The organism is Vibrio sp. YT-16 (assembly GCF_033337405.1).
GTDB classification, from domain to species: Bacteria; Pseudomonadota; Gammaproteobacteria; order Enterobacterales; family Vibrionaceae; genus Vibrio; species Vibrio alginolyticus.
This window is the reverse complement of record NZ_JAWOQQ010000001.1, coordinates 684686-742356: the sequence shown is the minus strand read 5'-3', so window position 1 is coordinate 742356 and position 57671 is coordinate 684686. Positions and strand designations below refer to the sequence as shown.

General features: G+C 44.8%; 50 protein-coding genes (2 of these 50 running past the window's edge). 31 read left to right on the top strand and 19 right to left on the bottom strand.

What is annotated here, in order from left to right; all coding sequences use genetic code 11:
* The 7 genes from R7F07_RS03290 to luxS all read left to right on the top strand — a co-directional run.
* A protein-coding gene (locus R7F07_RS03290; RefSeq protein ID WP_005379935.1) for a sodium ion-translocating decarboxylase subunit beta crosses the window boundary here: on the top strand, positions 1-689 show its 3' portion. It extends 442 nt beyond the left edge of the window; 689 of the gene's 1131 nt are visible here — the last part of the coding sequence; its start codon lies off the left edge, out of view; its stop codon occupies positions 687-689.
* Positions 690-812: 123 nt separating this feature from the next.
* On the top strand, positions 813-1763 hold the full coding sequence (locus tag R7F07_RS03285) for an NADP-dependent oxidoreductase (protein WP_171343189.1): 951 nt from the start codon (positions 813-815) through the stop codon (positions 1761-1763).
* Positions 1757-2218, top strand: a complete 462-nt coding sequence (locus tag R7F07_RS03280) for a YqaA family protein (RefSeq protein ID WP_005379938.1) — start codon at positions 1757-1759, stop codon at positions 2216-2218. Before R7F07_RS03285 ends, R7F07_RS03280 begins: the two co-directional genes overlap by 7 nt.
* A gap of 9 nt (positions 2219-2227) precedes the next feature.
* Positions 2228-5071, top strand: a complete 2844-nt coding sequence (locus R7F07_RS03275; RefSeq protein ID WP_017820389.1) for a M16 family metallopeptidase — start codon at positions 2228-2230, stop codon at positions 5069-5071.
* 156 nt (positions 5072-5227) lie between these two features.
* The gene (gshA, locus tag R7F07_RS03270) at positions 5228-6796 is read left to right on the top strand and encodes a glutamate--cysteine ligase (RefSeq protein WP_064368762.1); all 1569 of its coding nucleotides are present in this window, start codon (positions 5228-5230) and stop codon (positions 6794-6796) included.
* A gap of 23 nt (positions 6797-6819) precedes the next feature.
* Positions 6820-7425, top strand: coding sequence for a hypothetical protein (locus R7F07_RS03265; protein ID WP_171343190.1), 606 nt, complete (start codon positions 6820-6822; stop codon positions 7423-7425).
* 84 nt (positions 7426-7509) lie between these two features.
* Complete coding sequence (luxS, locus tag R7F07_RS03260) at positions 7510-8028, top strand: S-ribosylhomocysteine lyase (protein WP_005379945.1); 519 nt, start codon at positions 7510-7512, stop codon at positions 8026-8028.
* A gap of 68 nt (positions 8029-8096) precedes the next feature.
* Here luxS and R7F07_RS03255 read toward each other — a convergent pair whose 3' ends face one another.
* Both R7F07_RS03255 and R7F07_RS03250 read right to left on the bottom strand, forming a co-directional pair.
* Positions 8097-9377 (bottom strand): HlyC/CorC family transporter, encoded by a 1281-nt coding sequence (locus tag R7F07_RS03255; RefSeq protein WP_171343191.1) that lies wholly within the window; start codon positions 9375-9377, stop codon positions 8097-8099.
* Between the two features lie 124 nt (positions 9378-9501).
* The gene (locus R7F07_RS03250; RefSeq protein ID WP_005379950.1) at positions 9502-10296 is read right to left on the bottom strand and encodes an inner membrane protein YpjD; all 795 of its coding nucleotides are present in this window, start codon (positions 10294-10296) and stop codon (positions 9502-9504) included.
* Positions 10297-10520: 224 nt separating this feature from the next.
* Here R7F07_RS03250 and ffh point away from each other — a divergent pair, with 224 nt between their 5' ends.
* The 5 genes from ffh to rplS all read left to right on the top strand — a co-directional run bounded on the left by ffh (position 10521) and on the right by rplS (position 14122).
* Complete coding sequence (gene ffh, locus R7F07_RS03245; RefSeq protein ID WP_005385423.1) at positions 10521-11903, top strand: signal recognition particle protein; 1383 nt, start codon at positions 10521-10523, stop codon at positions 11901-11903.
* 209 nt (positions 11904-12112) lie between these two features.
* Positions 12113-12361 (top strand): 30S ribosomal protein S16, encoded by a 249-nt coding sequence (gene rpsP / locus R7F07_RS03240; protein ID WP_005379962.1) that lies wholly within the window; start codon positions 12113-12115, stop codon positions 12359-12361.
* A 29-nt stretch (positions 12362-12390) separates the two neighbouring features.
* The gene (rimM, locus tag R7F07_RS03235) at positions 12391-12939 is read left to right on the top strand and encodes a ribosome maturation factor RimM (protein ID WP_005379964.1); all 549 of its coding nucleotides are present in this window, start codon (positions 12391-12393) and stop codon (positions 12937-12939) included.
* Positions 12940-12966: 27 nt separating this feature from the next.
* On the top strand, positions 12967-13728 hold the full coding sequence (trmD, locus tag R7F07_RS03230) for a tRNA (guanosine(37)-N1)-methyltransferase TrmD (RefSeq protein WP_005385420.1): 762 nt from the start codon (positions 12967-12969) through the stop codon (positions 13726-13728).
* 40 nt (positions 13729-13768) lie between these two features.
* The gene (gene rplS, locus R7F07_RS03225) at positions 13769-14122 is read left to right on the top strand and encodes a 50S ribosomal protein L19 (protein ID WP_005379971.1); all 354 of its coding nucleotides are present in this window, start codon (positions 13769-13771) and stop codon (positions 14120-14122) included.
* Between the two features lie 312 nt (positions 14123-14434).
* On the opposite strand, the gene yacG is transcribed toward rplS, so the two are convergent.
* From yacG to nadC, 8 genes are all read right to left on the bottom strand, one after another.
* On the bottom strand, positions 14435-14629 hold the full coding sequence (gene yacG, locus R7F07_RS03220; protein ID WP_017635922.1) for a DNA gyrase inhibitor YacG: 195 nt from the start codon (positions 14627-14629) through the stop codon (positions 14435-14437).
* Positions 14630-14787: 158 nt separating this feature from the next.
* Positions 14788-15528, bottom strand: coding sequence for a cell division protein ZapD (gene zapD / locus R7F07_RS03215; RefSeq protein WP_017820392.1), 741 nt, complete (start codon positions 15526-15528; stop codon positions 14788-14790).
* A gap of 27 nt (positions 15529-15555) precedes the next feature.
* Positions 15556-16170 carry a dephospho-CoA kinase gene (gene coaE, locus R7F07_RS03210; RefSeq protein ID WP_017635920.1) on the bottom strand — a complete coding sequence of 205 codons (615 nt, stop codon included), beginning with the start codon at positions 16168-16170 and terminating at the stop codon, positions 15556-15558.
* Entirely contained in the window at positions 16171-17040 is an 870-nt protein-coding gene (locus tag R7F07_RS03205) for a prepilin peptidase (protein WP_025768182.1), read from the bottom strand.
* A gap of 64 nt (positions 17041-17104) precedes the next feature.
* The gene (locus R7F07_RS03200; RefSeq protein ID WP_171343192.1) at positions 17105-18328 is read right to left on the bottom strand and encodes a type II secretion system F family protein; all 1224 of its coding nucleotides are present in this window, start codon (positions 18326-18328) and stop codon (positions 17105-17107) included.
* Between the two features lie 23 nt (positions 18329-18351).
* Positions 18352-20037, bottom strand: a complete 1686-nt coding sequence (pilB, locus tag R7F07_RS03195; protein ID WP_115386281.1) for a type IV-A pilus assembly ATPase PilB — start codon at positions 20035-20037, stop codon at positions 18352-18354.
* Complete coding sequence (locus tag R7F07_RS03190; RefSeq protein WP_029803401.1) at positions 20037-20471, bottom strand: type IV pilin protein; 435 nt, start codon at positions 20469-20471, stop codon at positions 20037-20039. Before R7F07_RS03190 ends, pilB begins: the two co-directional genes overlap by 1 nt.
* A gap of 263 nt (positions 20472-20734) precedes the next feature.
* Positions 20735-21622: a carboxylating nicotinate-nucleotide diphosphorylase gene (gene nadC, locus R7F07_RS03185; protein ID WP_171343193.1), complete on the bottom strand. Its 888-nt coding sequence runs from the start codon at positions 21620-21622 to the stop codon at positions 20735-20737.
* Between the two features lie 92 nt (positions 21623-21714).
* Here nadC and ampD point away from each other — a divergent pair, with 92 nt between their 5' ends.
* The 5 genes from ampD (at position 21715) to lpdA (ending at position 29761) form a co-directional block, all read left to right on the top strand.
* A complete protein-coding gene (gene ampD, locus R7F07_RS03180; RefSeq protein WP_005379985.1) occupies positions 21715-22266 on the top strand; it encodes a 1,6-anhydro-N-acetylmuramyl-L-alanine amidase AmpD in 552 nt (183 codons plus the stop codon).
* Positions 22267-22671: 405 nt separating this feature from the next.
* Positions 22672-23439, top strand: coding sequence for a pyruvate dehydrogenase complex transcriptional repressor PdhR (pdhR, locus tag R7F07_RS03175; RefSeq protein WP_005379989.1), 768 nt, complete (start codon positions 22672-22674; stop codon positions 23437-23439).
* 48 nt (positions 23440-23487) lie between these two features.
* Positions 23488-26151 (top strand): pyruvate dehydrogenase (acetyl-transferring), homodimeric type, encoded by a 2664-nt coding sequence (gene aceE, locus R7F07_RS03170; protein WP_005386612.1) that lies wholly within the window; start codon positions 23488-23490, stop codon positions 26149-26151.
* 19 nt (positions 26152-26170) lie between these two features.
* The gene (aceF, locus tag R7F07_RS03165; RefSeq protein ID WP_171343194.1) at positions 26171-28066 is read left to right on the top strand and encodes a pyruvate dehydrogenase complex dihydrolipoyllysine-residue acetyltransferase; all 1896 of its coding nucleotides are present in this window, start codon (positions 26171-26173) and stop codon (positions 28064-28066) included.
* A gap of 267 nt (positions 28067-28333) precedes the next feature.
* Positions 28334-29761 carry a dihydrolipoyl dehydrogenase gene (gene lpdA, locus R7F07_RS03160; RefSeq protein WP_005379993.1) on the top strand — a complete coding sequence of 476 codons (1428 nt, stop codon included), beginning with the start codon at positions 28334-28336 and terminating at the stop codon, positions 29759-29761.
* A 145-nt stretch (positions 29762-29906) separates the two neighbouring features.
* Here lpdA and opaR read toward each other — a convergent pair whose 3' ends face one another.
* Entirely contained in the window at positions 29907-30521 is a 615-nt protein-coding gene (gene opaR, locus R7F07_RS03155) for a transcriptional regulator OpaR (RefSeq protein ID WP_005379994.1), read from the bottom strand.
* 319 nt (positions 30522-30840) lie between these two features.
* On the opposite strand from opaR, the gene hpt reads away from it, so the two are divergent.
* A complete protein-coding gene (hpt, locus tag R7F07_RS03150) occupies positions 30841-31371 on the top strand; it encodes a hypoxanthine phosphoribosyltransferase (RefSeq protein ID WP_005379995.1) in 531 nt (176 codons plus the stop codon).
* A 78-nt stretch (positions 31372-31449) separates the two neighbouring features.
* On the opposite strand, the gene can is transcribed toward hpt, so the two are convergent.
* Positions 31450-32118 carry a carbonate dehydratase gene (gene can / locus R7F07_RS03145; RefSeq protein ID WP_005379996.1) on the bottom strand — a complete coding sequence of 223 codons (669 nt, stop codon included), beginning with the start codon at positions 32116-32118 and terminating at the stop codon, positions 31450-31452.
* 281 nt (positions 32119-32399) lie between these two features.
* Between can and R7F07_RS03140 the strand changes: the two genes are divergently transcribed.
* From R7F07_RS03140 to R7F07_RS03125, 4 genes are all read left to right on the top strand, one after another.
* On the top strand, positions 32400-34070 hold the full coding sequence (locus R7F07_RS03140) for a SulP family inorganic anion transporter (protein ID WP_005379997.1): 1671 nt from the start codon (positions 32400-32402) through the stop codon (positions 34068-34070).
* A 250-nt stretch (positions 34071-34320) separates the two neighbouring features.
* Positions 34321-35238: an ABC transporter ATP-binding protein gene (locus R7F07_RS03135; protein WP_005380000.1), complete on the top strand. Its 918-nt coding sequence runs from the start codon at positions 34321-34323 to the stop codon at positions 35236-35238.
* Positions 35239-36009, top strand: a complete 771-nt coding sequence (locus tag R7F07_RS03130; RefSeq protein ID WP_005380002.1) for an ABC transporter permease — start codon at positions 35239-35241, stop codon at positions 36007-36009.
* A 127-nt stretch (positions 36010-36136) separates the two neighbouring features.
* Positions 36137-37066 (top strand): Kdo(2)-lipid IV(A) acyltransferase, encoded by a 930-nt coding sequence (locus R7F07_RS03125; RefSeq protein ID WP_053304122.1) that lies wholly within the window; start codon positions 36137-36139, stop codon positions 37064-37066.
* A gap of 53 nt (positions 37067-37119) precedes the next feature.
* Here R7F07_RS03125 and panC read toward each other — a convergent pair whose 3' ends face one another.
* The 7 genes from panC to sfsA form a co-directional block, all read right to left on the bottom strand.
* Positions 37120-38025: a pantoate--beta-alanine ligase gene (gene panC / locus R7F07_RS03120; RefSeq protein WP_161440654.1), complete on the bottom strand. Its 906-nt coding sequence runs from the start codon at positions 38023-38025 to the stop codon at positions 37120-37122.
* An 11-nt stretch (positions 38026-38036) separates the two neighbouring features.
* A complete protein-coding gene (gene panB / locus R7F07_RS03115) occupies positions 38037-38831 on the bottom strand; it encodes a 3-methyl-2-oxobutanoate hydroxymethyltransferase (RefSeq protein WP_005386592.1) in 795 nt (264 codons plus the stop codon).
* Positions 38832-38855: 24 nt separating this feature from the next.
* The gene (folK, locus tag R7F07_RS03110; RefSeq protein WP_017635910.1) at positions 38856-39341 is read right to left on the bottom strand and encodes a 2-amino-4-hydroxy-6-hydroxymethyldihydropteridine diphosphokinase; all 486 of its coding nucleotides are present in this window, start codon (positions 39339-39341) and stop codon (positions 38856-38858) included.
* Positions 39338-40705 carry a polynucleotide adenylyltransferase PcnB gene (pcnB, locus tag R7F07_RS03105; protein ID WP_005386589.1) on the bottom strand — a complete coding sequence of 456 codons (1368 nt, stop codon included), beginning with the start codon at positions 40703-40705 and terminating at the stop codon, positions 39338-39340. The genes folK and pcnB overlap by 4 nt, the downstream gene beginning before the upstream one ends.
* A 102-nt stretch (positions 40706-40807) precedes the next feature.
* Entirely contained in the window at positions 40808-41671 is an 864-nt protein-coding gene (gene gluQRS / locus R7F07_RS03100) for a tRNA glutamyl-Q(34) synthetase GluQRS (RefSeq protein ID WP_005386586.1), read from the bottom strand.
* A 95-nt stretch (positions 41672-41766) separates the two neighbouring features.
* On the bottom strand, positions 41767-42213 hold the full coding sequence (dksA, locus tag R7F07_RS03095) for an RNA polymerase-binding protein DksA (RefSeq protein ID WP_005386584.1): 447 nt from the start codon (positions 42211-42213) through the stop codon (positions 41767-41769).
* A gap of 136 nt (positions 42214-42349) precedes the next feature.
* Positions 42350-43066, bottom strand: a complete 717-nt coding sequence (gene sfsA, locus R7F07_RS03090) for a DNA/RNA nuclease SfsA (protein WP_158174151.1) — start codon at positions 43064-43066, stop codon at positions 42350-42352.
* Between the two features lie 66 nt (positions 43067-43132).
* On the opposite strand from sfsA, the gene hrpB reads away from it, so the two are divergent.
* The 9 genes from hrpB to R7F07_RS03045 form a co-directional block, all read left to right on the top strand.
* On the top strand, positions 43133-45601 hold the full coding sequence (gene hrpB, locus R7F07_RS03085; RefSeq protein WP_318110437.1) for an ATP-dependent helicase HrpB: 2469 nt from the start codon (positions 43133-43135) through the stop codon (positions 45599-45601).
* Positions 45594-47966, top strand: coding sequence for a penicillin-binding protein 1B (gene mrcB / locus R7F07_RS03080; RefSeq protein ID WP_005380020.1), 2373 nt, complete (start codon positions 45594-45596; stop codon positions 47964-47966). Before hrpB ends, mrcB begins: the two co-directional genes overlap by 8 nt.
* A gap of 122 nt (positions 47967-48088) precedes the next feature.
* Positions 48089-50419 carry a patatin-like phospholipase family protein gene (locus R7F07_RS03075; protein ID WP_318110436.1) on the top strand — a complete coding sequence of 777 codons (2331 nt, stop codon included), beginning with the start codon at positions 48089-48091 and terminating at the stop codon, positions 50417-50419.
* 268 nt (positions 50420-50687) lie between these two features.
* Entirely contained in the window at positions 50688-53285 is a 2598-nt protein-coding gene (acnB, locus tag R7F07_RS03070) for a bifunctional aconitate hydratase 2/2-methylisocitrate dehydratase (RefSeq protein ID WP_005380009.1), read from the top strand.
* A 99-nt stretch (positions 53286-53384) separates the two neighbouring features.
* Positions 53385-53753 (top strand): YacL family protein, encoded by a 369-nt coding sequence (locus tag R7F07_RS03065; protein ID WP_054579081.1) that lies wholly within the window; start codon positions 53385-53387, stop codon positions 53751-53753.
* A gap of 188 nt (positions 53754-53941) precedes the next feature.
* Complete coding sequence (locus R7F07_RS03060; protein ID WP_005386570.1) at positions 53942-54280, top strand: P-II family nitrogen regulator; 339 nt, start codon at positions 53942-53944, stop codon at positions 54278-54280.
* A 27-nt stretch (positions 54281-54307) separates the two neighbouring features.
* Positions 54308-55537, top strand: coding sequence for an ammonium transporter (locus R7F07_RS03055; protein ID WP_005386568.1), 1230 nt, complete (start codon positions 54308-54310; stop codon positions 55535-55537).
* A gap of 152 nt (positions 55538-55689) precedes the next feature.
* On the top strand, positions 55690-56703 hold the full coding sequence (locus R7F07_RS03050; protein WP_005386566.1) for a Fe(3+) ABC transporter substrate-binding protein: 1014 nt from the start codon (positions 55690-55692) through the stop codon (positions 56701-56703).
* 99 nt (positions 56704-56802) lie between these two features.
* A protein-coding gene (locus tag R7F07_RS03045) for an ABC transporter permease (protein ID WP_025768193.1) crosses the window boundary here: on the top strand, positions 56803-57671 show its 5' portion. It continues 757 nt past the right edge of the window; the window shows 869 of its 1626 coding nt (coding positions 1-869); it begins with the start codon at positions 56803-56805; its stop codon lies off the right edge, out of view.

Here is a 57671-nt window from a genome sequence, read left to right as displayed (position 1 = left end):
ATGGGCCAACAGCGATTTTCTTAGCGAGTAAGCTCTCTCCAGATCTGCTAGGTGCGATTGCAGTCGCGGCATACAGCTATATGGCATTGGTGCCGATCATCCAGCCACCAATCATGAAAGCACTGACAACCAAGGAAGAGCGTCAAATCAAGATGGCTCAGCTTCGTCATGTTGGTAAATGGGAGAAAGTCATCTTCCCGCTTGCTGTATTACTGATGACGATTCTGTTCTTACCTTCAGCTACGCCATTGGTTGGTATGTTCTGTTTGGGTAACTTGATGCGTGAAGCTGGTGTGGTCGATCGTTTATCGAAAACTGCTCAAAATGAATTGATCAACATAGTGACTATCTTTTTAGGTCTTGGTGTTGGTTCTAAGCTGCAAGCTGAGCAGTTCTTGAACCTAGAAACGTTAGGTATCTTGGGGTTAGGCGCAGTTGCATTTAGTATCGGTACTGGTGCGGGCGTCCTGATGGCGAAACTGCTTAACAAGTTCTCGAAAGAAGATATCAACCCACTTATTGGTGCGGCTGGCGTTTCTGCGGTACCAATGGCCGCGCGAGTCGTAAACAAAGTTGGTTTACAAGCTAACCCGCAAAACTTCTTGTTAATGCATGCGATGGGACCAAACGTTGCTGGTGTGCTGGGTTCAGCCGTTGCGGCAGGTATATTGTTAGCACTTGTTGGTTAGACATTATTGAAAATGGAATGATCAACCAATTTACAAAATCACGATTAACTTAGGTTAACAAAATGGTTTATAGTCAAAGGGATGCTTTCGCATCCCTTTTTGTTTTCTTGCAGGGAATGGTTTATGGAACACAAACAGATCGTTATCACTGAGTTTGGTGATGCCAACGTACTCGCGATTCAACATGCTTCTACACCATCACCACAGCTTGGTGAAGTCTTAGTAAAAGTCGCTTTTTCAGGCATAAATCCTATTGATGTCAAAACTCGAGCTGGGCTCGGTTGGGCGGCAGCGCAGAATAAGGATAATTTACCTTGGGTGCCAGGTTACGACATCTCAGGAAAAGTGATGTCTTGTGGAGAGGGGGCATCACGTTTTAATGAAGGTGATGAGGTGGCTGGATTTATTGGTTTCCCAGTTCGAGGCGGTGGTTACAGCCAATACATATGTGTTCCAGAAACTGAGTTAAGTCATGTTCCTAGCTCTGTCACTTTAGAGGCAGCTGCTGCATTACCGTTGGCGGGACAAACTGCGGCACAAGCTCTCAGTAAGGCTAATGTGAATGAAAACGATCGCGTACTTATCCTCGCTGGAGCCGGTGGTGTTGGACACCTTGCGGTACAAATTGCGATCGCGACGAAAGCGGAAGTCTTTACAACCTGCAGTGAACGAAATTTAGATTACCTTGCGACGCTCGGTGCTCATGCAGTGAACTATCAATTTGCACCAGTGTCAGAACGTGTTGAAGATGTTGATGTTTTGATTGATTTAGTAGGCGGAGATGCTGCGTTAGATGCGCTTAAATGCCTGAAAGACAATGCGAGAGTCATCACCGTTCCAACCATAACTGCTGAGCTGATTTGTGAAAAAGCCAAACTCCTAGGCTTTGAGGCTAGTGGCATGTTGGTTGAACCAGACCCTGCGCAGTTAGATACCTTGTTGTACATGGTGGGCGTTGGCTTACTGAAGACTGAAATTCAACAGGTTTATCCTATGAGTGATGTCATTGGTGCTCACCAGCAGGTCGAATCAGGAAGAACCAGAGGCAAGGTGTTGCTTGATATGACATGCTAGAAGCATTTAACACGAGTTTTGAAAGTTTAGCGCTTTGGTTTTCAGATTCAGCATTATGGGTGCTTTTCATGACCGGTTTTCTCAGTGCCACGTTGTTGCCTGGTGGTTCTGAGGCGGGCTTAGTTGCCACTCTCTCATTAAATCAATACTCCGTTTCTTCAATTGTTATGGTCGCTACTATCGGTAATACGCTTGGTGGCTTAACAAATTATTGGCTTGGCTTGTGGATTCCCAACAAAGCACAAGAGGAAAAGCACGGTCATACCGCATTAAAGTGGCTCTCTAAGTATGGCTATTGGGGGTTATTTTTTAGCTGGTTACCTGTAATTGGAGACCCGCTGTGTTTAGCCGCAGGGTGGCTAAGAATGAAGTTTCTGCCTTGCGTGATTTTAATATTTTTAGGAAAGGCTGCTAGGTATAGCTTACTTGCGGCCATCTATCTCGGATTATTTTAAGGAAAGTACATGAAGATGTTTTGGGTTGGCGCGTGTTCACTGTTGGTGATCACGGGCTGTGCATCAAATACGCCAGTTTCATCACTGCCGAAAGGGGTAACTTTCGTTGAGTCATCGAAAGCTGAAGAAGGCAAAGTTAAGATTCCATACCAAAAGTATAAACTCGATAATGGTTTAACGGTGATCTTAGCTCCTGAAGATTCTGACCCATTGGTCCATGTGGATGTGACTTACCATGTTGGTTCAGCTCGTGAAGAAGTGGGTAAGTCTGGTTTTGCGCATTTCTTTGAGCACATGATGTTCCAAGGTTCAGAGAACGTTGGTGACCAAGAGCACTTCAGAATCATCACAGAGGCTGGCGGCACGTTAAATGGTACAACAAACCGCGATCGTACTAACTACTTTGAAACTGTCCCTGCTAACCAGCTCGAGAAAATGCTGTGGTTAGAGTCTGACCGTATGGGCTTTTTGTTGGATGCGGTTTCTCAACGCAAATTTGAAATTCAGCGTTCTACTGTAAAAAATGAGCGAGCTCAGCGTTACGATAATCGTCCTTATGGCTTAATTTGGGAGCGCATGTCCGAAGCGCTATATCCTGAAGGTCATCCGTATTCGTGGCAAACCATTGGTTATGTTGAAGATCTTGATCGTGTTGATGTGAACGACCTCAAAGCGTTTTTCTTGCGTTGGTATGGCCCAAACAATGCGACTATCACGATCGGTGGTGACTTAGACGTTGAACAAACTCTAGAGTGGGTAAATAAGTACTTCGGTTCGATTCCTCGTGGCCCTGAGGTTGAAAATGCGCCGAAACAACCTGCAAAACTGCAAGAAGATAAATACATCACTCTAGAAGATCGTATTCAACAACCTATGGTGATGATCGCGTGGCCAACAACCTACAACGGCGAAGAAAGCCAAGCGTCTCTCGATACATTATCGGAAGTATTGGGTGGCGGTACCAACAGCGTGCTCTATCAAGACCTAGTGAAGACTCAAAAAGCGGTCGATGCTGGTTCATTCCATGACTGTGCTGAACTGGCGTGTAACTTTTACGTTTACGCAATGGGTGATTCTGGAGACAAAGGCGACCTATCAAAACTGTACGACGAGCTTTTACAATCACTGAATCAGTTTGCGGAAAAAGGCGTGACAGAAGATCGCCTTGAGCAGTTGAAGGGTAAAGCGGAAGCGGATGCTATTTTTGCTCTAGAAAGCGTTAAAGGTAAAGTGACTCAGTTGGCTTCCAACGAGACATTTTTCGGCGATCCTGATCGTCTTGAGCAACAGCTTGAACAAATCCGTGCAGTTACGCCGACTTCGGTAGAAAAAGCGTATACGGACTTTATCCAAGGTAAGAACAAAGTGACCCTAAGCGTGGTCCCAAAAGGAAAAACAGACCTTGTCGTAAAACCTGCGACCTTTGTGACACCAAAGCGGACGCTGCCAGAATATGAGAAGATTTCCGATGACCAATTGGCGTATCGTCGTGCGACCGATAACTTCGATCGCTCAGTGCAACCGCCAGTAGGAGAACCAGTGAAAGCGACGATGCCAGAGCTGTACGAGTTACATTTCAAGAATGGCTCAGAGCTGCTTGGTGCAGTTAGCGATGAAACGCCGACGGTGATGATGCAATTTAGTCTACCTGCCGGGACACGTTTTGTTGAAAAGGGTAAAGAAGGTCTTGCCCAATTGACCGCTGCGATGTTGCAAGAAGGTACAACGAAACGCAGTGTCGAAGAGATTCAAGCTGAGCTTGATAAACTGGGTAGTGTTATCTCTGTTAATGCCACAGGTTATACAACAAACATCAGTGTTTCTGCTCTAGAAAAGAACTTAGAGCCGACGTTAAAAATTGTCGAAGAGATGTTGCTGTCTCCTGCATTTAATCAAGATGATTTCGAGCGTGTAAAAATGCAAGCGCTTGAAGGCCTGGTATATGAGCACCAAAATCCAAGTTGGATGGCGTCACAAGCGAGTCGCCAGGTGCTCTATGGGGATTCGGTTTTTGCTCGACCAAAAGACGGCACGCAAGCAGGTGTCAGTGCATTAACGTTGGATGATGTCCGTGAATTCTACTCGAAGCATTACACGCCACAAAGTGCGCAAATCGTCGTTGTTGGTGACATCAATAAACAGGAAATTGAGCAGCAACTGACGTTCTGGAAAAACTGGCAAGATGAAGCTGCGCCATTGTATGCACCGCAAAGCATTGCTGCATTAGGTGAGCAAAAGATCCATCTTGTTGATAAACCAGGAGCGCCGCAAAGTGTGGTCATGATGGTTCGTCAAGGTATGCCTTACGACGCAACGGGCGATTTTTACCTAAGCCAACTGGCAAACTTCAATTTAGCTGGGAACTTCAATAGCCGCATTAACCAAAATCTACGTGAAGACAAGGGTTACACATACGGTGCTTACGGATATTTCTCTGGTAATCCAGAAACAGGCTCGGTGGTTTTCACCGCGCAAGTACGAGCGGATGCAACGGTTGCTTCGATCATTGAGATGGAAAATGAGCTAAATGAATACTCGCAGTCAGGTATTACTGATGAAGAGATGAAATTTATGCGTCAAGCGGTCGGTCAAAAAGATGCACTGAAATATGAAACGCCAACACAAAAAGCGGAGCTCATCAGTGATATTCTTAAGTACAACCTCGATCATGATTACTTGCAGCAAAGAAACGCTATCGTAGAAAAAGTCGATAAGCAGACGTTGAATGCGCTGGCTCAGAAATGGTTTGATCCAAATGACTATCAAATTATCGTCGTTGGTGATGCTAAATCGTTGCGTCCTCAATTAGAAAAGTTGGGGAAAGACGTAGAAGAGCTTGAAATCATTCGATAGAGTACACATTTAATAGCGGAGAAACGTTTCTCCGCTATTCATCTAGATAAGCAACTTTTCGTGGGTTATTTATCTAGATGCATTAACTATCAATAACTTAGCTTACACTTGTGTTATGTAACAAGTGTCCTGCTCCCAATATAAGCGAACCTCATTTTGACTGATTTTGCTGCGCGACTAAAAAAAGTTGCATCAAACCCCGAAGTATTTAAGCAGTTTGGACGCGGTGTTGAGCGAGAAACTTTGCGCTATCGTCAGGATGGACATCTAGCTACAACTCCTCATCCTGAAGGGTTAGGCTCTGCGTTCACAAATCAATGGATCACAACGGATTTTTCGGAATCATTGTTAGAGTTCATTACGCCTGTGTCACATGAAATTCCAGAACTGATGGCACAGCTGAAAGATATCCATCATTTCACTCAAACCAAAATGGGTGAAGAGAAAATGTGGCCACTATCAATGCCTTGCTACGTCGGCTCAGAGGATGATATTCAGTTAGCCCAGTATGGCTCTTCGAATGCAGCGAAAATGAAAACGCTGTACCGAGAAGGCCTAAAGCGTCGCTATGGCAGCCTGATGCAAATAATTTCAGGTGTCCATTTTAACTTCTCATTTCCTGAAACATTTTGGGATGCGCTCTATGGCGAGCAAGATGAACAAGCCCGCCAAGATGCTAAGTCTGATGCGTACTTTGCGTTGATCCGTAATTACTACCGCTTTGGCTGGATGATTCCCTACTTCTTTGGTGCATCGCCAGCGTTATGTGGCTCTTTTATTCAAGGACGTGAAACCGATCTGCCATTCGAGAAGATTGGCGGGACATTATATTTGCCGAAGTCGACGTCTTTGCGTTTGAGCGATCTTGGCTATACCAATAGTGCACAAAGTGTGCTGAAAATTGGTTTTAACAGTATTGACCAATACCTCGATGGTTTGAGTGATGCGATTCGCCACCCATCAGAAGAGTTTGCGAAAATTGGGGTAAAAGTGGATGGTGAATACCGCCAGCTTAATTCCAATATCTTACAAATTGAGAATGAACTGTACGCTCCGATTCGTCCAAAACGTGTATCGAAAAGTGGTGAGAAGCCTTCAGATGCGTTACGACGCGGTGGTGTCGAATACATTGAAGTTCGTTCTCTAGATGTTAACCCATTCAGCGCAGTGGGCTTAAATGAAGAGCAAGTACGATTCTTGGATCTCTTCCTTACCTGGGCGGCCTTGTCAGACTCAGACCCTATGGATAACTGTGAATTAGAGTGTTGGCGCGATAACTGGAATAAAGTCATTGTTTCAGGCCGTGAAAAAGGTCTAATGCTGCAAATTGGTTGCCAAGGTGAGCGTCTATCTCTACAAGATTGGGCACACCGAGTTTTCGTCGAGTTACGTCAAATAGCACAGCAAATGGATATGACCGCTGGTGGCAGTGCATACCAAGATGTGTGTAATCAACTCGAGACATGGATTGATAACCCAGAACTAACGATCTCTGGTCAACTATTAGAGCTAACGAAAGAGCTGGGTGGGCTAGGTAAAGTCGGTTGTACTCTTGGTATGAAGTACCGTGATGAAAACCTAGCTCACGGTTATCAGTACTATTCACAAGATACGATGGAAACGGAAGTTGCGTCGTCCGTGGAAAAACAAAAGCAAGCAGAGCAGAGTGACATGCTTTCTTTTGATGATTTTTTGGAAGATTACTTTGCTTACCTGAAGCAGTAATGACTAACTAAGGATTGGTGGGGTTGAACATTAAGTCGTTAGTAGTAGCGGTACTTGGAAGCGTGTTACTTGCAGGTTGTGCTACGGCACCGCCAAAGCAGCAGAATAACTTATGCGAGATATTCCGAGAGAAATCCGGTTGGTACGATGATGCCAAAGATATGGAAGATGAATGGGGGACCCCTATTCATGTCGCTATGGCCATCATTAAACAAGAAAGCAGCTTTCGGCACGATGCAAAACCACCTAAAGATTATTTGCTAGGGTTTATTCCTTGGGGACGAGTCAGCAGTGCGTATGGTTATGCTCAAGCTCAAGACCCTGCTTGGGAAGACTTCCAAGATGCGACAGGTCAGGGGGGCTCTCGTACCAACTTCGATGATTCTATGATGTTTGTCGGTTGGTACACTCATGAAACACGGCGTCAGCTAGGGATTTCATTATGGGATCCCTATAACCAGTATCTGGCTTATCATGAAGGGCGAGGTGGATATAAGCGAGGCACTTATAATCGAAAACCTAGTTTAATCAAAGTCGCTCGACGTGTTGAACAAACAGCGAAAACTTATGGCTGGCAGCTGAAGCAATGTCGTCAGGAATTAGAAGACAACAGCAGCTGGTTCTTTTAGCCCACAGTCTGTTCATGTGCTGTAGGGATGAATGACATTTATCCATTACCGAAAGGTACTGGAGTTACAATCAGGAGAGATGTAATGCCTTTACTCGATAGTTTTACCGTGGACCACACTCGTATGAATGCACCCGCTGTACGAGTGGCGAAAACCATGCAGACCCCAAAAGGGGATACGATTACTGTTTTCGACTTACGCTTTACTGCGCCAAACAAAGACATTCTTTCTGAAAAAGGTATTCACACCCTAGAGCACCTTTATGCAGGCTTTATGCGTAATCACCTAAACGATGATTCTGTTGAGATCATCGATATTTCGCCTATGGGTTGCCGCACAGGTTTTTACATGAGCCTGATTGGCACACCATCAGAGCAGCAAGTCGCAGATGCTTGGATTGCAGCAATGGAAGATGTGCTGAAGGTAGAAAGTCAGAATAAGATCCCTGAACTTAACGAATACCAATGCGGCACGGCAGCAATGCACTCTTTAAAAGAAGCACAACAGATCGCAAAGAACATTTTGGATGCTGGTGTTTCGGTGAACAAAAATGATGAACTTGCTTTGCCTGAGTCGATGTTAAAAGAGTTGCGCATCGACTAGGTGCTCATTAAGAAGCATATTGCCCCAATAAGTAAAAAAGCCTGACATGAGTCAGGCTTTTCTTTTGGTTATTTGGATGTCGATTTTTTCTTCTTCGGATAAACACGAACGAGCTTGATTCGGTTCTCTTCAATCTCAACAAGTTCCATTGGGTGACCCGCTACTCTCACGCTTAAATGGCTCTCTGGAATATCTTCCAGGTGCTCCAAAATAAGACCGTTTAACGTTCTTGGGCCATCCGTTGGTAAATCCCATTTCAGGCCTTTGTTAATATCTCGAATATTGGTGCTGCCTTCAATAAGAAAGCTTCCGTCACCTTGAGGACTGATTTCATCAGAGAGGCTTGGAGAAATTGACGTCGTGAACTCACCAATGATCTCTTCCAGAATATCTTCAAGAGTGATTAGACCGATGATATCACCGTACTCATCCACGATCAGACCGATACGTTGCTTGTTGCGTTGGAATTTCAACATTTGCACGTTCAGTGGTGTGCCTTCTGGGATGTAATAGACCTCATCAGCAGCACGTAATAGCGTTTCTTTGTTGAATTCGTTCTTTTCCAACATCAGACGATAAGCTTCACGCAAGCGCAGCATGCCAACCACTTCATCAATTTGGTCACGATAGAAAACTATGCGTCCATGTGGTGAGTGTGTTAGCTGGCGAACAATGGATTTCCAGTCGTCGTTAATATCAATACCGGTAATTTCATTGCGTGGGACCATAATGTCGTTCACGGTGACGTGCTCAAGATCTAAAATAGACACTAGCATGTCTTGGTGTCGGCGAGGGATCAAACCGCCAGCTTCATTTACCACCGTACGCAGCTCATCGGAGCTAAGATGATCTTCTGCTGAGTGATCCGCTCTTACACCAAGTAAGCGGATAAAGCCATTCGTAATAAAGTTAACAAGCATCACTAAAGGCGACAGTAACTTCATCAGTATGGTCAATAATATACTGCTCGCGTAGGACACACGTTCAGGGTAAAGCGCTGCAATTGTTTTAGGGGTAACCTCGGCAAAAACCAATACAACAATAGTTAGTGCACCGGTTGCGATAGCGACACCTAAATCACCATACAAACGCATACCAATAATGGTCGCGATCGCGGACGCGAGAATATTAACGAGGTTGTTGCCGATAAGAATAAGACCAATCAAACGATCTGGACGGTCTAATAGTCTTTCGACTCGCTTAGCACCCTTATGCCCGTTTTTGGCTAAGTGTTTTAAGCGATAACGATTCAGAGACATCATCCCTGTTTCTGAACCGGAAAAGTAACCTGATATGACGATAAGACACGCGAGTAGCGCAAACAAGATACCCGTAGAGATGTCGTCCAAAACGTTGCTGTTCCTTGTAAGTATTGGGTTATATAACGGTTGAGTAAGTCCGTTAAGTCAAAGAGTTAAGGCGTACTGTATTTTATCTAGCCTAAAATATAAAGGATAGGAGCCCTAGAGCTCCTTAATTCAAGATGATTTCTTTTACAAAGCGACTGCCAAAATATGCCAGAGTTAACAGTGTTGCTCCTGCAACAGCGAACCATGTGACTTTTCTACCACGCCAGCCTTTTTGATAGTGACCCCAAAGCAGTATTGAGTACACCACCCAAGCGATGAAAGAAAGAATGCCCTTATGTGCCTTACCTTGGGCAAACATATCCTGCACAAAGACAAAGCCAGTAATGAGCGTGGCAGTTAACAATAAGTTACCGATCAAAATAATTTTGAAGAGTTGACGCTCCACCATTAATAGAGGCGGCAGGTTTGGGTTAATCGCCAAAGATTTTTTTGCTTTCAGTTTGTGATCCAGCCAAGCCAACTGAAGCGCATAGAGTGCCCCGATAGTTAAAGTCGCGTATGAGAAGAGCGCAAATGAAATATGAATGAGTAGCTTAGGGTCATTCTCTAGGTGCTTTATAAACGTGCTTGGCAAAAATGTGGCAGCAGATAAATTGATGGCAGCAAAGCTATAAACGACAGGCAATAAAAACCACAGTCGGTTTTTCAACATAGCAAGGCTCATGACCAGAGAAATAATAAAACTGATCAAAGAAGCCACGTTGAGAATACTCAGGTTTTGACCTGAACCATCAAAGATCAGATCACTCAAAATCCACGCATGAAAAACAAGCGCACAGGCAGCACTAGCAAACACTGTTTTTGCTTTGATTCCTGACTGTTGTGAGAGTCCGGGTATGATGGTCGCAATCGCCAAGACATAAAGTATGGCGGCCGCGATGGCTATTAAGCTATCCATGAATCCTAAATATTATTGTGCACGATGGAGGAATTATACCTTGCATTACACTTTGGGGCTACGTTATATCCGACATCAATCGTGAGAGATGAGATATTGAAATTAATAAGTTACCGCACCATATATAAATAGAGACAAGAATAGGACAGCGGTACGGGTATGACTCAGACCTTGGCTAATGTATACTCACACTAATTAATCGCCATTTTAGCGAAGAGACAAAGATGTTTGAGAATTTAACGGATCGATTATCCAAAACGCTGAAAAATATCAGTGGTAAAGGTCGTCTGACCGAGGACAACATTAAAGAAACCCTACGTGAAGTCCGAATGGCTCTACTTGAAGCTGACGTTGCGCTTCCGGTCGTTCGTGAATTTGTGAACCGCGTTAAAGAAAAAGCGGTGGGCGTAGAAGTTTCTAAATCTCTGACTCCAGGTCAGGAATTTATCAAGATCGTTCAAACAGAACTTGAAGCCGTAATGGGTGAGTCGAATGAGGCGCTAAACCTTGCTGCTCAACCACCTGCTGTGCTTCTTATGGCTGGTCTACAAGGTGCGGGTAAAACCACATCGGTAGGTAAGTTATCTAAGCTTCTAAAAGAACGTGACAAGAAGAAAGTTTTGGTTGTGTCTGCCGACGTTTACCGTCCTGCGGCAATCAAGCAGCTTGAAACACTGGCATCAGACATCGGTGTTGACTTCTTCCCATCATCACCAGACCAAAAGCCTATTGATATCGCCAATGCAGCGATTGACCATGCGAAGAAAAAATTCTACGACGTATTGATTGTCGATACCGCAGGTCGTTTGGCAATTGATGAAGAGATGATGGGGGAGATCAAAGATCTTCACGCAGCTATCAACCCAGTAGAAACGCTATTTGTTGTTGACGCCATGACGGGTCAAGATGCAGCAAATACAGCAAAAGCCTTTGGCGATGCGCTACCTCTTACCGGTGTAGTTCTAACTAAGGTTGATGGTGATGCTCGTGGTGGTGCGGCACTTTCAGTACGCCATGTCACGGGCAAACCAATCAAATTCTTGGGTGTCGGTGAAAAAACTGACGCGCTAGAACCGTTCCACCCAGATCGTGTTGCTTCACGTATTCTTGGCATGGGTGACGTTCTGTCTTTGATTGAAGACCTACAACGCAACGTTGACCAAGAAAAGGCAGAAAAGTTAGCGAAGAAGTTCAAAGAGAAGAAAGGTTTCGACCTTGAAGATTTCCGTGAACAGCTAGGCCAGATGCAAAACATGGGCGGCATGATGGGGATGATGGATAAGCTTCCAGGAATGTCCCAGCTACCAGACAATGTGAAAGATAAAGTCGATGACAAGATGTTCAAACAGATGGAAGCGATCATCAGCTCCATGACAATGAAAGAACGTCAACGCCCAGAAATTATCAAGGGCTCGCGCAAGAAGCGTATCGCGGCTGGTTCTGGTGTGCAGGTTCAAGATGTAAACCGCTTACTAAAACAGTTCACCCAAATGCAGAAAATGATGAAAAAGATGCAAAAAGGTGGCATGAAAGGCATGATGCGCAACATGCAAGGCATGATGGGCGGCATGGGTGGTGGCGGTGGCTTCAACCCATTTGGTCGTTAATTAATCGATCACGCATAGATTCAGGGTGTTAGCTACGTCACAAACTTTAAATTCAATTTATGTTGGTGAAAAAGTAACTAAACTCCTTGCATTGCTCCGGGAGAAGAGTAAAATTCCGGAGCTTTATTTTGGCACGAGACCCCAAACTGTTTAATTTCTTGAATGGTTTTTGGGGTTAATTTTATTTTTGAGAAAGCAAAGAGGACGACATGGTAACCATTCGTTTGGCACGTCACGGCGCTAAAAAGCGTCCATTTTATCAAATCGTAGTAGCGGACAGCCGCAACGCTGCAACTGGCCGTTTCATCGAGAAAGTTGGTTTCTTCAACCCAACTGCTAAAGGTCAAGAAGAAGGTCTACGTCTAGACCTAGACCGCGTTAACCACTGGGTTGGTCAAGGCGCGTCAGTATCTGACCGTGTTGCTAAGCTAGTTAAAGACGCTCAAAAAGCGGCTTAATTTTTTACTTGAAAAGTAGAAACTAGTTTATGTCGATGAAAGGTAAAGAAACAATGAGCAACGAAAAGATTGTTGTAGGCAAGTTTGGTGCTACTTACGGCATTCGTGGTTGGCTTAAGGTTTTTTCCTACACAGACAATGCTGAAAGCATTTTCGATTACAGCCCTTGGTACATTAACCAAAAGGGCAAGTGGGTTGAGTACAAAGTAGAAAGCTGGAAGCGTCATAACAAAGGTATGGTGGCTAAGCTGGAAGGCATGGATGTTCGTGAAGACGCGCATCTAATGACGAACTTTGAAATTGCTATTGACCCTGCGGTACTTCCTGAATTGTCAGAAGATGAGTTCTACTGGCGCGAATTGTTTGGGATGCAAGTTGTAACCACTAAAGGTTACGATCTAGGTGTTGTTACTGACATGCTAGAAACTGGCTCAAACGATGTTCTGGTTGTTAAAGCAAATCTTAAAGATGCTTTCGGGCAGAAGGAACGATTAATCCCGTTCCTTGAAGAGCAAGTGATCATTAATGTTGATCGCGAAGCTCAACGGATCGAAGTTGACTGGGATCCTGGATTCTAATCTCCAAAATTACAGAGCGAGATAAACATGTGGGTTGGCGTTATTAGCCTTTTTCCAGAAATGTTCCGTTCTGTTACTGATTTTGGAGTAACAGGTCAAGCGGTTAAAAAAGGTCTTTTGTCGATTGAGACTTGGAATCCTAGAGATTTCACTCACGACAAACATCGCACAGTCGATGACCGACCTTACGGTGGTGGCCCTGGTATGTTAATGATGGTTCAGCCTTTGCGCGATGCCATTCATACCGCGAAAGCAGCCTCACCGGGCAAGACGAAAGTCATCTACCTTTCTCCTCAAGGTCGCAAGCTCGACCAGAAAGGAGTGGAAGAACTGGCAACGAATGAGAACTTGCTTCTGATTTGTGGTCGTTATGAAGGGGTAGATGAGCGCATCATTCAATCTGAAGTCGACGAAGAATGGTCGATTGGTGATTTTGTGATGACGGGTGGTGAGATACCAGCCATGACGTTAATCGACTCTGTCTCTCGGTTTGTTCCGGGTGTACTAGGGGATTTCGCGTCAGCAGAAGAAGACTCTTTTGCAAATGGCTTGTTAGATTGCCCTCACTATACGCGTCCAGAAGTATTGGATGACAAAGAGGTACCAGCGGTACTGATGTCAGGCAATCACAAGGACATTCGTCAATGGCGACTCAAGCAGTCGTTGGGCCGTACTTGGCTAAGAAGACCAGAGCTCCTGGAAAACCTAGCTCTGACTGACGAACAGGAACAATTACTTGCTGAGTTTGTTAATGAGCATAAAGCTATTAAAGAACATAACGCAAAGTAACCTAATTTATTTAGTATCAGTTTATTCTAGGAATTTAAAAATGAGTAACATCATCAAAGCTCTTGAAGAAGAGCAAATGAAATCAGACCTACCTAAATTTGCACCAGGTGACACTGTTGTAGTTCAAGTTAAGGTAAAAGAAGGTGACCGTGAGCGTCTACAGGCTTTCGAAGGCGTTGTAATCGCAATCCGTAACCGTGGTCTACACTCTGCTTTCACTGTACGTAAGATCTCTAACGGTGAAGGTGTTGAGCGTACGTTCCAAACACACTCTCCAATCGTTGATAGCATCGAAGTTAAACGCCGTGGTGCAGTACGTCGTGCCAAGTTGTACTACCTACGTGAGCGTTCTGGTAAGTCTGCTCGTATCAAAGAGAAACTTGCTAAGAAGTAATGCTATAACTAGCGTTCTCATCTTAAACGGAGTCCTTTTAGGGCTCCGTTTTTTTATTTGTGTAATTAGCTTGCTCGTTTCTTTTCACCCGACCTGAACTGTCGATGCTCATGCACTGATGTACACTCCACGCCTCTGCCTTGCTGTGAATAGATTCCTGATGTCGCTATGGCTCCTCGGAATGACGGGAATTGATAGCCAAAGATTACAGGGTACCGCGGTTAAAATTCGTCATTCTGGACAGCGACGAAGGAGCGTGATTCAGATTCCCCAAGAAGGAACCTAGGGTATTCCTTTACCCTAGGTCTCAATTTAATACTGGTCTTCAGACCAGCCATCACTATCGGACATATCGGGTGCGCCTGGGATGGTGTTTTCTTCATCTGCCCATTCACCAAAATCAATCATTTGGCATTGTTTACTGCAGAAAGGGCGATGAGGACTTTGTTCTCCCCATTCTACGTCGGCGCCACATTGTGGACATTGAACGATGGTAACTTTAGACATAGTTGAGCGTCCCATTACTAATTGGTGTTAAAGGGTAGTATACCTAAACGAATTAAAGATGGCTTATTCAACGCGCTATTGCTGCTACGAAATTTTATCAAATATAAGCGCAATAAAGCGTTGAATTTTAGATTATGGAGGCGAGGCGTAGTGTCGTCTTAGCTGCAAACAGCAAGTTCAAATTCAATATCTTGTGTGCATGCTTGACCGTTTTCAAACGACATGAACTTGATCGCAAAGCGGTTTTTATGGCCTGAAATCATAGGATACACGCCATATTCCATTGGGATGTGAAGTCTTAGAATGTTGGCTTCATCAGCGTCACTTTGGAAGAAACCTGCACGACCGATTTGAGCTTTGAAATGTCCGGTCTCTCTAGTGAGCTTTAACCATAACGAAAGCGCATCAGATAAGGGCTTTAAGCTTGCTTGCCACTGTTGTGCATCACGCTTTTTACGTTCAATAGGTAGATGAAGCCAGTAGTGTAATGCTGGCAGATCAAAACAGCATGAACCACCCGGTAGATTAAAGCGTTGACGGATAGAGCTTAGGAAGCGATCTTCTTTTAATGCTTGGCCAAAACGTTCAGCACTCATTAGTTGGCTATGAACGACATCTATCTCTTGTAGCAAGGTATTTAATGCGTCTTGATCGACACCATCAACATTGAGCCAATGGCGGTACGACAGCCGTTGCTTCTCAAGATCTTTAGCCAGTTCACTTTTCAGTTGGATTTGTTCGAAGATCTCAACCATATCGAATAACGCACGGAAAAACAGTTGATACTGATGATTTTCGCTAAACCCAGAGGCCAAGTGAGCCTGACGCAGCAGAGACTCCACTCTTAGATAAATACGAGTTTTCTCATTTAACGGATGTTCAAATTTGTGCGTGGTCATCGACATAAGCCTTTGTGAGTTTCGTTCCTATTTTCGCAGATTTTTCTTACACATGGCTAGGTACTTTTCGTGCAAATCTGTGATTTGAAGCAAAAGATCAGGGTCACTTGGATTATTCTTAACCACATCGTCTGCAAGCGCGAGCCTTTGCTCTCTTGATGCTTGAGAGGCAAGGATGGCGCGAACTTGATCTTCACTCACATTGTCTCGTTTCATCGTGCGAGATATCTGTGTATTCGGTTCTACATCGACGACAAGAACGCGATCACACAAACTATCTAGCTTGTTTTCTACGAGCAACGGCACCACAAGTAACGCATACTCTGAAGTGACTTGCTGCAAATCTTCGATCATCTTTTCACGAATTATCGGGTGCAACAGTGCGTTGAGCCATGCTTTTTCATCTGAATTCGAAAAGATTTTTTCTCTCAGCTTTGCGCGATCTAAAGTTTGGTCTTCACGAACGATATCGTGACCAAAGTGTTCAATAATCGCGTTTAGGCCGGGAGTACCTGGTTCGACAACTTCTCTTGCTACAATGTCGGCATCAACGATATCGATTTTAAATTGTTGTTTGAACAGATTCGCGACGGTTGTTTTTCCACTAGCGATACCACCTGTTAAACCAATAACCAAAGCCATTTACACTCCTAGAACTGAAGTAAAGTACCAGTTTAAAATCTGCTCGCCCCAAATTAAGCTTATCCAACCAGCAATTGCTAAGTAAGGACCGAAAGGGAAAGCTTTTTCAATTCCCTGCTTTTGCAAGCGTAGTTGAATGATGCCAAATACGATGCCAACCACAGAAGAAAGTAGAATGATCATCGGCAGTGACTGCCAGCCCAGCCAAGCCCCTAGTGCTGCTAGTAGTTTAAAATCACCATATCCCATTCCTTCTTTACCAGTAAGTAGCTTAAAGCCCCAGTAAACGGACCAGAGACATAGGTAACCAGCAATAGCACCAATGACAGAATCTTGTAGAGTAACAGGACTTATTTCGACTAATGCTAAGGCAATGCCAGCCCAAGTTAATGGTAATGTTAATTGGTCAGGTAACAACATAGTATCGAGATCGATAAATGTTGCAGCGATTAAGATAAAAGTGAAAAAGAGTAGTGCAACGGTAAAGTAACTAAAACCAAAGTGGTAAGCGACAAAGCCTGAGCAGAATGCAGTGAGCAGTTCAATCAGTGGATAGCGTGTGCTAATGGTTGTCTGACAGTTGTGACATTTGCCTTTTAAAAGCAGCCAGCTAATCACAGGAATGTTGTCGCGAATACGTATCGGTGTTGCGCATTTCTGGCAGGAGGAGCGTGGGACGCTCAAGGTCAGCACTTCTTTAGGAGGTTCTATTTTGTATTCAGGAAATGACTCGGCACATTCGCGTCGCCATTCTAGTTCCATGATTTTAGGTAGTCGATAAATAACCACATTGAGGAAGCTACCCACGATAAGACCGAAGATGGTGGCAAACACAACGAATAGCCAAGGGTAGTACTGGAATACTTCCATATTTGTCTCTTGAGCGATGAGTGAAATCAGCAAGATGCTGTTTTAAAGGAGTTAACAGCTCATTCTAGCCCAATACACTCATTAAGTTAAAGATTGGCAAGTACATTGCTGTCACTAATCCGCCAACAACGATACCTAAAAAAACGATAATTAGTGGCTCTAGAATTTTACTAAGGTTGTCGACGGTGTTGTCGACTTCAAACTCGTAGATTGTTGCAACTTTATTGAGCATATCGTCAAGTCGACCAGACTCTTCACCGATCATAACCATTTGTAACACCAATTCAGGGAACACATTACAGTTGCGCATGGCTACATACATTGGCATACCTGCGGCGGTATCACGGTAAACTTCTTCTATGGCGAGTTGATAGTGCAAGTTTCCTGATGTTTTTGATGTAGTTTTTAAACTGGTTAGAATTGGAATGCCCGCTGTAAAGCTTGTGGCGAGTGTTCGACTAAATTTGGCGATAGCGGCTTTTGATAATACAGGGCCCAGGACAGGAAATTTAAGCACAGAGCGGTTGAGCATTAAGCGAAAAGAATCTGAACGCTTAGAGAGGATTCTCGCCGAAATGAATAAACTAATGGAGCCTAGTGCGATAAACGGACTCCAGTTTTGTGTCCAGGCGGAAAGATCTAATACTTGCCTGGTAAACCACGGTAAGTCAGCACCAAAACCAACAAACATTTTTTCAAACTCGGGAATGACTTTGGTGAGCATGATAAACGACACGCCTAACGCTACTAGCACTACCATCGCTGGGTAAATCAGTGCTTTGATCACTTTCGCACGGAGTTGTTCATTTTTTTCTCGGTAGGTGGCTAAGCGCTCGAACACTTCTGCTAAGTTACCGGATTGCTCACCTGTGGCGATAAGATCGGTATAGAGTGGGTCAAAGTGTTCACTTGCAGTGCGCATGGCTTTTGACATGGGCGTCCCCGCTTCAACGGCGCGTGTCACGCTCATCAAAATGGATTTCATCTCTGCTTTTTTATGATTTTCTGAGACCAATTTTAAAGCCTGAACTAAGGGTACACCGGTTATCAACATCGTCGAAATCTGACGGGTAAACACCGTGATGTCTCTGCCTTTCACGCGATGGCTGAGTTTAGTGAGAAACGAGATACTGCTTTTCTTTAACTTCTTGATCTTGATGTGCTGTGCGTCTAGACGCTCGCGTACTTCAATTTCTGTCATCGCGAGGGTTTGTCCAGACGTCTTTTTGCCAGAACTGTTGATGCCTTTCCAGCGGAAGTTTTTAAGTTGTGTTGTAGTGCTTTTCATAGAGGTGACTGCTGATTAAAGGATTAAAAATAAAGTACGCGCTGTAGTTCACTAAAACTTGTGATCCCTTGTTTGAGTTTTTCTATGCCCGACATTTGTAACGTGCTCATACCATTTGCGATGGCGAGTTTTTCTAGTTCATGTACTGAGGCGCCTTTAATAAGCGCTTCGGAAAGAAATTCATCAAAGCGCATCACTTCATAAATTCCCGTTCGGCCGGAATAACCATGGGTACACTCATTACATCCATCGGGATTGGCTTTAAAAATGTTGTCGCTTGCTTGAATTCCAAGATGTTGTAGCTGAACGGTAAGCTCTTGTGATTGTTTACAGTGCGAGCACAGTTTACGGGCCAAGCGCTGGGCAATAATCAAATTAAGAGATGAGGCCAAGTTAAAGCTTTCTACGCCCATGTTTGATAAACGAATAACCGTTTCAGCCGCAGAATTGGTATGTAAGGTTGAAAGTACTAAGTGACCGGTTTGCGATGCTTTTATAGCGATTTCGGCGGTGTCTAAGTCACGAATCTCACCGACCATTACCACATCCGGGTCTTGACGTAAGAAAGAGCGCAGGGCTTCGGCAAAACCAAAACCAATCTTAGGCTGAACTTGAACTTGGTTAATGCCCGATAAGTTAATTTCTACTGGGTCTTCTGCCGTGGAAATGTTGATTTCTGGCTTATTGAGGATACTCAGCCCAGTGTACAGAGAAACGGTTTTTCCGCTCCCGGTTGGGCCTGTCATCAGAATCATGCCTTGTGGGCGACGCAGCGCATCCAAGTACAATTGTTTTTGTTGTTCGCTATAACCAAGCTTGTCGATATCCAATGACGCAGAGCTGCTGTCGAGCAGTCGTAGTACAATTTTCTCTCCGAATAGAGTCGGTAGCGTGGATACACGCATATCAATTGCGGTGTCTTGATTCAACTTGAGCTTAATACGCCCATCTTGTGGTAAACGTCGCTCTGCAATATCAAGTTTAGAGAGGATTTTGATACGAGCGGATAAGCGGCGACTTAAGTGGCTTGGTGGCTGCTGTGTTTCAATTAAGATGCCATCACAGCGTAGGCGCACACGGTACATCTTTTCATAAGGCTCAAAGTGGATATCGGATGCGCCTTTGCGCACAGCGTCCAACAGAATTTGGTTGATGTAACGGCTAACAGGAGACTCATCTTGGCTCAAGTCTTCAATGTTGTCGATTTCATCTGCGCCCACATCAACCAGATTGGCTAACTCTTCTTGGTTGATCTCTTTTAACCCGGACTTCTCATGACTCAATGAACGACCATATAAGCGTCGAATTGCCGCGCTGAGTTGACGAAAATCCGCCAACACCAATTCAATCTGTAAACCAGTGGCAAAGCGGAAATCGTCTTCTGCTTGTTGGTTCGTGGGGTCGGCAACGGCTAATAATAACGTTGAAGGTGTACGCTGGAGTGGGAGTGCGTTATGCCGTGTGATTAATTCCCTAAGGCCAAGTTGCTGACAAAGCGAGGCGTACTCGTACTGAGATAACTCGGGCTGATTTAATCCAAAAATAGAATTTAAATGTTCAGTGAGTTCGCGTGATGTAAATAACCCTGAACTGAGCAAAGCTTCCGGCATCGAAATGCCAGAAGCTTTGACTTGCTCAAGCAACGATTCTTCTTGGGAAAAAGCCAATAGTCCTTTTTGACGAAGAATCGTGGAGAGGTTGGTTTGCATTATGGGCAGCTATCAATAGATACTTTTGGGTTAGTATTATTTGTACAGCCCCAGGGTGTGTTTGGTGTCCTAGCATATTCGATGTCACCTGCTGCAGCATTGCCAGTATTAAATACAAATTTGAGTGTAGATTTTGCGTTTGAGGCTGCTCCAGCACCTTCAATTGATGCGGTAATATTGCCAAGGGCGTTCATAGTAGCGTTCCCACCGATGTCTCCTAAGTCGGAAGTAGCTGTGGTGTTGTTCTGAGTATATAAATCAGCATTAGTAAGTAATGACTTTAAAGTACCCACAGCAGAGGTTACAGCTGACTTTGCGACATAGTCTTTATATGCAGGGATTGCGACTGCTGATAACACACCAATAATTGCTACCACAATCATCAATTCAATTAACGTAAAGCCTTGCTGTTTTTTCTGTTTACTGTGTTTCATTTTCTTTCCTTCTTAATGAAATAAATAATGCCCTTGCATTAGCGAAGGATTATGGAGACTTCATAAAGGTTGAAAATGGGGAAGGGATGGGCTCTCGAGTGAGATAAAACTCTTTGGTGAAAAGTTGCATATCGCATGCAGAGTTTTGCGAGTAGTACTATTTTTTTAGTGGATAAAAAGAAAGGGCCAATTGGCCCTTTTAAATGATGAATTACTCACAACTCACTGAGTTAGTTGAAGTAATTTCAGATTTGTTGCTTTTATTATTTGAAGCGCATCGAAAGATCCATCGCTTTTAAATGCTTAGTCAACGCGCCTACCGAAATGTAATCGACACCGGTTTCTGCGTATTCTGCGATGGTCTCTAGCGTAATGTTGCCGGAGTTCTCTAAAGCGGCACGACCTGCGTTAATCGCTACGGCTTCACGCATCATTTCTTTTGTGAAGTTATCGAGCATGATGATGTCGGCACCAGCCTCTATCGCTTGTTTCAACTCTTCTAAGCTTTCCGTTTCTACTTCTACCGGTTTGCCTGGGTTAAGCTTTTTCGCTTTTTGGATGGCTTGAGTGATGCCACCACAAGCAATAATGTGGTTTTCTTTAATGAGGTAAGCGTCGAACACGCCGATGCGATGGTTAAAGCCACCACCACACGTCACGGCGTATTTTAGTGCGCTACGCAGACCAGGAATGGTTTTGCGTGTGTCTAGTAGACGACACTCAGTATGCGCGATTTTTTCAGCGTACTCTGCGGTAACTGTTGCGCAGCCAGACAACGTTTGGATGAAGTTCATTGCGTTACGCTCACCAGTCAACAAGTCACGAGCAGGGCCTGTCAGCGTGCAAAGGGTTTGGTTAGGTTCGACTTTATCGCCGTCCTTTACGTGCCATTCAATACTGACCTTGCCACCGAGCTGCTTAAAAACTTCATCTGCCCATGCTTGACCACAGAACACACCATACTCACGAGTAATAATCGTTGCGGTATTAACCGCATCGGCAGGGATCAAAGATGCAGTAATGTCATTATCTGCGTCGACACTGCCACCTAGATCTTCTTTTAAGGTATCAGCGACAGAGCGAGTGATCTCTAAAGGGAGTTGTTGTTTAAGGTATTCTAGGCGTTCTTGAATGTTGTGTGTGTTCTTCATCGCAAATCTTGTCTTGAAAGGGAGATGGCAACGAATGATACTCTCCGGTGTCAATAATTTCAGCAGTTAATTTGCAAAGTAGAGAGGTTGATATGCGCCCAATTATCGAGAATGGCTGGCTGACACAGGCAAAGCATGTTCCGTCACCATTTTTTGATGCTCGCTCTGATACAAACGACATCTCTCTGCTGGTGGTACACAACATCAGTTTGCCTCCTGGGCAGTTTGGTGGACCATATATAGAGGACTTCTTCACTGGCAAGCTAGACCCAAATGAACATCCATTTTTTGAAGTTATTCACAAAATGGGCGTTTCTGCACATTGCTTGATTAAAAGAAACGGCGAGGTTGTTCAATTTGTTTCTTTTCTTGATAGAGCATGGCATGCCGGTCAATCCAGTTTCGCAGGCAGGGAGCGTTGTAATGACTATTCCATTGGTATCGAGCTTGAAGGGACAGAATTTACTGCCTACACAGAAGCGCAATATCAATCACTTGCAGAGATCACTGAGGTGATTATGCAGTCTTATCCTCAAATCACCCCGCCACGAATTACCGGTCATCAATATATTGCGCCCTTGAGAAAAAGCGATCCTGGTCTAAGCTTTGATTGGGTGAAATATAGACTGCTTATACAGCGTTGATTTGTAGCGAAAGTGTAAATTCAAAAAAGCGAAATAAATAAGGCATACGATCAGGTATGCCTTTTTTTGATACCAGAAATATTAATGATTGTTAAAAGTTAACTACATTCTTACGCTCGTACATGCCGTTTTGGTGAATAAATAGACTGATAATTTTGTCATTTTCTGTATTTCTTTTCCAAAACTGCTAGCACGTCGACTTCCCATTTGTATGCTTTATGTAATTGGTCATACCAATTCTATTGCTGTTTTAACAGTCGATTGTTATCAGAGTGTTGGAAGTAAGCTCGTTCTATGATTTAGGTCAATTTTCGGCTGGACAGTGGCGTTTTAATTATGTTAATTTCTGCACCAACTTAAAATTGGTATTACCAATTACCTGCAAGAGTAGAAGAACAATAAATTATGGCTTATCAAAGGATTCGTCAGCCAAAACTCTCTGATGTTATAGAACAAGAGTTAGAAAGGTTGATAGTGGAAGGAACATTGTCTCCGGGGCAACAACTGCCTCCAGAGCGTGAACTGGCAAAACAGTTCGATGTGTCTCGTCCTTCAGTCCGAGAAGCCATTCAACGCTTGGAAGCGAAGCGTTTGTTGACTCGTCGCCAAGGTGGCGGAACATTCGTAAGTGAGAATATCTGGAAGAGCTTTTCAGATCCCTTGTTGAATTTGTTGTCTAGTCATTCTGAAACCCAGCTTGATGTGCTTGAGTCTCGTCATGCGATGGAAGGAATTTCAGCCTACTTTGCAGCTTTACGTGGTACCGAAGAAGATTTTGCGCGTATTCAAGGTTGCCTTGAGCGCATTAGCCAAGAGCAAGCAAACAACGATATCGAAGCTGAATCTGCGGAAGTGATGCAATTTTTGATCGCTTTGACAGAAGCCGCGCACAACGTGGTTCTGTTGCACATTGTTCGAAGCTTAGCGCCTTTGCTTGAGCAAAATATTCTACAAAATTTTAAATTACTACGTCGCCGCCCAGAAGCGGTCGAGAAAGTCAGTAAACACCGAGCCAATATCGTGGATGCGATTGTTTCTGGTCAGCCTGAAAAGGCGCGAGAAATGTCCCACTCGCACTTGGCTTACATCGAAGAAACATTGTTGGATTTGACTCGAGAAGAGTCTCGACGAGAGCGTTCTCTACGTCGAATTCAGCAGGGTAATGACTCGTAAGAGCGTTACTTAAATAAGTAGATCCAACCAACAGAAGGATAGATCGCCATGTCTGATATGAAGCATGACGTAGATGCACTGGAAACTCAAGAATGGCTACAAGCGCTTGAGTCAGTTGTACGTGAAGAAGGTCTAGAGCGTGCTCAATTCCTATTAGAGCAAGTTCTAGATAAAGCACGTCTAGACGGTGTTGATATGCCAACAGGTATCACAACTAACTACATCAACACGATTCCTGCAGACCAAGAACCAGCATACCCAGGTGACACAACACTTGAGCGTCGTATTCGCTCAATTATTCGTTGGAACGCTATCATGATCGTTCTACGTGCATCTAAGAAAGACCTAGAGCTAGGCGGCCACATGGCGTCTTTCCAGTCTTCTGCTGCGTTCTACGAGACATGTTTCAACCACTTCTTCCGTGCACCAAACGAGAAGGATGGTGGCGACCTAGTTTACTACCAAGGTCACATTTCACCAGGTATCTACTCACGTGCATTCGTTGAAGGTCGTCTAACTGAAGAGCAGCTAGACAACTTCCGTCAAGAAGTAGACGGCAAAGGTATTCCTTCATACCCGCACCCTAAACTGATGCCTGAATTCTGGCAGTTCCCGACAGTATCGATGGGCCTAGGTCCAATCGCTTCTATCTACCAAGCTCGTTTCCTTAAGTACCTAGAAGGCCGTGGTCTTAAAGATACTTCAGAGCAGCGCGTTTACGCGTTCCTAGGTGACGGTGAGATGGATGAGCCAGAATCACGTGGTGCTATCTCTTTCGCTGCGCGTGAGAAACTAGACAACCTATGCTTCCTAATCAACTGTAACCTACAGCGTCTAGATGGCCCTGTAATGGGTAACGGTAAGATCATTCAAGAACTTGAAGGTCTGTTCAAAGGTGCTGGTTGGAACGTAGTGAAGGTAATCTGGGGTAACAACTGGGATTCACTACTAGCTAAAGATACGACTGGTAAGCTTCTACAGCTTATGAATGAAACGATCGACGGCGACTACCAAACATTCAAATCAAAAGATGGCGCGTACGTACGTGAGCACTTCTTTGGTAAGTACCCAGAGACAGCTGCACTTGTTGCTGACATGACTGACGACGAAATCTTCGCACTTAAGCGTGGTGGTCACGAGTCTTCTAAGCTATACGCGGCATACAAAAACGCGGCAGAAACTAAAGGTCGTCCAACAGTAATCCTAGCTAAGACTGTTAAAGGTTACGGCATGGGTGAAGCGGCTGAAGGTAAGAACATCGCGCACCAAGTTAAGAAGATGGACATGACTCACGTACTACACCTACGTGATCGTCTAGGTCTTCAAGACATCCTAACTGACGAAGCAGTGAAAGAGCTTCCGTACCTGAAACTTGAAGAAGGTTCAAAAGAGTACGAATACCTACACGCTCGTCGTAAAGCGCTACACGGCTACACGCCACAGCGTCTACCAAAATTCACTCAAGAATTCATCGTTCCTGAGCTAGAAGAATTCAAGCCACTACTAGAAGAACAGAAGCGTGATATCTCTTCTACTATGGCATTCGTACGTGCGCTAAACGTTCTACTTAAGAACAAGAACATTGGTAAGAACATCGTTCCTATCATTGCTGACGAAGCACGTACATTCGGTATGGAAGGTCTGTTCCGTCAAATCGGTATCTACAACCCGCACGGCCAAACTTACACACCAGAAGACCGTGGCGTTGTTTCTTACTACAAAGAAGCGACTTCAGGTCAGGTTCTACAAGAAGGTATCAACGAGCTAGGTGCTATGTCTTCATGGGTTGCTGCTGCGACTTCATACTCGACAAACGACCTACCAATGATCCCGTTCTACATCTACTACTCAATGTTCGGCTTCCAACGTGTTGGCGACATGGCGTGGATGGCTGGTGACCAACAAGCACGTGGTTTCCTACTAGGTGCAACTGCGGGTCGTACAACGTTGAACGGTGAAGGTCTACAGCACGAAGACGGCCACTCGCACATTTTGGCGGGTACGGTTCCTAACTGTATTTCTTACGACCCAACGTTCGCGTACGAAGTAGCAGTAATCATGCAAGACGGTATCCGTCGCATGTACGGTCCAGAACAAGAAAACGTGTTCTACTACCTAACGCTAATGAACGAAAACTACGCAATGCCAGCAATGCCAGAAGGCGCTGAAGAAGGCATCCGTAAAGGTATCTACAAGCTAGAAACTTACACGGGCGACAAAGCGAAAGTTCAGCTAATGAGCTCTGGTACTATCATGAATGAAGTACGTAAAGCAGCTCAAATCCTAAGCGAAGATTACGGTGTTGCTTCTGATGTTTACTCTGTAACGTCATTCAACGAACTAACTCGCGATGGCCAAGATGCAGAGCGTTTCAACATGCTTCACCCAGAAGCGGAAGCGAAAGTACCTTACATCCAAACAGTAATGGGTACTGAACCTGCTATCGCAGCAACTGACTACATGAAGAACTACGCAGAGCAGGTTCGTGCATACATTCCTGCTGAGTCTTTCAAAGTTCTTGGTACTGATGGCTTCGGTCGTTCAGACAGCCGTGAAAACCTACGTCGTCACTTCGAAGTGAACGCAGGTTACGTAGTAGTAGCAGCGCTAACTGAACTAGCGAAACGTGGCGAAGTTGAGAAATCTGTAGTTGCAGAAGCAATTAAGAAATTCGACATCGACACAGAGAAAACAAACCCGCTATACGCTTAATTAAGAAGGTAGATAAGAAATGGCAATCGAAATTAATGTACCAGACATCGGTGCGGATGAGGTTGAAGTTACTGAGATTCTTGTAAGCGTTGGCGACAAGGTTGAAGAAGAGCAGTCTCTGATCACAGTTGAAGGCGATAAAGCTTCTATGGAAGTTCCTGCTTCTCAAGCGGGTATCGTTAAAGAAATCAAAGTTGCAGAAGGCGACAAGGTTTCTACTGGTTCTCTAATCATGATTTTCGAAGCCGAGGGTGCAGCTGACGCTGCACCTGCTCCTGCGGCAGAAGCAGCTCCAGCAGCAGCTCCAGCTCCAGCAGCAGCAGCGGCAGAACTAAAAGAAGTTCACGTACCAGACATCGGTGGTGATGAAGTAGAAGTTACCGAAATCATGGTTGCCGTTGGCGACAGCATCGAAGAAGAGCAATCTCTTCTAACTGTTGAAGGCGACAAAGCTTCTATGGAAGTTCCAGCGCCATTCGCAGGTACTCTAAAAGAGATCAAAGTTGCAGCAGGCGATAAAGTATCGACTGGCTCACTTATCATGGTATTCGAAACAGCAGGTTCAGGCGCTCCAGCAGCACCAGCGGCAGCTGAAGCTCCTGCGGCAGCAGCTCCAGCAGCGTCTGCGGCAAAAGAAGTGAACGTTCCAGATATCGGCGGCGACGAAGTTGAAGTTACTGAGATCATGGTTGCGGTTGGCGACACAGTGGAAGAAGAGCAATCTCTAATCACTGTTGAAGGTGACAAAGCTTCTATGGAAGTTCCTGCACCATTCGCTGGCACAGTTAAAGAAATCAAGATTGCAGCTGGCGACAAAGTGTCTACTGGCTCACTAATCATGGTATTCGAAGTGGCGGGTGCAGCACCTGCTCCTGCAGCAGCTCCAGCTCAAGCGGCAGCACCTGCAGCTCCGGCTCCTAAAGCAGAAGCTCCGGCGGCAGCAGCTCCAGCAGCGACTGGCGATTTCAAAGAAAACGATGAGTACGCTCACGCGTCTCCAGTTGTTCGTCGTCTAGCGCGTGAATTTGGCGTTAATCTTTCTAAGGTTAAAGGTTCTGGTCGTAAGAGCCGTATCCTAAAAGAAGACGTTCAAGCTTACGTGAAAGATGCACTTAAGCGTCTTGAGTCTGGCGCAGGTGCAGCAGCATCTGGCAAAGGCGACGGCGCGGCTCTTGGTCTACTACCATGGCCAAAAGTGGACTTCAGCAAGTTTGGTGAGACAGAAGTTCAACCGCTATCTCGCATTAAGAAGATCTCTGGCGCAAACCTACACCGTAACTGGGTAATGATCCCGCACGTTACACAGTGGGATAACGCAGACATCACGGCTCTTGAAGCATTCCGTAAAGAGCAAAACGCGATTGAAGCGAAGAAAGACACTGGCATGAAGATCACACCACTTGTGTTCATCATGAAAGCGGTAGCTAAAGCGCTTGAAGCGTTCCCCGCGTTCAACTCTTCTCTATCAGAAGACGGTGAGAGCCTAATTCTGAAGAAATACGTGAATGTTGGTATCGCGGTAGATACACCAAACGGTCTAGTTGTTCCTGTATTTAAAGACGTGAACAAGAAAGGCATCTACGAGCTATCTGAAGAGCTAATGGCGGTTTCTAAGAAAGCACGTGCTGGTAAGCTAACTGCGGCTGACATGCAAGGTGGCTGTTTCACTATCTCTAGCCTAGGCGGTATCGGCGGTACAGCGTTTACTCCAATCGTAAACGCACCAGAAGTTGGTATCCTAGGTGTGTCTAAGTCAGAAATGAAACCGGTATGGAACGGTAAAGAGTTCGAACCGCGTCTACAACTTCCACTGTCTCTATCATACGACCACCGTGTGATCGATGGTGCTGAAGGTGCGCGCTTCATCACTTACCTAAACTCATGTCTATCTGACATTCGTCGTCTAGTTCTGTAATAGAAATTAGATGAATGAGAGGCGGCAACTTAGCCGCCTCTGCTAATCATAATTACCGACAATTTGGTTATCAGCCTTGCTTCGTTCAGGGTTTTCACAATCGAATTGTTGTCTAGCTCACAGGCTAAATTGATTTACTTTTCACACCATTAACATCTCTGTAAACTGTTAGCGGTCTGAAAATAACTGTTTAAAACAAATCTCTCTTAAACATAAAAAATCGATACCCACTCAGCCTGTTAGGGATAATGACTACAAGAGGTCAAAATGAGCAAAGAAATTAAAGCCCAAGTTGTTGTACTTGGTTCTGGTCCTGCTGGTTACTCCGCTGCATTCCGTTGTGCGGACTTAGGTCTTGAAACTGTACTAGTTGAACGTTACAGCACGCTTGGCGGTGTATGTCTGAACGTGGGTTGTATCCCATCTAAAGCACTGCTTCACGTTTCTAAAGTAATTGAAGAAGCGAAAGCGATGGCTGACCACGGCGTTGTGTTCGGTGAGCCTCAAACAGACATCAGCAAAATCCGCATCTGGAAAGAAAAAGTTGTTAACCAACTAACTGGCGGCCTAAGCGGTATGGCTAAGATGCGTAACGTAACAGTAGTTAACGGTTACGGTAAGTTCACTGGCCCTAACTCTATCCTTGTAGAAGGCGAAGGTGAGCCAACAGTTGTTAACTTTGACAACGCAATCGTTGCGGCTGGTTCTCGTCCAATCAAACTGCCATTTATCCCGCATGAAGACCCACGTATTTGGGACTCTACTGACGCTCTTGAACTAAAAGAAGTGCCAGAAAAACTGCTTATCATGGGCGGTGGTATCATCGGTCTAGAAATGGGTACGGTTTACCACTCTCTAGGTTCTAAAGTTGAAGTTGTTGAAATGTTTGACCAGGTAATTCCTGCAGCAGACAAAGATATCGTGAAAGTATTTACTAAGCGTATCAAAGACAAGTTCAAGCTAATGCTAGAAACGAAAGTAACAGCAGTTGAAGCAAAAGAAGACGGTATCTACGTTTCAATGGAAGGCAAGAAAGCGCCAGCTGAAGCTGAGCGTTACGATGCGGTTCTAGTTGCTATCGGTCGTGTACCAAATGGTAAGCTAATCGACGGTGAAAAAGCGGGTCTAGAAATTGACGAGCGCGGCTTCATCAACGTTGATAAGCAAATGCGTACTAACGTTCCTCACATCTTCGCGATCGGTGATATCGTTGGTCAACCAATGCTTGCTCACAAAGGTGTGCATGAAGGTCACGTAGCTGCTGAAGTTATCTCTGGTAAGAAGCACTACTTCGACCCTAAAGTTATCCCTTCAATTGCGTACACTGAGCCAGAAGTGGCTTGGGTTGGTAAGACTGAAAAAGAAGCGAAAGAAGAAGGCATCAAGTACGAAGTAGCAACATTCCCATGGGCAGCATCAGGTCGTGCAATCGCATCTGACTGTGCAGACGGTATGACTAAGCTAATCTTCGACAAAGAAACTCACCGCGTAATCGGTGGTGCTATCGTTGGTACTAACGGTGGTGAACTACTTGGTGAAATCGGCCTTGCAATTGAGATGGGCTGTGATGCAGAAGATATCGCTCTGACTATCCACGCTCACCCAACTCTACACGAGTCTGTAGGTCTAGCTGCTGAAGTATTTGAAGGTTCAATCACTGACCTGCCAAACAAAAAAGCAGTTAAGAAGAAGTAAGCTTTTTCTGACTGAATGATAGAAGCCGCTGCATTGCAGCGGTTTTTTTATGCTTGTTATATAGAAATATAAATGTGTGCTTAGCTGACAGCAGACAATAAAAAGCCCACCAAACGGTGGGCTGACATATATTACGAGCTAAGCTTTAGTGTTCACGGTTGTAAATGCAAAGCATATCTAAGTATGAATTCACTAGATGTTTCAGCTCCGCTTCACCTTTAGCGCGGTTCGCTTGGACAAACAGTGAGTAACAAATACCGTGGAACAGGTTTGCCAAGTGTTCTGAATCGTGCTGGTCACACACTTCGCCACGTTCAATTGCTTTAATGAACATGTTTTGTACCAGCAACTGGTTAGTACGGTTAGTTGAAACAAACAATGGCCATACTTCGTCACGTGTTGAAGCACTCCACTCGAACCATACTTTTAGCCAGTGACAATCTTGGCTGACAAGCTCGATCATCGCATTAGTAATATTGGCGATGTTTTCACGTGCATGTAAGTCTAGGTCTATGTTATCCGATAGGAAGTTTGAGAACTGACGTACGACGTGATTGAGAACTTCATCCACCAAGTCTTCGCGTGTAGGGAAGTAGTTAAAAACAGTCGCTACAGAAACTTGAGCAATTTCTGCGATATCTGCGTGACCACCACGACCGATGCCGCGGCGCGCAAATACTTCCAATGCGATTTCCATTAACTGTTGCTTACGCTTAATTGGAGAAAGCCTAGTTCTAGGTCTCTTTGCAATTGAGTCCATATCCATTTTCCTTGCCATTTGAGTTGATATTGGGGGTAACCCCCTAATTGATTATTTTAATAGTTGCTTAAAGCAGTGATGAGTGTAATGGTGCATATGCACAAGGTCAACATCTGTAGAACAATTTATATACAGTAATGTCATTATTATTGATAAATTTAGCTATGAACTTTATAAAACTAAGACCTTCTTCCAAGATTTTTTGGCAACAGGATGCGACTTTCAACCCAATGAACGTGGTGATACACTACACGCCGTAAGATTAGGTGATCGTTTGCGTGCGACTTACCTCAACCCACAAATTTAGATTGAGCACAGTATGAAACATACAATAGAAGTCATGATTTCTGAGCAAGAAGTTCAGGAGCGAGTTCGTGAATTAGGCAAACAAATTACAGAGCGTTATCAAGGTAGTGAAGATCTTGTGTTGGTAGGCTTATTGCGTGGCTCATTTGTATTTATGGCAGACTTGGCACGTGCTATCGAACTGACTCACCAAGTTGATTTTATGACTGCGTCAAGCTACGGCAATACGATGGAAAGCTCACGTGACGTTCGTATCTTGAAAGATTTGGATGATGACATCAAAGGTAAAGACATTCTGCTTGTTGAAGACATCATTGACACTGGTAACACACTAAATAAAATCCGTGAGATTCTTTCGCTACGTGAGCCGAAGTCTATCGCTATTTGTACGCTCCTAGATAAGCCATCTCGTCGTGAAGTGAATGTTCCTGTGGATTGGATTGGTTTCGAAATTCCAGATGAATTTGTCGTTGGGGTGGGTATTGATTACGCGCAGAAATACCGCCACTTACCATACATCGGTAAAGTTGTACCTCAAGAATAATCATTGAGAGCAGCATTAAAAATATAAAAAAAACGCCCATCTAAGATGGGCGTTTTTTGTTCAACTTTTAGATATGACTTAGCGACAAAGCAGCTTGTTATCTGTATTTAGAATCGTCGAAAGAGCTTTCTGGTAAGACGCTTCTACGGTTTCCTTAGAGTTAGAACGAATGCCTAAGTACTCTAAGCGACCATCTTCAATTCCGTATACCACACCATGAATTTCAACATCTTGCCCACGCTCCCAAGCGTTTTGCAGGATGGTTGAGTTACCCAAGTTGTACACTTGCTCTGCAACATTAAGCTCGCCTAGTTTATCCGCTCGATCTTGTTGCGGCATTTGATCTAGGTAAGTGCGGTGTTTGAAATAGATATCTCTGATATGTAACAGCCAATTATTAATAAGACCTAGCTTAGGGTTATCAATGGCTGCGTTTACACCACCACATCCATAGTGCCCACAGACAATGATGTGTTTAACCTTAAGAACGTCTACAGCGTACTGGACGACCGATAGACAGTTGAGATCAGTATGGATAACTTGGTTTGCAACATTCCGATGAACAAAGAGTTCACCTGAGTATAGTCCGGTTAGTCGCTCGGCAGGAACGCGGCTATCAGAGCAGCCAATCCAAAGAAAATCAGGCTTTTGACCCTCAGCGAGTTTTGCGAAGTATTCAGGTCGATCAGATTTGATCTCTTGAGACCATTTCGAATTGTTTTCAAATAACTGTTTTATTTCCGGCATTTTGCAAACTACTTCCCTTAAAAGACAAAATCGCTGCCGCTGTTTGTGTGCACATGCAAGCGATCAGTGTTGTAACTATACACAATGTTACAATTTCGATCTCGTTAAATATTCGTCAGATAGGACTCATCTGACTAGTTTTCATTAAGAAAAAAGTAAAATCTGGTGAAACTATTTGTGGTGTGAATTTAGCCTTAATCTATTTATGGTTTAAATTTTCGCCTAGCTCGTTAAAGTAGTGATATTTTACTTTTTAAAATTGAATGCAGGGAAAATCAGCAGTGTTCGGTAGTCGTTTTGAAGATATCAATTTCAAAGGGGATGTATTTGGCGGGGTAACCACGGCGATTATCTCTCTCCCTCTGGCGTTAGCGTTTGGTGTTGCATCCGGAGCCGGTGCTGAGGCCGGCCTTTGGGGGGCAATAATGGTCGGTTTGTTTGCCTCGTTATTTGGTGGTTCTAATACGTTAATATCAGAACCGACAGGGCCAATGACGGTAATCATGACCGCAGTATTAACCAGTATGATGGCGAAATACCCAGAAACGGGCATGGCTATGACTTTCACGGTTGTCATGATGGCTGGCGCATTCCAAATCCTATTGGGGACGTTAAAACTGGGTAAATACGTTACCTTGATGCCTTACAGCGTTATTTCTGGGTTTATGTCTGGCATAGGTGTGATTCTTATCATTCTGCAGTTATCGCCTTTGATGGGGCATGCTGCGCCTTCAGGGGGAGTACTCGGAACGTTATCTGCTTTGCCGGAGACCATTTCTAACCTTAAGTTCAGTGAGTTGTTTTTGGGACTACTGACTTTGGGGATTCTTTTTTTCTTCCCTAAGCAATATCGTAAATACGTTCCTGCACAGCTCGTGGCATTGGTCGCGGTGACTTTATTGTCTGTGATTCTCTTTGATACAGAAGATATTCGTCGTATCGGTGAAATTCCTGCTGGGTTACCTTCTCTCGTCGCCCCTTATATTGACACAGATATGTTTGTCGAGATGGTCATTGATGCATTAGTGCTAGGCACATTAGGTTGTATTGATACTTTGTTAACGGCAGTTATCGGTGACTCATTAACTCGTAAAGAACACGACTCAGATAAAGAGCTGCGAGGTCAAGGGTTAGCTAACATGATCTCAGGCTTGTTTGGTGCGCTGCCAGGGGCGGGGGCTACCATGGGGACGGTAACGAATATCCAAGTTGGGGCTCGTTCGCCATTATCTGGTGTGATTCGTGCACTAATGTTGGCGTTGGTTGTACTGGTTGCTGGCGGATTAACAGAGCCAATCCCGATGGCTGTGTTAGCAGGCATTGCGGTGTATGTTGGCTTTAACATCCTAGACTGGAGCTTTATTCAGAGGGCACATAAGGTAAGCTTTTCCGGAATGGCGGTGATGTATGGCGTTATGCTGCTTACAGTATTCGTTGATCTTATCGTTGCGGTGGGTTTAGGCGTCTTTATCTCGAACATTATCATCATCGAGCGTTTGAGCCGAGAGCAGGCACGACAAGTAAAAGCGATCAGCGACGCGGATGAAGATGATGTGCCGTTGACTGACAGCGAGCGTGGTTTGTTGGATCGTGCGAATGGAAAAGTGCTGTTCTTTTATCTTTCCGGTCCGATGATCTTTAGTGTTTCTAAAGCCATTTCACGTCAGCACTCTAGTATTTCGGACTATGACGTGATGATTCTCGATCTTACGGATGTACCAATGATTGATGTGACCGTCGGTTTGGCGTTAGAGAATGCGATTAAGGATGCTCTCGATGCCAATTGTGCCGTGTATTTATTATGCCCGAATGAGCGAACACGAGAACAGCTAGAGAAATTCCATGTGATTGACCTTGTGCCTGATGAAAATATGTACCAATTCCGTTACGAAGCATTGAATGCGGCGGTGGCACATGTTGAGGCAGACCAGTATCAGCGCATAACGGCGTAATCATTCTGACAGTTAAAAACGCAACAGTGTCCTGTTGCGTTTTTTTATGCTCTATTTTGTCTTACTCAGAGATAACCTTTACGAGATAAGGGTTATATTTCCAATATTATCGAAAGGTTTATTTGTAATCATCGTTATTCAACGATAAACTGATGGACCTCCAATACGATACCCAAGGCGATTTTGTAGTAAACCGCTGCTAAATATGAGTCGGTATTAGTAATCACAAACAAACGGCAATCAAGACCTTATGTACGCATTAGAAATTGAACAACTGCGCAAGACGTATGCAGGTGGCTTTGAGGCGTTAAAAGGTATAAGTCTCCAAGTGAAAAAGGGTGACTTCTACGCGCTTCTGGGTCCCAATGGTGCAGGAAAATCGACCACGATTGGCATCATTTCCTCCTTAGTGAATAAAACCTCCGGAACGACGAAAGTTTTCGGTTATGACATTGATACCGACCTCGAATTGGCCAAGCAGAATTTAGGCTTGGTGCCACAGGAGTTCAACTTCAACCAGTTTGAAACCGTTGAGCAAATTGTGATGCAGCAAGCTGGCTATTACGGTGTGTCTAAAGTATTAGCCAAAGAAAGAGCAGAAAAATACCTGAAAAAATTGGATTTATGGGAAAAACGCCAAGAGCGTGCTCGTAACCTATCCGGTGGGATGAAGCGTCGTTTAATGATCGCAAGAGCTTTGATGCACGAGCCGCAATTACTCATTTTAGATGAACCAACGGCTGGAGTGGATATTGAACTACGCCGCTCAATGTGGGGGTTTCTGAAAGAGATCAACCAAGAGCAAGGAATTACGATTATTTTAACGACACACTACCTAGAAGAAGCGGAGATGCTGTGTCGAAATATCGGCATTATTAATCGTGGTGAGCTGATTGAAAATACCACCATGAAGGCGTTACTAGGTAAGCTAAGCGTCGAGACATTTATCTTGGATATTGAGTCAGAAGTCGAGGTGCCTGAGCTTGAAGGTGTTAATCGACAAAGTATTGTTGATGGCTCTTTAGAGATAGAACTAGATAAGAGCCAAGGATTGAATTCGGTATTCAGTCAGTTAACAGAGCATGGCATTAAAGTTCTCTCAATGCGTAACAAAGCCAACCGACTTGAAGAGTTGTTTGTCAGCATTGTAAGAGAGGGGAGTAATTAAATGTACGGTTTATATTGGACGGCATTTCGCAGCTTGCTGAGCAAAGAAGTCACTCGTTTTACACGTATTTGGGTGCAAACCTTAGTGCCGCCAGCCATTACGATGACGTTGTACTTCATCATTTTCGGTAATCTTATTGGCTCTCGAATTGGTGAGATGAGCGGCTTTAGTTACATGGAGTACATTGTTCCAGGTTTGATCATGATGTCGGTGATCACCAACTCATACTCGAATGTTGCGTCTTCATTCTTTAGTGCAAAGCTACAGAAGAATATTGAAGAACTGCTGGTGGCACCGGTACCAAACTATGTGATTATTGCTGGCTATGTGATGGGCGGCGTGACTCGAGGTTTGTTGGTCGGTGCAATTGTTACTTGTGTGTCACTTTTGTTCGTTGATTTGCAAGTGGAGCACTGGGGCATTATTGTCGCGACTGTCTTCATGACGTCGGTGGTATTTGCTCTCGGTGGCCTGATCAATGCGGTTTACGCAAAAACATTTGATGATATTTCGATCATCCCTACGTTTGTATTGACTCCTCTAACTTACTTGGGAGGTGTCTTTTATTCGATTAGTCTTCTGCCTGAATTTTGGCAAGGCGTTTCTAAGATCAACCCAATCGTCTACATGGTGAATGCGTTCCGTTACGGCTTTTTAGGTGTCTCGGATGTAGGCATTATCACTTCATTTAGTGTACTTGCAGTGTTTGTTGTTGCACTGTATGCCATTGCGCATTATCTAGTAACCAAAGGGATTGGGCTAAGAAGCTAAGCCATTCTCATAAAGCAAAGAGCGGCGATTCACGCTGCTCTTTCGCATGCATAACAATACATACCCATACAATTTTTCGGTTTTTATCATGGTAGGTTTCAATCATTTGTAATAAATGAGTGATCCTATGAATATTGTCCCGCCGCCGCCTTTCTCCTATCAGTTACTTAAGCCCAAATATTGGTCTGTATGGCTGGCATTTGGATCTTTAGCGATTCTTGTTAATGTACTGCCATACGTAGTATTGCGAATCTTAGGTAGAAGCATCGGCTGTATTGCGATGCATGTAATGAAGCGCCGACACAAGATCGCTCTGCGTAATCTCCAGCTGTGTTTCCCTGATTTTACGGATTGGCAATGTAAGGACGTAGTACGAAAAAACTTTCAATATACTGGAATGGCGATCATCGAAACCGGTATCGCTTGGTTTTGGCCAGATTGGCGGATACGTCGGATAACCTCTATTGTTGGAAAAGATCGTTTACTCGCTGAGGAAAAGAATGGACGTGGTGTGTTGGTGGTGTGCAGTCACCATTTAAACTTGGAGATAACCGCTCGTATTTTTAGCCAGTTTGCCCAAGGTTATGGCGTTTATCGCCCAAATTCGAATCCTGCTTATGAGTTTATTCAACATCGAGGTCGAACTCGTTTTGGACATCAAATGATTGATCGAAAAGACGTGAAATCAATGCTCAAAGTTCTGAAAAATGGTCATCGACTTTGGTATTTGCCCGACCATGATTATGGCGTTAGCCATTCTGTTTTTGCGCCGTTTTTTGCTGTTGAACAAGCGGCGAGTACCGTCGGGTCTAGTGTTCTCATTGATGCAACAAAGTGCGCGGTTATATCTGGCGTTACAGTGAGTAAAAATCACCATTACACGCTGTACATTGGAAAAGACATTAGCGAGCGTTTCGAGAGACGTAATGCGGTTAAAGCGGCAAGCATCTTGAATCAAGAGCTTGAGAAAATGATAAAACGTGATATTCCAGCGTGGATGTGGCTGCACAAGCGGTTTAAAACTCGCCCTGAAGGGTTAGATTGCGTCTATACGTAGAGTATAAAAAAGGTCGACTAAGAGTCGACCTTTTTACTTTTATGACTCAGAGCTTACTCTGCGTTCTCTGAGTTTGTATTGTTAGATTCAGCTTCTTCCTTCGCTTCGACAACCATATCTACCGTTTGGTTATCGATAAGACGAGCTTTGCCTAGGAACGCAGACATCAGAATGACAGCTTGTGTCGTTTCTGGTGTGATCACTTGTAATGTACGAGCATCACGAATGAAGATCTCATCAGGGTGCAGACCTGCAGCTCGAAGTTGGTCGCTTGCATCTTCGATGATCGATGCGTAGTCATCGCGGCCACCGCGAATGGCACTGCTGATCCAACGCATTGTACGAGCAAGTACAGGCGCACGTTGACGCTCGTCCAGCGTAAGCAAGCCATTGCGTGAACTCATTGCTAAACCGTCCATTTCACGTACGGTTGGTACACCGATGATTTCAATGTCCATTGCTAGGTCATCAACCATCTTGCGGATAACAGCAAGTTGTTGGAAGTCTTTCTCGCCGAAGCACGCGACATCCGGTTGTACGATGTTAAACAGCTTATTCACAATCGTCGTCACGCCACGGAAATGACCTGGTCGAGACGCGCCTTCGAGAATTGTTGATAGGCCAGGGACATCGACGAAGGTTTGCTTATCCAGACCTTCTGGGTAGATAACTTCTGGTGTTGGCGTAAATACCACATCGACCCCTTCAGAGGTTAACTTGCTTAAGTCTTCCTCTAGCGTGCGTGGGTAATTATTTAAATCGTCTGCACGATCAAACTGCATCGGATTAACAAAGATGCTTACGACAACGATATCAGCGTATTCGCGTGCTTTACGCACTAAAGTTAAGTGGCCTTCGTGAAGGTTGCCCATGGTAGGGACAAACGCCACTTTACGACCTTCACGTTTAAAGGTTTTAAGGTGTTCACGAACTGCTGAGATTTCCGCAAAAGTTTGCATGCATTTATCCTCTAGGCAATGGTATGAGCGTCGTCTGGGAATACACCGTTGGCTACATCTTCAATGTATTTAGTAACGGCTTTGCGCATATCACCTGTTTCAGCAAGAAAGTTTTTGGAGAATTTCGGCATGTAGTTGGCAGAAATACCAAACATATCATGCATTACGAGAATTTGACCATCTGTTACGTTACCTGCACCAATACCGATAACAGGAACGTCAAGCACTTGCGTAATACGTTCAGCAAGCTCAGCTGGTACGCATTCTAGTAAGACGATTTGAGCGCCTGCTTCTTGCAGCGCTAATGCGTCTTTTACCATGCGATCTGCTTTTTCTTGATCGCGACCTTGGATTTTGTAACCACCAAAAATATTAACAGCTTGAGGAGTTAAACCAAGATGAGCACAAACTGGAACTGATCGTTCAGTGAGCATTTTCACCGTGTCGACAAGCCAGTCACCACCTTCAATTTTTACCATATTGGCACCAGCACGCATCAGTTTAGCCGCATTTTCGCAAGCTTGCTCTGGCGTGGTGTAGCTCATGAATGGCATGTCTGCCATCAACAAACAATTTGGGCTACCAGCGCGTACGCAACGAGTATGGTAAGCGATATCATCGACCGTTACTGGCAGAGTATCGTTGTGACCTTGCAAAACCATACCTAGAGAATCACCAACAAGAAGTACTGGCATTTCTTGGCTTTCAAACAGTTGGGCAAAGCTCGCATCATAAGCGGTTGAAGTAGCAAATTTACGACCTTCTTGCTTCCACTTGATTAGGTCGTTGATGGTCATTTTTTTCATGGTTTTATCCTTACTAGGAGTTGGCTATGACTGCCAGATACTGAGGCCGTTTCTATCTACTTGTTCCAGTAGTTCAGAGACCTCGGTCCCATCAGGGAGTTGTAAACTTGGTGCAATTTCCGCAAGAGGGTAGAGTACGAATTCACGCTCTTTCATTCCATAATGAGGAACGATCAGCCTCTCGGAATTAATCACCTCATTGCCATAAAGCACAATGTCGAGGTCCAAGGTTCTTGGTCCCCAGCGTTCGTCTTTACGGACACGCCCTTGTTCTTGCTCTATAGCTTGTGTGCAATTGAGCAATTCAATAGGCGTCAAACTGGTGTTAATAGACACAACCGCATTGATGTAATCCGGTTGGTTTTGTGGCCCCATTGGCGTGCTGCTGTATAGCGAAGAAGCTTGAACAAACTCTGATTTAGGCAGCGTTTTTAATGCTTCAATCGCTTGCTTCGCTTGGCTGACAGGATCAGCCAAGTTACTGCCTACCGCAATGTACGCTGTAATCATGATTTGGGCTTACTCTTTTTCTTGCGATAAGTTTTACGGCGGCGCTGGCCTGTTTTCGGTGATTGACCGTCTAAGTCGGCAGCCATTGCTTGACGCATTTCTCGGCCTGCATTTTGAAAAGTTTCCCACCACTTGGCAAGCTTCTGAGTGTCACCACCTTCAATTTCACCGCGCATTTCAAGAAAATCAAAGCCAGCTCTAAATTTATTGAGCTCCATAAGACGGAATGCACGTTTACCGTTACGTCGTGGAAGACGAAGCTGTAACTGCCAAATCTCGCGAATGGTTGCAGTGTGGCGTCTTGGAATGGCAATTGTGCGAACTTGCTCGTCAAGAATGATGTTGCTCGCTTCCATAATGGCGTCGTAATGGCCTAAGTTGCGCTCTTCCATCAGTTCATCGGCTTTCGCACACAGTGGGTACCACAGCATTGCAGCAAACATAAATGCTGGATTGATGCGTTTCCCATCTTCGATGCGCATGTCGGTAGAATCTAGGACAAGATCCAACATCTGCTCAGTGTGAGAGGAGTAATCTTCTGTAAAGTGCGCTGCAATCGTCGGGAACAGTTGCTGGAATAGGTTGTACTCACGCAGTAGGTGGTAGGTTTCTAAGCCATGACCGGATTGCAATAATTTGAGTGACTCTTCAAAAAGACGCGCTGACGGAATGTCACCGAGCAACGGTGCCATGTGTTCGATTGGCGCTGCGGTGTCTTCTTCAATATCAAAGTCTAGTTTTACCGCAAAACGAACCGCACGCAGCATGCGCACAGGGTCTTCACGGTAGCGTGTTTCTGGATCACCAATCAGTCGAATTAGGCGATCTTCTAAATCTTCAATACCACGTGCGTAGTCGTGAATCGAGTAATCTGCGATGTTGTAGTACATCGAGTTAATCGTAAAATCACGGCGCTCAGCATCTTCATCGATGGTGCCGTAGACGTTGTCACGCAGCAGCATACCCTCTTTTGATTGCTGAGAAATGCTCTTATTCTTTTGCTCTTGGTGGTGACCACGGAATGTCGCAACCTCAATGATGTCTCGGCCAAACATAATATGAGCCAAGCGGAAGCGGCGACCAATCAAACGGCAGTTACGAAATAGCTGTTTGATCTGTTCCGGCGTTGCGTTGGTCGCAATGTCAAAATCTTTTGGTTTTTGTCCAAGCAGTAAGTCTCGAACCCCGCCACCCACAAGAAAAGCATCGAAACCAGCACCATTTAGGCGGTACAGTACCTTCAGCGCATTATCACTGATCTGCTTACGCGAAATGTTGTGCTCTTCACGAGTTATTACATTGAGAGCGAGCTCTGGAATTGTGGCAGGTTCGCTTGGTGTATAGTCGTTTGTATTCATGTGCATCTGGCAATAACTGGGTTTAATCCAATCTTGCTTTGGTTAGTTTTATACGCCTCTAGGGCCTAATTTGCGGCTAATGATAGCCTACACAATGCCATTTGAGAATCACGGTGTGATCTCGATCTCTGCTGGAAGCTGTTCCAACCGCCAGTTTTCGCAGCCCCAACGAAGAATATCTTCTATGTTGGCCGCCCTTACGGTTTCAGGTATCTCGAAACCTAAAAATGTCATGGCGCGCAATAGAGTAGGTTTTGGTGTATCTATATCAATAGCCGTCGCGTGATTTTGTTTCGACAATTTATTGCCGTTGTTGTCCATCGCCAATGGTAAATGCAAGTAGCTAACTTCAGGCTGACCAAGTATTTGGTACAGGCTAATTTGACGCCCTGTCGGCTCGATTAAGTCTGCACCTCGCACGACTTCTGTGACGCCTTGGTCGATGTCGTCCAATACTACCGCAAGATTATAAGCAAATAATCCATCTCGACGTTTAATAATGAAATCTTCATTAACGAGTTGCTCTGGAATAGTAATGGTTCCCCGCTTTTGGTCGAGGAAATGAGCGACAGGCTTGGTCATTTTTAGGCGAATCGCGCCGTCTTTCAAGTTTTTATCGCGGCAAGTGCCAGGATAAAAACCGCCATGCTCTTTAATTTGCTTACGAGTACATTGGCAATAATAGGCTTCTCCATTTTCGAGCCATTTGTTTATTTGAGCTTGGTAAAGGTCGTGACGTTCGCTCTGGTATACCACTTCTCCATCCCAATGCAGCTGATAGGCCTTGAGTGCCTCTAGGATAAGTTGCGCTGCACCTGGCATTTCTCTTGGTGGGTCTAAGTCCTCAATACGTACTAACCAAGCTCCGTTTTGTGCTTTCGCTTGAAAATAACTGCCAAGAGCGGCAATCAGTGAACCAAAATGCAGTGGACCAGAAGGAGATGGGGCGAATCGACCTACATAGCGTGTCATGCGTGTATCTCGAATTTAGTAAACAAATAGGGTGCGAAGATAGCCAAAACAAAAAGGGAGCCTGAGCTCCCTTCAACAATCATAATGCTGGGTGATTAACCTTGCATTTGCTTCTCTTTGATTTCTGCAAGTGTTTTACAGTCAATACAAAGGTCAGCGGTTGGACGTGCTTCAAGACGGCGAACGCCAATCTCTACGCCACAAGACTCACAGAAGCCAAAATCGTCTTCTTTGATTTTATCCAAAGTCTTTTCAATCTTCTTGATCAAACGGCGTTCGCGGTCACGGTTACGCAGTTCTAGGCTGAACTCTTCCTCTTGAGAGGCGCGGTCAACTGGATCTGGGAAGTTTGCTGCTTCGTCCTGCATGTGGTGAACAGTACGATCCACTTCAGCTCTTAGCTGGTCGCGCCAAGCTGTTAAGATTTTCGTAAAGTGTTCAACCTGCTCTGGTGACATGTACTCTTCACCAGGTTTTTCCTGATATGGCTCCACGCCGGCAATGGCTAGGATGCCTATCGTTTTCTTCTTTGATTCTGGCATACAGCATCTCCTACTTACACCTAGTCAACTGCTACGCAGTCAATTTAAGGCGGGTATCTATAGCAAAAAGAGGCGGTGCAAGCAAATACTGAATCGCAAAGTTATCGTCAATGTGAAGACGACATCATTTTTTCTCTTAATTGATAAAATCAATAGCGGAAATCAGCTTCATTCCAGTATCGCTCAGTTCAGCTTTGTAGCAGAGAACTTCCACTCCAGCGTCTTGTGCTTGTTTGAGTAATAGTGAATATTTCGCGTCTATATGGTGCGCCGCGGATACTTTTTCAATACCTGAATGTAAAACAGTGAATAAAAGTATGGCTCTACTTCCATTTTGTGCCATTTCTGTGAGCTCTCTCAGGTGTTTTTGTCCCCGAGTCGTGACCGCATCTGGGAAGTATCCTTGTCCAGTAGAGTCGGTCTCATCAAGAAGAGTGACGCTTTTCACTTCTATATAGCACTTTGGCTTGTCGTCTGCGCTGAGCAAGATATCAATTCGGCTATTTTCATTGCCGTATTTCACCTCAGTTTGAAGTGTGTCATAACCACAAAGCTCTGAAATGACATTATTTTCAATAGCCTCTACGGCTAATTGATTGGCACGCGCGGTGTTGATACAAATACGGTGGCCTTGTTCGGTCTCACTCAACTCCCAACTATTGGGGTATTTTCGTTTCGGGTTGTCGGAAGTAGAAAACCAAACCTTGTTTCCGGGCGTTGCACAACCCGTCATTGCACCTGTATTTGCGCAGTGGATTGTACGGATTTCACCAGTATCGAGCTCGATATCGGCAAGAAAGCGTTTATAACGTTTGAGTAGAGTGGCGGACTCTAAAGTGGGTGTGAAATGCATTTGCTTATTTAGACAAAAAATTTTTTATGTACAATGTTGCCACCATTACACCATAAGGTATTTCCTTTGTCACAATTGCCGATTGAAGCCGTGATGCCTGAGTTGCTGACGGCGGTCAAAAATCAACATCAAGTGATCTTAAAAGCGGCGCCTGGTGCCGGTAAGTCGACTTACTTCCCTTTGCAGTTACTCTTAAATCATTCGGTTGATGGAAAAATCATCATGCTTGAGCCAAGACGACTCGCGGCGCGTAACATTGCCCGTTATCTTGCTGAGCAATTGGGAGAGCAAGTAGGTCAACGCGTGGGTTATCGAGTCCGTGGTGAGGCAAAGGTAAGCTCAGCAACGCAGCTGGAGATCGTAACCGAAGGGATTATGACTCGGATGCTCCAAACAGACCCGGAGTTGGATGGGGTTGATCTACTGATCTTTGATGAGTTTCATGAACGCAGCATTCATGCCGATACCGCTTTGGCATTCAGTTTAGAAGTTCAAGAGGCATTGCGAGACGATCTCAAGCTGGTGGTAATGTCAGCAACGCTTGATCAACAAGCATTACAATCGCTGTTGCCAGAAGCCAGTTACATTGAATCTGAAGGGCGGATCTTTGATGTGGCAATGAGTTACCAGCCGTTAGGTGTGAACGAGCATTTACCTACGAGTATGGCAAAAACAATAGAAAGTCTTATGAACAAAGAGTCCGGATCTTTGTTGGCTTTCCTACCGGGTGTTGGTGCCATAAAACAAGTTGAAGAGCGGTTGTCTCATTTAGCGGATGATATCGACGTATGCCCACTTTATGGTCAACTGAGCTTTGCAGATCAACAAAAAGCGATTACGCCAGCAGAACAAGGTAAGCGTAAAGTCGTTCTAGCGACCAACATTGCAGAAACTTCACTAACGATTGAAGGCATTCGCCTCGTCGTTGATTCTGGGTTAGAGCGTATTGCCCGCTTTGATTTGAAAAACGGTTTAACACGCTTAGAGCAAACACGCATTGCACAGTCTTCAGCGATTCAGCGTGCAGGACGAGCGGGACGAATAGAAGAGGGCATTTGTGTTCGTCTTTATTCTGAAAGCCAGTTCAAGCAGCAACCGCTGGTTCCCCAACCCGAAATTTTGCATTCCGATTTAGCTAGTTTAGTTATGGAGCTTGCCTTTTGGGGAACGGGTGACATCCACGATCTAAAGTGGCTTGATGTTCCCGCTAATGCGTCATTGGAACAAGCGAAGCAGCTATTGGTGTCATTGGGACTACTGACGGAAAAAGGGCAATTAACGTCCGAAGGAAAACAGGCGCATGAACTAGGCGTTGAGCCTCGTGCGGCTGCGATGCTAATTAAAGCGCAATCTTACAGTGATAAGATGTTAAATGCTGCTTTGGCGGCGGTCGCACTGATTGAAGAGCCAGAGAGAAATGTTACCAATATCGCTTATAGCTTGCATCGTTGGCTTGTTGGTACTCATCCAAAAAGGTCGATGTTGTTCAAGCGTGCTCAATCTCTGGCGTACAAATTGGATACGGTATTTGACCTGAAAGGCGTGGATGAAGATGCATTACCGCTGGTGTTAAGTTTGGCATTTCCAGATCGCATTGCGCAGCAGCGCACAAATCAATTTGGGCGATTTACTTTGGCTAATGGTCATGGTGCAGAATGTCATCAGGAAGACATGCTAGGTGGCTGTGAGTATTTGGTTGTCGTTGACTTAATGCGTTCTCATTCTAACTCAAGTCAAATTCATTCGGCATGTGAATTGGATGTCAATATATTGCGAACGACCTTTGATACGCTATTTTCGTCTGAAGAAGTAGTGGACTGGGATGAAAAAAGAGGCCGTCTAATAGCTGAGCGACAAACAAAACTCGGTCTGCTGGTCGTTGAACGCGAGCCGTTGCCAAGCCCTGGCAAAGAAAAAATGACACAAGCTTTACTCACGTATGTCCGCCGCCAGGGCTTACAGAGTCTAAACTGGACACCGGCAGCGGAGAGCTTGTTGGCTCGGATTCGTTGTGCGGTGGAATGGTTACCTGAGCAGTCATGGCCAATGTTTGATGAAGCCAGTTTGCTGGATTCATTAGAGGAGTGGTTAGAACCATACATGACGTCTGTCAGTTCGGTTAAAGACCTGAGCAAGATCAACTTGGTCGAAGCGCTTAATGCTCGATTAGGTTGGCCACTCAATCAACAACTGGATGAATGGTTACCTGAGCATTACCAACTGCCCACAGGTTCAAAGAAGCGTATCCGTTACCAATATGGCCATGAGCCGATATTATCGGTGCGTATGCAAGAAGTATTTGGGGAGAGTGGTTCCCCAACGGTGGCTCTTGGCCGCAAGCGTTTGGTGCTTGAACTGCTTTCACCGGCACAACGTCCATTGCAAGTAACGTCGGACTTGGCGGCTTTCTGGAACGGAAGCTACAAAGACGTTCAAAAAGAGATGAAAGGGCGCTACCCAAAACACGTTTGGCCAGATGATCCTGCCAATCATGTAGCAACAACGAAAACAAAAAGACAATTGAATAATGACTGACAGCAAGAAGCCTAGCGCGAAAAAAGCGCCAGCGAAGAAAAGTACAACCAATAAAGGAACCGCAAAACAGACTCGACGTACGCCGAGTAAAAAACCGACTAACGAGAAACGTTCGTGGTTGAAAGTTCTGTGGTCGTTTAGCTGGAAAGCTGGCGTTGCACTTGCCGCTGTTTTGCTGTTTGTTGGGATTTACTTAGATAGTGTGGTGAAAGAACGCTTTGAAGGTCAGCTGTTTGAGCTGCCTACGGTGGTTTATGCCCGTATCTTGAATCTAAGCCCTGGTGAGAATATCACCATCCAAGAACTGCGCAACGAGTTAGATGTGTTGAATTACCGTAAAGTGAGTCAACCTCGTTACCCAGGCGAATATTCCTCTTCTTCCACTCGGATTGAATTGATTCGTCGTCCATTCGAGTTTGCCGATGGTCCCGAGCCAGATCGTCACATTATGCTGCATTTCTCTGATTCCGGCTTGCAACGTATTCAGTCTTTAGAATCTCGAGGAGACCTTGGTTACTTGCGCCTAGAACCGAAGATGTTGGGCATGCTGGAAAAAGACCGTGATGAACAGCGCCTTTTCTTACGTCGTGATCAGTTCCCTGAAATTTTGGTGGATGCACTGCTTGCGACCGAAGACCGGGATTTTTATCAACATGACGGGGTGTCACCGCTCGCGATTGCACGTGCATTGGTTGCGAACATTAAGGCGGGTCGTACTGTTCAAGGTGGTAGTACGCTGACTCAGCAATTGGCAAAAAACCTGTTTTTGACTCGTGATAAAACACTGTGGCGTAAAGTTCGAGAAGCGTATATCGCGCTAATTTTGGATTACCGTTACAGCAAAGATCGTATCTTAGAAGCCTACCTAAACGAAGTGTACCTAGGTCAAAGTGGAGGTGAAGCGATCCACGGGTTTGGCTTGGCGTCGCGTTACTATTTTGGGCAGCCAATCCAAGAGTTGCGAATCGATCAACTGGCGATGTTAGTTGGGATGGTAAAAGGACCGTCTTACTACAACCCAATTCGTTACCCTGAGAGAACGAAAGAGCGTCGTGATCTCGTTCTGCGCCTGTTAATGCAGCAAAACATGTTGACTTCAGAGCAGTATGAACAAGCTGTAAGTCGTCCACTCGATACGCAAAGCAAGCCACGTATTGCGAGCCGTCAGCCAGCTTATTTCCAACAATTGAGCATTGAATTAAAAGAAAAAGTTGGGGAGCGATTTAAAGCAGAGACCGGACTGCGCGTATTTACGTCTCTGGACCCAGTATCGCAAAGCAAAATGGAACAAGCTATCGCGAAAAAGATCCCCGAACTAGCTAAACGGGGTGGTAAAGAGTTAGAAGCCGCTGCTGTGGCCGTTGATCGCCATAGTGGTGAAATCCGTGCGATGGTTGGTGGTAAACGTGTCGGTTATGAAGGCTTTAACCGCGCGCTCAATGCCAGTCGTCCAATTGGTTCTTTAGTGAAACCAGCGATTTACTTAACGGCTCTAGAACAACCGGATAAATACAACCTAGGCACGACGCTACACGACACGCCGTTAAGTCTGAAGAGCAGTAAAGGTAACGTGTGGACGCCGCGCAACTACGATAGAAAATATCGTGGTGATGTGCCACTTTACATTGCTTTAGCGAAATCACTTAACGTACCAACCGTGCGCTTAGGTATGGCACTTGGCATTCCTGAAGTCTCCAATACTTTAGAGCGTTTGGGCGTGAACAAAGACGAAATTCGCCCAGTGCCTTCGATGTTTTTGGGTTCGTTTTCTTTGACGCCATTCGAAGTCGCACAGATGTATCAGACTCTGACGAATTCAGGTAAGCGTGCAAAACTGACCGCTCTGCGCTCAGTCATGGATATGGAAGGTAATGTGCTGTATCAATCCTTGCCTCGTTCATCAAGAGCCGTGGATGAACAAGCAGCATGGCTAACGACCTACGCGATGAAACAAGGGGTTGCTCAAGGCACTGGCCGCTTCTTACAAAGCCAGTTTGGTTGGGCTGCATTGGCAGGAAAAACGGGTACCAGTAATGATAACCGCGATAGTTGGTTTGTCGGTGTTGATGGTCGTGAGGTGACGACAATTTGGCTAGGCCGCGACGATAATAAACCCGTGAATCTAACGGGGTCGAGTGGTGCATTACGAGTATACGCAGAGTACTTGAAGCAGCGTATTCCTGAGCGTTTAGAGCTCCCATGGCCAAGAGAAATCACCACATTAGGGTTCAAGCCTACATCTGATGGAGGTTTAGAAATGAACTGCCGTAGTGATTACAAACTGCCGGTTTGGGATAAAACCGGTCAGATAAAGCAACAGTGTGAGAAGAAATCAAACTGGTTAAATAGCATATTTGATTGGTAGCATCGCCAAATCAACAACATTAGCTTGTTTATCTGATTAATTCTTAGTACATATTAGGGCGTGTTAGTACAGTACTGCTAGCACGCCCTACTTGATCAGATATTCAATAAAGGAAGAAGTGAATGTTCAAAAAGCTGTTATCAAGCCCATCGGTTCGCAACTTTGCGCTTTGGCTTAGTACCTTTTTGATGATCACTCCTTCTGTTTCCCTCGCAAACTCTCTAACAAAAACGGATGACTTGGAACCTCGACCAAAGGTGGCGGTTGTGCTCGCTGGTGGCGGAGCGAAAGGGGCGGCACACATTGGAGTTTTAAAAGCATTGGAAGAAATGCAGATTCCTGTGGATATTGTGACCGGTACCAGTATGGGCGCCTATGTGGGTGGGCTTTATGCCACGGGGATGAGTGCTGATGAAATCGAGAGTTTTATCTACACCGTCGATTGGGGCAGCGGTTATCGAGATCGTGTTGACCGTAGCCAACGTAGAGTTCGTGACAAAGAGTATGAAGACCGCTATCAAATTAATACCGACCTCGGCTTAAGATTCGGTGAGGTACGAGCACCAACGGGTGTGGTGCAAGGCCAGAACATGTTGCGAGTATTGCGTGAGACTACAGGGAACTTAGGGCGATTCGATTCTTTTGATGATCTTGCCATTCCCTATCGTTCTGTTGCGACAGATATTCTTGCCCTAGAAGAAGTCGTACTGGGCAATGGTTACCTTGTTGATGCAATGATGGCTAGCATGTCTGTACCAGGAGCGCTTCCTCCTTATAAGCTCAATGGCCATATGCTTGTTGATGGCGGCGTCGTCAATAACATGCCTGTCGATGTGGCTCGCGCCATGGGGGCTGATGTCGTTATTGCCGTCGATATTAGCACCGATTACAAAACCGAAGATGAATTTACGGGGCTGTTTACTGTCGCGGACCAACTCTCTAACTATCTCGTTCGTCGTAGTACACAACAGCAAGTGGACGAGCTTGAACCTCAAGATATCTATATTCGTCCCAATGTGGGCACCATGGAAACCGTCGAGTTCGACAAAATGCCTTGGGCTTTTCAAGCTGGGTACGATATTACCAAGCAATTAAAAGACAAGCTGAAAGAGTTACGCTTGTCCAACGCGGACTATCAAAAATACATCGATCGCAAACAAGAAGTTCGTAAAACTTTGATTTATGGCGATCAGCGTGTGGTTGATGACATAGTGATTGTTAATAACACGCACTACAGCGATGTGTTGTTGACGAATCGTATTGAATTAGAAACCGGACGTCGTATTTCAACGGCCGAAATTGAGAAAGCCGTTGAAAACCTCTACGCGTTAGATCGGTTCGAGCTCATCACTTATCACTTTGAAGAGGTGGATGGTGAGACATTGTTGGTTTTTGATGTTAACGAGAAGTCGTGGGGGCCTAATTATCTCAACTTCCGATTTTTTCTTGAAGATGACTTCGATACAGATAGCCAGTACGGCATAGGAATATCGACCAACTTTACCAACTTGAACTCTCATGGCGCGGAGTTGGCGTTCAACGTAGAAATGGGCACGGATAAGCTGATTGAAGCTGAGTTGTATTCCCCTGTTTTATCTAGCCAAGAACTTTTTGTATCGGGGCGAATTTCCTATGGCAGTGAGAGCCGAAACTTACCTTTAACAGAGCCTCAAGCACCAGATTTAGAGTCAGTAAATGACTTTTTTCCGGTCACTTACGATGATTTTACAACAGAGTTAGCGATAGGTATCCAACCCACATTGTGGCAAGAACTTCGATTTGGCGCTCGCTACTCTACCGGAGATATTGAGCTTTCTACTTTGGCTTCTGCTGGTAAATTGGATTTTGAACGTCGTGGTCTGTTTGCCAATTATCGCCTAGACACACTTGATGATTTCGCATTTCCGACTCGTGGGCTTTTAGTCGATCTCGAATATTTAGTGTCTCATGATCAAAGTCCTCAGGGCGTTAGCCTTTTAGAAACTGACAAAATTATTGAAGATACCGTTTATGAAATCTCTGCACGATTTAAAGGTGCAGTGAGTCATCAGCGTCATACTTTAGTCGGACATGCTGAATATAGTTTTGTAGAGAGTAAAAACTCATCTTTACCGCTTGATCCCAGAGAGTTGGGCGGCTTCTTAAGCCTATCGGGAATCCCAAGAAATAGCCTGATCGGACAGAACTTATTTTTCAGCAGTTTGGTGTACCGATATAAGTGGTTTGATAATGATTTCGGATTGTTTGAAGCTCCAGTCTACCTGGGCGCATCGGTCGAATATGGCGGTGTTTGGTCTGATAATGATCTGAAACTAAACGAAGCGCCGCTTTACAATGCTGGTTCCATCTTCTTTGGTGTTGACTCACCAATAGGACCAATAATGTTGGCATACGGTCGTACCGAGCAAGATTTGGATGCTGTGTATTTGATCATAGGAACATCGTTTAATTAACCGGGTATGAGAAAGCAAAAACTTGGCATATTTGGTCAAAATTAGCAGAACTTTAGTCGTAAGTTGCTATGTTGGTCAAAATGATAAGATTTTAATTTAAGGTTAAATTTGCTATTATTTTGCCCACAGTTTGGCCTCTACGGCGCTGTTTCTCAATCATAATTGAATGAAAACAAGGGCAATGGAGAGCCAAGTTTCCAAGGATGTTCACTCCTTTACTTTAACAATAGTAATAATAGAGGAGGAACCGCAATGAGAGGAAAAAGTCGTGCTTGAAGCCTACCGTAAACACGTCGAAGAGCGTGCTGCTGAAGGAGTTGTTCCTAAACCGCTAGACGCAGAACAAGTTGCTGGACTTGTAGAACTTCTGAAAAATCCCCCGCAAGGTGAAGAAGAAGTCATTCTTGACCTACTTGAAAACCGTATCCCTCCAGGTGTTGATGAAGCTGCTTATGTAAAAGCGGGTTTCCTAACAGCAGTAGCAAAAGGTGAAGTTAAATCACCATTAGTGAGTCGTGAAAAAGCGGCTGAACTGCTAGGCACTATGCAAGGTGGTTACAACATCGAACCGCTAGTTGAGCTATTGGATGATGAAGCACTGGCAGAGATCGCAGTAAAAGCGCTGTCTCATACGCTGCTGATGTTTGATGCTTTCTATGACGTAGAAGAGAAAGCGAAAGCTGGCAATGCGCATGCACAGAAAGTACTTCAATCATGGGCTGATGCTGAGTGGTTCCTTTCTAAGCCTAAGCTTGAAGAAAAAGTCACTCTAACCGTATTTAAAGTAACAGGTGAAACGAACACGGATGACCTTTCACCTGCACCTGACGCTTGGTCTCGCCCTGATATTCCAGTACACGCACTGGCGATGCTTAAAAACGAGCGTGAAGGAATAAACCCTGATCAACCGGGTACTATTGGCCCGATCAAGCAAATTGAAGAGTTAAAAGACAAAGGTCATCAATTGGTTTACGTTGGTGATGTTGTTGGTACTGGCTCTTCACGTAAATCGGCAACAAACTCAGTGCTTTGGTTTATGGGTGATGATATCCCTTACGTTCCAAACAAACGAGCTGGTGGGTATGTGCTTGGTGGCAAAATTGCCCCTATCTTCTTTAACACAATGGAAGATGCTGGCGCACTACCAATCGAAGTTGACGTAACTAAGCTCAACATGGGCGATGTTATCGATGTTTACCCATATGAAGGTAAAGTTTGCAACCACGAAACTGGTGAGGTTCTAGCTGAGTTCTCGCTAAAAACAGAAGTACTGATTGATGAAGTTCGTGCTGGTGGTCGTATCCCATTGATCATCGGTCGTGGTTTGACAGACAAAGCGCGTCAATCGCTAGGTCTTGAGCCTTCGGATGTATTCCGTAAACCTGGTGAAATCGCAGATTCTGGCAAGGGTTACACGCTTGCACAGAAAATGGTTGGTAAAGCATGTGGCGTAGAAGGCATCCGTCCTGGAACCTACTGTGAGCCGAAGATGACGACAGTAGGCTCGCAAGATACTACTGGCCCTATGACTCGTGATGAACTTAAAGACTTGGCGTGTCTCGGCTTCTCTGCTGATCTTGTCATGCAGTCTTTCTGTCACACATCGGCTTATCCAAAACCAGTAGACGTTAACACTCACCATACACTTCCGGACTTTATTATGAACCGCGGTGGTGTATCTCTTCGTCCTGGTGACGGTATTATCCACTCATGGCTGAACCGTATGCTACTACCGGATACTGTCGGTACGGGTGGTGACTCACATACTCGTTTCCCTCTGGGTATTTCATTCCCAGCTGGCTCGGGCTTGGTTGCCTTTGCAGCTGCGACAGGCGTTATGCCGCTAGACATGCCAGAGTCAATCTTGGTTCGTTTTAAAGGTGAAATGCAACCGGGTATTACACTGCGTGATCTTGTTCATGCCATCCCTTACTACGCGATTCAGCAAGGGCTACTAACGGTAGAAAAAGCGGGCAAGATCAACGAATTTTCTGGCCGTATCCTTGAGATTGAAGGCTTAGAAACGCTAACGGTTGAGCAAGCATTTGAGCTTTCTGATGCATCTGCAGAGCGTTCGGCGGCAGGTTGTACTGTGAAATTGTCTCAAGAGTCGATCGAAGAGTACTTAAACTCTAACATCGTGATGCTGAAGTGGATGATCTCTGAAGGTTACGGTGATCGCCGTACTATCGAGCGCCGCATTACTGCAATGCAAGAGTGGCTAGCAAACCCTGAGCTGATGCAAGCAGATAAAGACGCTGAATACGCACATGTGATTGAAATCGATATGGCTGAAATCAATGAGCCAGTACTATGTGCACCGAATGATCCAGATGACGCTCGTTTGTTGTCTGAAGTACAAGGCACAGCGATTGATGAAGTGTTCATCGGTTCTTGTATGACGAACATCGGTCACTTCCGCGCAGCAGGTAAATTGCTTGATAAGTTCAATGGCCAGTTAGCAACGCGCCTTTGGGTAGCGCCACCAACAAAAATGGATAAAGACCAACTGATTGAAGAAGGCTACTACGGTATCTTCGGACGTGCAGGGGTGCGTATTGAAACGCCAGGGTGTTCACTTTGTATGGGTAACCAAGCGCGTGTTGCAGATAAATCAACAGTAATGTCGACTTCAACGCGTAACTTCCCGAACCGTCTGGGTACTGGTGCGAATGTTTACCTGTCGTCAGCTGAGCTAGCTGCAGTAGGTGCAATTCTAGGTAAGATTCCAACCAAAGAAGAATACCTAGAATACGCGAAGCAAATCGACGCTACGGCAACGGATACGTACCGCTACTTGAACTTCCATAAAATGGATCAATACACCAAGAAAGCGGACGAAGTGATCTTCCAAGAACCGGCATAATCAGAAATGCACAATTCAAAAGCACCTCACATGAGGTGCTTTTTTTATGGGAGCAATTCGCTATACTCGCACCAAATTGATACGAAAGAGGCAATCTCGGTGGAATTTGAATTCATTCGTAACACGTTGATGGGCGAGTACTACGTAAAATGTAGCATGGGACATGAGATTGTAGGGCGCTGGTTGCAAGAAGAAATTGGCAAAGATCCGATGAAGATTGCACAGGTTGAAAAGCTAATTGAGCGGTCATTTTTAGCGCCTTCTCAGGAGCATAACCTAACAGGCACGGAAATTAGCTTGATGATTCAGGGCGACGAAGTTCTTGTACAAGAAAACGCATTAGCCCATGAATATGATGTCGAGATGGAAAGTGAGTTCGACTTCTACAATGCAGAAAGTACAGCAAGTTGTGGGATAGAGGATTTCATGGCACTTATCGAACAGTGGAAAGACTTTTTGAACATTTAATGCACAGTTTTGGGTAACTTCTCTGCCGTTGCTTTAAATTTGTGAAAAGGGCGCACCGATATGGTGCGCCCTTTTTGTTTATAGATATGTAAATTGAGGTTAGTTTTTATTATTCAATAACTTAAAAACTTGGCACGTAGATTGGATTATAAGAAGTGTTTCAGGATGAAAGCTTCGGAGATAACTCAATGAAAATAATCAATGCCATTATTAAGCCGTTTAAATTAGACGATGTACGAGAAGCATTGGCTGATGTCGGTATCGAAGGGATGACAGTATCAGAAGTTAAAGGGTTCGGTCGTCAAAAAGGTCACACGGAATTGTATCGCGGTGCAGAGTATCAAGTCGATTTTCTACCAAAGGTGAAAATTGAAATCGCGACTCACGCAGACAATGTAGATCGCGTTGTTGAAGCAATTACAAAAGCTGCGCAAACCGGAAAAATCGGCGACGGTAAAATTTTTGTTTACGATCTGAACCAAGCGGTGCGTATCCGAACTGGCGAAATGGACGCAGAAGCACTTTAAGAATTCAAAGGATTGGAGATACTTATTATGGAATTAACAACAACAGTAACCGAGTTACGTTACGCACTTGACACCTTTTTCTTCCTCATTTCCGGTGCGTTGGTAATGTGGATGGCAGCAGGCTTTGCGATGCTAGAGGCTGGCCTTGTGCGCTCTAAAAACACAACAGAAATTCTTACGAAGAACATCTGTTTGTACGCCATCGCATGCACGATGTTTCTGATTGTCGGTTATAACATCATGTATGTCGATAATGGAGAAGGAGGCTGGTTACCTTCATTTGGTACGCTAATTGGTACTCAAGGTGAAGGGGCCGACCACTCTTTAGAGTCTGACTTCTTCTTCCAAGTTGTCTTCGTTGCAACTGCTATGTCCGTCGTTTCTGGTGCGGTAGCTGAGCGCATGAAGCTTTGGTCTTTCTTGATTTTCTCTGCGATTTTAACTGCGTTTATCTATCCAATGGAAGGTTACTGGACATGGGGTGGAGGCTTCCTAGCAGAAGCTGGATTTAGTGACTTTGCGGGGTCTGGTATCGTACATATGGCAGGTGCTTCTGCTGCTCTTGCTGGTGTGTTACTGCTTGGCGCGCGTAAGGGTAAGTACGGTAAAAATGGTGAAATCTATCCGATTCCAGGTTCTAACATGCCTTTGGCAACGTTGGGTACTTTTATCCTTTGGTTTGGCTGGTTTGGATTTAACGGTGGTTCTCAGTTGATGGTTTCAGATTTTGAGAATGCTACAGCGGTAGGTCAGATCTTTCTAAACACTAACGCAGCAGCGGCTGCTGGTGCAATTGCGGCGCTATTCGTTTGTAAAACTACTTGGGGTAAAGCCGATTTAACGATGATCCTCAATGGCGCGCTAGCTGGCTTGGTTGCCATCACTGCAGACCCTCTATCGCCATCACCACTGTACGCGGTTGCGATTGGTGCGGTGTCGGGTGCACTAGTAGTATTCAGTATCATTGCTCTAGATAAACTTAAAATTGACGATCCAGTAGGTGCTATCTCAGTTCACGGTGTGTGTGGTTTCTTCGGCCTAATGGTAGTGCCACTGAGCAACGGTGATGCAACGTTTGGTGCACAGCTTTTAGGTGCCGTAGTTATCTTTGCTTGGGTATTTGGTGCTAGCCTAGTTGTGTGGGCAATCTTGAAAGCGACCGTTGGGATTCGCGTTACAGAAGATGAAGAAATGGAAGGTATGGACATGCATGATTGTGGTGTTGGTGCTTACCCAGAGTTTGTTACGGTGAAATAATCATTAGCTTGTAATAAATGGTTACACACTTAACACAATAAAACCTGCTCCGATGAGCAGGTTTTTTAATATTCGTCATTGTCTTCTTATTGAACATACATATAATAACGCAACTGATAAACGTTATCATTAGCATGGTAAAGGATTAAACAATGAAAAAACTGCTAACTCTTTCAGCACTAACTTGCGCTACTCTAGCTCCAACAGCAATGGCTGCTGAAGAAGTGAACGTCTACTCTTACCGTCAACCTTTCCTAGTTGAACCTATGTTCAATGAGTTCACTAAAGAAACTGGTATCAAAGTAAACGTAAAATTTGCTAAAAAAGGCTTAGCAGAAAAGCTAGCTCAAGAAGGTGAGTACAGCCCTGCTGACGTTATTCTTACGACAGACATCAGCCGTCTAGCTGAACTGACAAACAAAGGTTTAGTTCAGAAAGTCGATAGCAAAATCATTGAAGAAAACGTACCTGCTCAATACCAAGATAAAGAGAATGAGTGGTTTGCTCTAACTCTACGTTCTCGTAGCGTTTATTCATCACGTGATCGCGTAGGTAAACTAGGCGCAGATTTCAACTACGCAGACTTAGCTAAGCCAGAGTTCAAAGGTAAAATTTGTACTCGTAGCGGTAAGCACCCGTACAACGTTTCTCTAGTTTCAGCAATGATTGCTCACAATGGCGAAGCAGAAACCAAAGAGTGGTTAGAAGGCGTGAAAGCAAACCTTGCTCGCAAACCACAAGGCAACGATCGTGCACAAGTTAAAGCGATCAAAGAAGGCCTATGTGATGTTTCTCTAGGTAACAGCTACTACCTAGGTAAAATGGTTAACGACAAAGAGCAAAAAGCTTGGGCTGATGCAGTTTACATCAACTTCCCTAACCAAGAGACTACAGGCACTCACGTGAATATCTCTGGTATGGCGATGGCTAAGTACTCTCCAAACAAAGACAATGCTGTGAAGCTAATGGAATTCCTAACGGGTGACAAAGCGCAGCAAATGTACGCAGAAGTTAACTACGAGTACCCAGTTAAAGAAGGCGTGAAGCGTTCTGAGCTTGTGGAATCTTGGGGTGACTTTAAAGCAGACAAGCTTTCTCTAGACGATATTGCAGCCAACCACGAAGCGGCAATTAAGCTATTAGATGAAGTGAAATTTGACCTTTAATTCCTTGTGGGGGTATAACAGTACCCCCATTTGATTAAAGGATATGAGATGTATTTGCAACAGCATTTGTATTTCATACAGCCTTGCAGTAATTAGGCGATGAAAGATAAACACTCTTTATGGAAAACCAGTAGTGGGGTAATAACTCTGCTACTGGTTTTGCCGATCTTAGCGATCTTCTACACCGCAATTGGTGAAACGGATGATTTGTTTGCTCATTTAATGGCAACGGTCATGCCGACTTATATTTTTAACACGGTTGCGCTAACTGTTGGCGTAATGGTGCTGTCCTTAATTCTTGGTATTCCAAGCGCTTGGATAATGGCCATGTGTAAACTGCCGACCGAAAAATGGTTGCAGTGGGCATTGGTGCTACCTCTTGCAATGCCAGGTTATATCATTGGTTATATTTTTACTGATTGGTTTGATTTTGCAGGCCCGATTCAGATCTTTTTGCGTGATGTAACCGGATGGGGACCTGGCGAGTATTGGTTCCCTGACATTCGTACGTTGCCTGGTGCGACCTTTGTGTTGGCTTTGGTGTTGTATCCTTACGTGTATTTATTGTGCCGGGCTGCGTTTATGGAGCAAAATGTCTCTTTATTGCAAAGCGCGCGTTTGCTCAAGTGCTCTCCATGGGAAAGCTTTTGGCGCATCTCGATGCCGTTAGTAAGACCCTCTATCGCAGTAGGTTTATCATTGGTCGCAATGGAGACCATCGGTGACTTTGGTACGGTAAGTTACTTCGCGGTGAATACGTTAACCACAGCGGTCTACGATACTTGGTTGGGGTACTCTAATCTTAATGCGGCAGCCAAGATTTCTGCCATGATGCTCGTCATTGTAGTACTGCTTCTTAGTGCCGAACGATACAGCCGCCGTAAACAAAAGCTTTTTCAAAGCCAATTTAACAGTCACGAAGATTTTCGTTACGAGTTGACGGGCTGGAAAAAGTGGACCGCACTGGT

Excerpts from the sequence above, each read along its gene's own strand:
- ffh (WP_005385423.1), top strand. The coding sequence starts at position 10,521 with ATGTTTGAGAATTTAACGGATCGATTATCCAAAACGCTGAAAAATATC.
- hpt (WP_005379995.1), top strand. The coding sequence starts at position 30,841 with ATGAAACATACAATAGAAGTCATGATTTCTGAGCAAGAAGTTCAGGAG.
- mrcB (WP_005380020.1), top strand. The coding sequence starts at position 45,594 with ATGACTGACAGCAAGAAGCCTAGCGCGAAAAAAGCGCCAGCGAAGAAA.
- trmD (WP_005385420.1), top strand. The coding sequence starts at position 12,967 with ATGTGGGTTGGCGTTATTAGCCTTTTTCCAGAAATGTTCCGTTCTGTT.
- R7F07_RS03075 (WP_318110436.1), top strand. The coding sequence starts at position 48,089 with ATGTTCAAAAAGCTGTTATCAAGCCCATCGGTTCGCAACTTTGCGCTT.
- gluQRS (WP_005386586.1), bottom strand. The coding sequence starts at position 41,671 with ATGACACGCTATGTAGGTCGATTCGCCCCATCTCCTTCTGGTCCACTG.
- R7F07_RS03280 (WP_005379938.1), top strand. The coding sequence starts at position 1,757 with ATGCTAGAAGCATTTAACACGAGTTTTGAAAGTTTAGCGCTTTGGTTT.
- coaE (WP_017635920.1), bottom strand. The coding sequence starts at position 16,170 with ATGGCTTTGGTTATTGGTTTAACAGGTGGTATCGCTAGTGGAAAAACA.
- R7F07_RS03050 (WP_005386566.1), top strand. The coding sequence starts at position 55,690 with ATGAAAAAACTGCTAACTCTTTCAGCACTAACTTGCGCTACTCTAGCT.
- luxS (WP_005379945.1), top strand. The coding sequence starts at position 7,510 with ATGCCTTTACTCGATAGTTTTACCGTGGACCACACTCGTATGAATGCA.
- R7F07_RS03060 (WP_005386570.1), top strand. The coding sequence starts at position 53,942 with ATGAAAATAATCAATGCCATTATTAAGCCGTTTAAATTAGACGATGTA.
- can (WP_005379996.1), bottom strand. The coding sequence starts at position 32,118 with ATGCCGGAAATAAAACAGTTATTTGAAAACAATTCGAAATGGTCTCAA.
- aceE (WP_005386612.1), top strand. The coding sequence starts at position 23,488 with ATGTCTGATATGAAGCATGACGTAGATGCACTGGAAACTCAAGAATGG.
- sfsA (WP_158174151.1), bottom strand. The coding sequence starts at position 43,066 with ATGCATTTCACACCCACTTTAGAGTCCGCCACTCTACTCAAACGTTAT.
- R7F07_RS03125 (WP_053304122.1), top strand. The coding sequence starts at position 36,137 with ATGAATATTGTCCCGCCGCCGCCTTTCTCCTATCAGTTACTTAAGCCC.
- yacG (WP_017635922.1), bottom strand. The coding sequence starts at position 14,629 with ATGTCTAAAGTTACCATCGTTCAATGTCCACAATGTGGCGCCGACGTA.
- folK (WP_017635910.1), bottom strand. The coding sequence starts at position 39,341 with ATGATTACAGCGTACATTGCGGTAGGCAGTAACTTGGCTGATCCTGTC.
- pcnB (WP_005386589.1), bottom strand. The coding sequence starts at position 40,705 with ATGCACATGAATACAAACGACTATACACCAAGCGAACCTGCCACAATT.
- lpdA (WP_005379993.1), top strand. The coding sequence starts at position 28,334 with ATGAGCAAAGAAATTAAAGCCCAAGTTGTTGTACTTGGTTCTGGTCCT.
- zapD (WP_017820392.1), bottom strand. The coding sequence starts at position 15,528 with ATGACCACGCACAAATTTGAACATCCGTTAAATGAGAAAACTCGTATT.
- panC (WP_161440654.1), bottom strand. The coding sequence starts at position 38,025 with ATGCAAACTTTTGCGGAAATCTCAGCAGTTCGTGAACACCTTAAAACC.
- R7F07_RS03200 (WP_171343192.1), bottom strand. The coding sequence starts at position 18,328 with ATGAAAAGCACTACAACACAACTTAAAAACTTCCGCTGGAAAGGCATC.
- R7F07_RS03135 (WP_005380000.1), top strand. The coding sequence starts at position 34,321 with ATGTACGCATTAGAAATTGAACAACTGCGCAAGACGTATGCAGGTGGC.
- R7F07_RS03275 (WP_017820389.1), top strand. The coding sequence starts at position 2,228 with ATGAAGATGTTTTGGGTTGGCGCGTGTTCACTGTTGGTGATCACGGGC.
- rimM (WP_005379964.1), top strand. The coding sequence starts at position 12,391 with ATGTCGATGAAAGGTAAAGAAACAATGAGCAACGAAAAGATTGTTGTA.
- opaR (WP_005379994.1), bottom strand. The coding sequence starts at position 30,521 with ATGGACTCAATTGCAAAGAGACCTAGAACTAGGCTTTCTCCAATTAAG.
- panB (WP_005386592.1), bottom strand. The coding sequence starts at position 38,831 with ATGAAAAAAATGACCATCAACGACCTAATCAAGTGGAAGCAAGAAGGT.
- aceF (WP_171343194.1), top strand. The coding sequence starts at position 26,171 with ATGGCAATCGAAATTAATGTACCAGACATCGGTGCGGATGAGGTTGAA.
- rplS (WP_005379971.1), top strand. The coding sequence starts at position 13,769 with ATGAGTAACATCATCAAAGCTCTTGAAGAAGAGCAAATGAAATCAGAC.
- R7F07_RS03205 (WP_025768182.1), bottom strand. The coding sequence starts at position 17,040 with ATGGAAGTATTCCAGTACTACCCTTGGCTATTCGTTGTGTTTGCCACC.
- R7F07_RS03130 (WP_005380002.1), top strand. The coding sequence starts at position 35,239 with ATGTACGGTTTATATTGGACGGCATTTCGCAGCTTGCTGAGCAAAGAA.
- ampD (WP_005379985.1), top strand. The coding sequence starts at position 21,715 with ATGCGCCCAATTATCGAGAATGGCTGGCTGACACAGGCAAAGCATGTT.
- R7F07_RS03250 (WP_005379950.1), bottom strand. The coding sequence starts at position 10,296 with ATGGATAGCTTAATAGCCATCGCGGCCGCCATACTTTATGTCTTGGCG.
- rpsP (WP_005379962.1), top strand. The coding sequence starts at position 12,113 with ATGGTAACCATTCGTTTGGCACGTCACGGCGCTAAAAAGCGTCCATTT.
- nadC (WP_171343193.1), bottom strand. The coding sequence starts at position 21,622 with ATGAAGAACACACACAACATTCAAGAACGCCTAGAATACCTTAAACAA.
- R7F07_RS03055 (WP_005386568.1), top strand. The coding sequence starts at position 54,308 with ATGGAATTAACAACAACAGTAACCGAGTTACGTTACGCACTTGACACC.
- R7F07_RS03190 (WP_029803401.1), bottom strand. The coding sequence starts at position 20,471 with ATGAAACACAGTAAACAGAAAAAACAGCAAGGCTTTACGTTAATTGAA.
- pilB (WP_115386281.1), bottom strand. The coding sequence starts at position 20,037 with ATGCAAACCAACCTCTCCACGATTCTTCGTCAAAAAGGACTATTGGCT.
- R7F07_RS03285 (WP_171343189.1), top strand. The coding sequence starts at position 813 with ATGGAACACAAACAGATCGTTATCACTGAGTTTGGTGATGCCAACGTA.
- pdhR (WP_005379989.1), top strand. The coding sequence starts at position 22,672 with ATGGCTTATCAAAGGATTCGTCAGCCAAAACTCTCTGATGTTATAGAA.
- dksA (WP_005386584.1), bottom strand. The coding sequence starts at position 42,213 with ATGCCAGAATCAAAGAAGAAAACGATAGGCATCCTAGCCATTGCCGGC.